Raw genomic sequence first — 57,671 nt, 5'->3', positions numbered from 1 at the left:
ATTCGATCCCGGACGCGCTCGCCGTGTGCGTGCGCACGCCCGCCGGCTCGCTCATCGACACCGGCGACATCAAGCTCGACCAGCTGCCGCTCGACCACCGCGTCACCGACCTCGTCGAGTTCGGCAAGCTCGGCGAGCAGGGCATCGACCTGCTGATGATGGATTCGACGAACGCCGAGGTGCCCGGGTTCGTCAAGCCGGAGACGTCGATCGGCCCGGCGCTCGACCAGGTCTTCGCGACGGCGACGCGCAAGATCATCGTCGCGAGCTTCTCGAGCCATGTGCACCGCGTGCAGCAGGTCGTCGACGCCGCCCACAAGTACGGGCGCAAGGTCGTCTTCGTCGGCCGTTCGATGGTGCGCAACATGGCGATCGCCGCCGACCTCGGCTACCTGCACCTGCCCGAGGACACCGTCATCGACCTGAAGAAGGCGAAGGACTATCCGGACAACAAGCTCGTCTACATGTGCACCGGTTCGCAGGGCGAGCCGATGGCCGCGCTCGGACGCATCGCCGACGGCAACCACCGCGACATCACGATCAACGAGTTCGACACCGTCATCCTCGCCAGCTCGCTGATCCCGGGCAACGAGCACGGCGTGTACAAGGTCATCAACAAGCTCGTGCAGCTCGGCGCGCGCGTCGTCAACCGCGACAACGCGGCCGTGCACGTCTCCGGCCACTGCAACGAAGGCGAGCTGCTGTACATGTACAACATCGTCAAGCCGAAGAACGCGATGCCGATCCACGGCGAGAACCGCCATATCGTCGCCAACGGCCTGATCGCCGTGAAGACCGGGATCGACCCGAACAACGTCGTGCTCGCCGAGGACGGCGACGTCGTCGACCTCTACCACGGCAAGGCCGCGATCGTCGGATCGGTGCCCTGCGGCTACATCTACGTCGACGGCGACTCGGTCGGCGAACTGACCGACGAGGAGCTCGAGAAGCGCCGCATCCTCGGATCCGAGGGCTTCGTCTCGTGCTTCGCCGTCGTCGACACGGACGCCGCCGAGGTCGTCTCCGGCCCGAAGGTGTATCTCAACGCCGTCGCCGAGGACGAGAAGGAGTTCGAGAAGGTGCGCCACCAGATCGTCGAGCAGCTGCGCGACGCGATGATGACCGGCACGAAGGACGTCCACAAGCTGCAGCAGATCATGCGCCGTACGCTCGGCGGCTGGGTCGCGCGCGAACTGCACCGCAAGCCGATGATCGTCCCCGTCGTCGCGGACATCGCCGCCGACATGGACGCGATGGAGGGCTACGCGCACTGACGTCCGCGGCCATGCACGCGCCGAACGTGCAGCGGCAGCCAGAACAAAGCAGAGCAAGCAAGGAGCACTATGCCAGGAGCCAATCTCACACGCGTCGAAGCGCAGGAACGCAAATCGATCGTGCAGTATCCGATCCGCTACGCCGTCGACCTCGATCTGACGCAGGGCGGCACGACCTTCGTCTCCACGTCGACGGTCGAATTCGGCGCGAAGCCGGGGGAGAGCACGTTCCTCGACCTCATCGCCGACGAGGTGACGAAGGTCGTCGTCAACGGCGCCGACGTCGACCCGAACGAGGTCTTCGACGACGATCGCATCCAGCTCAACGACCTCGCCGAACACAACACCGTCACCGTGACGGCGCTGTGCCGCTACTCGACGACCGGCGAAGGCCTGCACAGGAGCGTCGACCCGTCCGACGGCAACGTCTACCTCTACTCGCAGTTCGAAGTGCCCGACGCGCGCCGCGTCTACGCCGTCTTCGACCAGCCTGACCTCAAGGCCGTCTTCGACTTCACGGTGACGGCGCCGCAGTCATGGATCGTCACGTCGAACATGCCGGTCGCCGCCGTCGAGGACCTCGAGAAGATGACGATGGACGGCACGCTCGCCGACAAGCCGTCCGAAGCGACGAAGCGATGGACCTTCGCGCCGACGCCGACGATGAGCTCCTACCTGACCGCGATCTGCGCGGGCCCGTACGCCGAATGGCACACGACCTACGAGAACGAGGACGGCCGCACGATCCCGATGGCGCAGTACTGCCGCCAGGCGCTCAAAGAGGACTTCGCGAAGGACGTCGACTACCTGTTCGACATCACGAAGAAAGGCTTCGCGTTCTACGCGAAGACCTGGGGCGTGCCGTACCCGTACGCGAAGTACGACCAGATCTACGTGCCCGAATACAACGCGGGCGCGATGGAGAACATCGGCATGGTCACGATCCGCGACTCCTACGTCTTCTCGTCGAAGGTCACCGACGCGCTCGCCGAACGCCGCGTCGTCACCGTGCTGCACGAGCTCGCGCACATGTGGTTCGGCGACTACGTGACGATGAAATGGTGGAACGACCTGTGGCTCAACGAATCCTTCGCCGAGTTCACGTCGACGCTCGCCACCGCCGAGGCGACCGACTGGAAGGACGCATGGGCGACCTTCTGCTCTGGCGAGAAAAGCTGGGCGCTCAACCAGGACCAGTTGAGCACGACCCACCCGATCGTCGCGCCGATCAACGACCTCAACGACACCTACGTCAACTTCGACGGCATCACCTACGCGAAGGGCGCCTCCGTGCTCAAGCAGCTCGTCGCCTACGTCGGCCGCGACAAGTTCTTCGAAGGCATCAACCACTACCTGTACCGCCACGCCTACTCGAACGCGACGCTCGACGACCTGCTCGCCGAACTCGAGGGGACCTCCGGCCGCGACCTCAAGACGTGGAGCGAGAAATGGCTCGAGGAATCGGGCATCAACACGATCGCGACCGGCGTGGCATGCGCCGACGACGGCACGATCGCCTCGCTCACGCTCACGCAGAGCGCGCCCGAGGCGCATCCGGTGCTGCGCCCGCACCGCCTCGCCGTCGGCTTCTACAATGAGGACGCGGCCACCGGCAGGATCGTGCGCACCGACCGTATCGAGCTCGACGTCGACGGCGAAACGACCGACGTGCCGGTGCAAGGCAAGGCGAAGCCGGCGTTCATCCTCGCGAACGACGACGACCTGACCTACACGAAGCTCAGGTTCGACGACGACTCGCTCGCGTTCGCGCTCGCGAACCTGCAGCGCTTCGACGACGCGCTCACCCGCGCCGTCGTCTGGCTCGCGCTGTGGGACATGACACGTGACGCCGAACTCGCCGCGACCGATTTCATCGACACGACGCTCAGGCTGCTGTCGACCGAAACGGAATCGACGACCTTCCGCTACGCGCTCGCGACGCTTTCGACGACCGTCTGGCACTACACCGACCCGGCCAAGCGCGCCGGCATCGCACGCCACGTCGCCGAACAACTGCTCGCGCTCGCCAAGGCCGCGCCGGCCGGCTCCGACATGCAGTTCCAGCTCGCCTCCGCCTATCTCAGCTACGGCGTCGAAGGAGACAGCGCGTTCGCCGACATGGTGCGCGGCCTGCTCGACGGCTCGCTCGTGCTCGAAGGACTCGAACTCGACAACAACTTCCGCTGGTCGCTCGTGCGCGCGCTCGCATCCGTCAACGCGATCAAGGATGAGGACATCGAGGCCGAGCTCAAGCGCCGCGACACGACCGAGAACCGTGAATTCGCCTACGGCGCCCGCGCCGTGCGCGCGACCGCGGACGCGAAGCGCTGGGCGTGGGACCAGGCGCTGCACAACGACGCGCTGACGAACAGCCAGCTCGAGGAGGTCGCCCGCGGCTTCGCCGGCACGCCGAGCCAGACGCTCGCCGACCCGTATGTGGACGCCTACTTCGACGAGGCGGCATGGATCTGGCAGAACAAGTCCTTCCATATGGCCGAGGCGCTGCTCGAGGGCCTCTATCCGGGCTTCGCCGATCCCGCAAAGCTTGTGGAAGCCGGCAATGCATGGCTCGACGGGCATCAGGACGCGGACAACGCGCTCAAGCGCATCGTCCGCGGCAACGTCGAAGCCTCGGAACGCACCCGCGCCGTCGCCGAGTTCAACATGAAGCTCAGCGAGACCGTCGAGGAGTGAAGGACGAATGACTGATTGACCTATACCTTATATATATAGGTATTCGGTATATATATAATATATATATAGGTATTCGGTGAGAGGGTGTGATGCGTCCGTGACGCCTCACACCCTCTTGTCTTATGCGTTTTCGCATCCCAATCGGATACGCTCAGCCGTCACGGCGTCTGAGCGTATGCAGCGATGCGGTGGCGCAGATGACGACGGTGACGATCGTCATCATCATCATGATCCGTTTCGCGAGCGCATTCGGGTCATGCCGGGGCGTCAACGTGACGCTTTCCGTCGGGCGGTCGGCCTGCAGCTGCGTCGTCTGGCCGTTGGCCTTCGGCCCGCGCAGATTGTCGGAGAGCGCCACGTTGAGCGATGCGATCGGATCGATGACGCCCCATCCGTATTCGTCATCACGCTCATCGGGATGGCTACGGTTCGCGGTCGCCAGGATTCGCTGCTTCCATTGCGCCGGCGTCTCGTCGGGGTAGCGTTCGGCGATGAGCGCCGCCTGCCCGCTCACGAACGCCGTCGCATAGCTTGTGGAGGATCCATCGCTGAATCCGCAGTCCACGCCGCTGGGAATCGTCGAGGCCACATTGGCCCCGGGCGCCACGACGTCCACCTGCGTGCCATGGATCGCGTCCTCGGTGGAGGTGAGCTCCATCGTCACGGCGGATACGCCGACGACTTCCGGATACGCCGCCGGATAGCGCATGCCGTCCACGGTGCTTGACGACGTGAGCCGGTTGCCCGCGCTCGCCACGACGAGCGCGCCGTGTTTGGTCGCATATTTCACGGCGTCCTGCATCGCCGGGAGGTCATGGGTGTCGCTCATCGAGATGCTGATGACCTGTGCGCCGTGGTCCGCGGCATAGCGGACGCCGTCCGCGAGCGTGAACATGTCGGCGTTGCCGGTCGTCTGCCCGTTTTCCTGCCGCAGCGCCTCGAAGACGCGAATCGGCATGATCTTGGCGTCCGGCGCGATGCCGACGACGGAGGATCCTTTGATCCGTCGCGCGCCGATGATGCCGGCCACGATGGTCCCGTGACTGTAGACGTCCTTCCTCCCCTTCGAATCGTCGTCGGGAATGTAGCTTTTCCCTTCCACGACGGCGTCGGCAAGGTGCGGGTTCTCGGTGCTGACGCCCGAGTCGATGACGGCGACCGTCACGCCCTTGCCGGTGCTTTGCTGGTGCAGGGCCTCCACATTGAACAGTGTGTTCGTCCACGGCGTGTCGGTGATGTAGTTTTCGATGCCCGCCTGGCATTGGCGTTGCCCATCATCCGCCTGCGCGGCGCGCATCGCCGTCTGCGGGCCGAGACCGATGGCGGCCATCGTGCACAGGCATGCGCAGATCGCGGCCACGGCGCGCGCGAACCGGCGCGGCAGGCGTGTAGCGGAACTGTTGCTCATTGCCGTTCCGCCTGTTCGGAAGCGTCATGTTCCTTCACCGTTTCCACTTCCGGCTTCTTCGCGCCGGGCGCGCTCGCCGCAGCCTGCGGCGTCAGTTCGACGCCGGTCGGGAAGATGTCGACCCATCCGCGTGGGACGTTATGCACGTCCTCATTGGTGTAACCGAGCCGTTTGAGCGTTTCCTCCTGTGCGCCGGGCAGCGGATACGCGGTGCCGGTAGCGTCGATCGCGTAGATGGTTCCCGCTGTGCCGTTGCCGCCGATGCTGGCTCGCATGAGCACCCCGGTGCCGCCTCGGATCGTCGTGGTGATGTTCGCCTCGTCATCCTGCACATCCGTGTCCGTGCGCGCCTGCTGTGCGATGTCATCATCGGTGTAGAATTGCGCGGTCGTGCCGTCGCCGTCCGGTTGCAGCGGAAGCGCCGCGCACATCGCGCTGCTGTCGTCCGTCATCATGAGCTCGGTGTGCGGCCAGTCCTCGGGCAACGGCGGCTGTTTCGCATTGGTGAGCTTTTGGAATTCCGACGCGCTCAGCATGATGGGTTCGAGTTGCTCGTCGCTTTTGCCTATCGCATACAGGGCATAGGCTACGTCGTCGAGATGGCTGATCGATCCGTCTTCCATGACGACGTAGCGCGCTTCCAAAGGGGCGTCCTGCTGCATGACGATCGCGCCGGGGCGGATGTCTCCGGTGGGGGCGCCCTCTGACGAGCCGATGGTGATCGGCTGCATCGCCGCCCCCGCTTCGAAGAGATTGAGCCATTGGATCGACGCATCGATCTGTGCGGTCTGCGGGATGCCGTAGGCGCGCAGGAATCCGTCGCGCTGGTTCACGTTTGCGGGCAGCCGGTACCGTTTCGTGTTCGAGATGAGATAGTCGGTTCCGTCGACATGCGCGACGACGGCCTCCTTGTTCTCGGAGCGTTTCGGCGAATCGTCGCTGATCGTGTTGTACAGGCGATGTTCGTAGGTGCAGCTTGTGGCCGTTCCGTTCACAAGTCCGCTGCGTGCGGGGAGGGAATCCGGCGCCCCCAGAATGCCGAGCGTGGAATCGATCGGGATGCCTTCGAGCTGCTCGTCGTCGACGGTGATGACGGCGAAATCCGACGAGGGGATCATCAGGCGCGCACTGATCGCGTTGATGACCGGGTGCAGTCTGCCGTTGACGCTGACGTAGCGTGCGGCGGAGTTCTTGGCGACGATGAGCTTGCTGTTCTGCCAGTTGTCCGGCAACGCCGGCTTCATGTATCCGTAGAACACGCCGACGAGAACGGCGATGATCGTCAATCCGATGCCGACGATGACCGGCGTCTGGTTCTTCTTCGGCGTGAGTTCCACATCCGAGGGGATACCGCTCGTGAAGGCGGTGACGAGTCGGCGGCGTGAATAACGTTGCGCTTCGGCGAGGTCTTTTTTGTCGGCCATGGTGGATGCTCCCCCTGTTGGACGGTCAGGACGCCATGATGACGAAGTATGCGAGTGGCGGCAGCGTGAGGATGCAGATGACTTCGATGGCGTCCGTCACACGTGTCACGAACAGCGATTGCCTCCGTGAGATGTAGGTGAAGACCAAGGCGATGATGGCGCAGGCGAGCAGTCCGATGGCGAGCGCGGGCCGTGTCTGGGGCTGTGTGGCGGCGAGCAGCAGCACGTTGAGCAGGATGCCGATGCCTGCGGCGCCGACGGTGAGCGCCATTTCCCGCAATGTGTAGATCTGCCGCGAATCGAGCAGCATCGCGGCGAAGGCGAGTAGGCAGAGCAGCGGGGCGAACGGGCCATGGAGGCTCACGACATACGGTGTGCAGATGAGGAGCGTCGCGGCGATGGAGATGCGGCCGATGAACAGGTAGGTGGAGCCTTGAATGTAACGCCTGCGGATGTCTTCATAGTCGATCGGCTCGGGTAATGCGAAGATCTCCGATTCCGATTGCGGACTATGGACGCTGATGCGTGCCATCGACAGACACATCCACGGCAGCGCATTGATGACGAGGGCGGCGGCCGTCGCGGTGATGACCCACGCCGGTTTGAGCGCATGCGGTGAAACCGCACCCAGGGCGCTTGGAATGGCCGTGACTGCGCCGACGGTGATCGGGGCGAAGCCGTAAGGCCGGGTGTGGGGAGCCACGAACACCATGATGACGCCGGCCATGAGGAATCCAACGGCCGCGCCGAGCGTCGGCGCACCGTATGCCGGTGCGGCCGGATGCGTCGCGGCGATGCATTGGAAGCCGGTGAGCGCCGCGAAGATGCCGGACAGCAATCCGATGACGATGGCCGGGATCCGTAGTCGGTGGTTGTCGAGCAACGCCGTCAGCGCAAGCATGATGATGGCGAATGCGGCGCCGATGGAGGCGGAGAGGACGGAGGGCGGCGTGACGGCCAGACATATCGCACTGATGACGAGCATGCCGACGCAGATGATCAGGGTCGTCATCGTGGTGTGTTCGGTCGTCCATGCGCGGTAGACCTGTCCGACGTTCGAACCGACCGCTTCCACGACATCGTCATAGATGACGTCTGGGTCGGCGAGGGCCCCCGGCGTGAGCGCGAAGGCATGCCGGGACGCGATGTATTGCTGGGGGATGGTACGGGCCGGATCAAGCGTTTCGCCGTCGTCGTTGACGAGTCGGTAGCCCCCGTAGACGATTGCTGGGTCAAGGACGCCGAGACGGCTCGCGATGTCGGGGAGGAGCTCGGCGACGATGACGTCGGGCGCCACCGTCAGGGTCACCGAGCGTTTCTTGTAGGACACGGTGATCGAAATCGGCGATTGCTGGCCGATTTCCGGGCCGTCCATGATGTCGTCCCCCGTTTGTGGACCCATTGCCTGAGCATCCGGGACGAAGGGTGGAGGTGACGGCACGTAGGCATTGGCGTCCATGTTCCCTGCCTTTCTTTTGAACTGTTCCCGGAAGGCTAAGCGTCGCTCTCACTATTGAGATTCGCAGGAGCGGGTTTGTTCCCCCGACGGCACAAGCATTGCTTCCCAACGGTATGCGTCAAAGATTGTATATCATACTCCGGGAAAACCGGGAATCGCAGGGTGAAGGTCATAGGGAATCCTTGATTTTTCAAGCTTTTGCGCAAGATGAAGACAGCAGTCGGATGATGGGAGCATAAGCCGGAAGGTAGGTGCCGGCCTGTTTCAGCCATGCAGGATCAAGGCGGAATGCGCATGCAATATAACCGATTGTGTGGAAAAATCTGAACACTACTCTAATGGTTGAATTCTTGAAACATGTATGCATGAATGGAACATATGTGGGATATGCTGATTCAATCTGCGGTTTGGATGTGGGACCAACGCCAATGAGGACGTGTTTCTCGTAGGGGGCTCCGTCGATAAGCAAGCGGCAGTGATAATAACCAACCTTCGGACGCAATGGAGGAACAGCATGGCTGAGAAGATCGCAGCTGGTGAGGGCGCGCTTGAGAAGGGCGCCGTCGCCGTGGAAAACGCGAGGGTCGGCATCGATCAGCGCATCAAGGACATCGAGAGCAAGATGGGGGAGCTCGGATCCTTCTGGAAGGGAGATGCGGCCACTTCGTACAACGCGCTGATGATGGCGTGGCAGCAGAAGGCGAATGATCTTAACCGCATCCTCAATGATCTGCGCGACAACATTCGCGGAACCGCGAAGGATCAGGCGGCGAACGAAGCGGACAACCAGTCCCAGACCTCGCGCCTGCAGGCGCTGCTGGGCTGAGTACGGCGAATAGCAAACATCACAAGCACACACAACAGTTGAGGAGAAACCAATGGTAGGTTCCATTTCCGTTCGCCCGCAGATGGTCGGTCAGCTTTCGAGCGACATCGCCAATGATTCCAAGGGCATCAGCCAGGAGCTCGATACGCTTGATTCCCAGGTGCGCTCGCTCATCGATCAGTGGGACGGCGCCGCGCAGGAAGCGTATTACCGTGCGCAGACCGATTGGAACAGGAAGATTCAGGAGATGAACCAGATTCTGGCCCAGATCTCCACCACCACTCAGCAGATCGCCGATCAGTACGTGGAGTCGGACAACCGCTCCGCTGCGCGCTTCTGACGAACCTCGGTGGCGGCGCGATGCGTGTAATGCGGTTGGGGCGCCACCGGTAGGGGGCATTGGGAACGCATCAATGCGCCCAATGGCGGCATTGACGAGCAGAGAAAACAAGTAGAGAAGCTGGTGCGGTGGTCGCGAGAGGGCGAATGCCGCACCGGCGCACATACGTTGACATGTATGTGATGTCGAGATGGGTGACCGTTCATGCGCATAATCGGTATGCCCAGTTAAGTATGAGGAAGTACTTCGATCTTTATGAGACGATCGACTCGGATGAATTGGGCTGGTGCTGTTGTCAGCACCATGGCTGCGGTGTTGGCTGTGGCGTTGGTTGTAACGCCGTCGGCGTGGGCGGTGGAGTTGGATGCCGGGGATTGGTATGTCACGAGGACGGGTGTGCAGGATGCGTGGGGTCAGGGTGTGACCGGCAAGGGCATCAAGGTTGCGGTGATGGATACGCAGGTCGTGTTGGATTATCCTGCGATCGCGGGTAAGCATGTGGAGTCGAAACTGGTGTTGAAGGATGGGGCGACGTGGTGTATGGATCGCAAGAAGGAGCTTCGTATGGATGTGTCGGATTCGGGGCTTCGTGCGGGGGACCGGGGGCTTTATGTGACGCATGGGACGATGATGGCGTCGTATATCGTGGGTGATGGTTCTGGTTATGACGGTGGTCGTGGTCTGGTGGGTGTGGCGCAGGATGCGCAGGTGACCGCGTATCCGATTGGGTTCGGCGTGTCCTGGCTTGGCGGGGATGTTCCGTTGTGCAAGGTTGGCGGTGAGCTTGATTTTGCGACGGTGTTGCGTGCGGCGGTTGCGGATGGCAATCGGATCGTGAACATGTCGTTCGAGTCTGAGGATCGTCCCGAACTGGTCGAGGCTATGGTTGACGCGTGGCGTGCTGGTGTGGTGGTTGTGGCGGGTTCGGGTAATGATACGGAGGATTCGGGTCCGAGGGATTATGTGGGTGAGCCGGTGAAGACGAACCGGTTCCCGGGTGTGCTGAGCGTGAACGGTGCGGATGAGTCGGGGAATGCGAATCGTCGTGATGGTGGTGTGACGTTGCTGGCGCCGGCGGAGGCTACCAATGGGTATGCGGGGGGTGACGAGCGTGAAGTGGAGGTGGATTCTGGTGGTTCGTCGTCGGCGTCGGCGATCACCAGTGGGATGTTGGCGTTGGTGATGGGCAAGTGGCCGGATGCGACGGGCAATCAGGTGTTGCAGTCGGTGGTGCGTAACACGCAGGGCAACACATCGGGTGAGCCGGTGTTCGACCAGGATCTGCGTGCCGGGTTCGGCGTGATCGATCTGCCGCGTTTGTTGGCGACGGATCCGGCCCGGTATCCGGATGTCAATCCGTTGTTGGAGGCGGCCGTGACCAACAGCGAGCGGCATGAGGAGACGCGTGGCATGTACACGGATCGTTCGGATTGGGGCGATCATTTGATCGGGACGGTTGATTCGTTCGATCTGGATGGTAGTACCCCTATCGATGTGACGCGTGAGGCGTCGTTGGTGGGTGAGGAGTATGAGCGGCAGAAGAGCGCGTGGGCGAAGGTGGAGCAGTGCCGTAAGGACGGTGGCGCCGATTGCATGCAGTACTCGGCCACCCGCACCGGACAGGCCGCGTCGTCCTCATCGTCTCCGTCGTCTGACAATGGGCAGTCCGCGGCGCCGAAGTCCGACGTCGCCGGTGATGGCGCATCGGGCGCGGACGCATCGTCTTCGTCTGGTTCGGTGTGGTTGTGGGCGACGCTCGGTGCGGGCGTCGCTGCTATGGCCGCGCTCATCGTCGTCGCCTGTCTGGTCGTGCGCCGCCGCAGGCGCTTGCAAGCTGCCGTTGCGCCCGTGTCTTCGGCTGTTGCGTCGATGCCGGCGAATGTGTCTGGTGGTGGTCGTTGGTGATTGGTGTTCATGCTTCTGTTCGTGTTGGAAAGGATTTGGTGATGGGTGTGTCTCGCGTGGTGGTGCGGGTGCGTGCCGTGTGTGTCGTGGTTGTGGCTGCGGTGTTGGCGTTGGCGTTGGTTGTGGTGCCGTCCGTGTGGGCGGTGGAGTTGGATGCCGGTGATTGGTATGTCACGGGGACCGGTGTGCGCGATGCGTGGGGCCAGGGTGTGACCGGCAAGGGTGTGAAGGTCGCGGTGTTGGATGATCAGTTGGTTGTTGATTATCCGGGGATCGCGGGTAAGCATGTGGCGTCGAGGTTGGTGCTTCCTGATGGTGCTTCGTCGTGTGTGAATTTGAAGAAGACGCGGATGATGCGTGTGTCGGATCCGGCGTTGCGTGCGGGTGATGGGGGGATTTATGTGACGCATGGGACGATGATGACTGCGTATATCGTGGGTGATGGTTCGGGCTATGACGGCAATCGTGGTCTGGTGGGTGTGGCGCAGGATGCGCAAGTGACGCATTACCCGTTAACGTTTGGATCTGCTGGTCTGTCTGGTTTTTCTGAAGCTTGCTCTACCAATGGTAAAGCCATCGATTTTGCCGGTTCCGTCCGTCAGGCCGTTGCGAATGGCGATCGTATTATCAATCTGTCGTTCGAAGGTAGGAGTGGTTCGGATATGGTTGAGGCGTATGTCGGGGCGTTGCGCGCCGGAGTGGTAGTCGTGTCTGGTTCGGGTAATGATACGGAGGATTCGGGGCCGAAGGATTATGTGGGCGAGCCGACGAAGATCAATCGTTTTCCCGGGGTGTTGGCGGTGAACGGCGCGGATGAGTCGGGGAATGCGAACCGTCGTGATGGCGGTGTGACGTTGCTGGCGCCGAGCGAGGGGATCAACAGGTATGCGGTTGGTGATGCGCGTGTGGTGAAGGTGGATTCTGGTGGTTCGTCGTCGGCGTCGGCGATCACCAGTGGGATGTTGGCGTTGGTGATGAGCAAATGGCCGGATGCGACGGGTAATCAGGTGTTGCAGTCGGTGGTGCGCAACACGCAAGGCAACACGAGTGGGGAGCCGGTGTTCGACCAGGATCTGCGTGCCGGGTTCGGTGTGATTGATCTGCCGCGTTTGTTGGCGACGGATCCATCGCAGTATCCGGATGTCAATCCGTTGTTGGAGGCTGCGGTGGCCAACAGCGAGCGGCATGAGGAGACGCGTGGCATGTATACGGATCATTCCGATTGGAGCCAATTGGCGGGGATGACCGATCCGTTCGGGTTGGATGATAGTTCGGGCATAGATGTGCCCAAAGAGGCCGATCTCGTTGGTGAGGAGTATGAGCGGCAGAAGGCGGCGTGGGCGAAGGTGGAGCAGTGCCGCAAGGACGGTGGCGCCGATTGCATGCAGTACTCGGCCACCCGCACCGGCCAGGCCATGTCATCCTCGACGTCTGACAATGGGCAGGCTGCTGCGCCTAAAGCTGATGGTGCCGGTGCGTCGGGTGTGACCACATCGTCTGCGTCGTCTTCGTCTGGTTCGGTGTGGTTGTGGGCGGCGTTGGGTAGCGGCATCGTGGCCGTGGCCGCGCTTATCGTCGTCGCCTGTCTGGTCGTGCGTCGCCGCAGGCGCTTGCCTGTGGACGTTGCGCCCGTGCCGGCCGCCGCTCCGCCGATGCCGGCGAATGCGTCAGGGGCGTCTGGCCTAGGAGGATATCCTCCCGCTGGCCCCGTCGCGCCAATGACTTATGGCAGTACTTATGTAGGTCATGACTCTCGAGATAATCCTCGTGAAAACAAGTGAATATGAAAGAGAACTTTTAGGAAAGGAATGAAATGTCAACGCATGAAGTGAACTCATCTATTGGTTTCTTTGAATCGCGCCTAGCGTCTATCGCGCAAACTGATCGATGGGATGCGGATGGCATCATTGATAATATCCGTAATTATCAGGCGATGCTTAAGACGTTACGGGACAAGGTGGATGGTGTGCGTTCGTGGATGGTGCAGTCGGGTGATTTCGACTGCTCGGCTCAGGACAGCATGTATGCGAAGGCGAAAGAGGTCGTTGACAACATCGATGATCATTTCGCTGCCAACCAGCAATGCCTGACCGATATGAAGAGAGCCATCGAGGCGCATAATGAGGGGATCATTGAGGCGAACAACGTGACGCTTCCGGGCAGTCGTCTGAATGCCGCGCAGGAGCAGCAGATCATGGATGCCACCGAGCCAATGAATGTCGTTGTTCCCGGATTGGGCACCTTGACTGGCATGATGGGCATTGCCGGCGTCAATCTCATCTCCCAGCTGATGGTAAGCCATCGTGAAGATGAGGCAGAGAAAAAGTATAATGCAATAATTAATAGTGTTCGAGGGGCGGTTGTTTCGCCTCCAGATCCGATTCCAGTTGTGGATATGGGGCAAACTCCTGATGGGTGGCCAATTCCTGATCACTCCCAGAGTGGTGATGGGTCTGGTCCTTCCAGCGTCGGTGCAGGTGTGGGTGCTGGCGCGACTGCGGCTGGTGTTGGTGTTGCCGCAGCGGCTCGTGCAGGACGTTCAAGCGCTTCGTCGGTTGCTGCTGTGTCGGCTGGTCGGTCGTCGTCGGCCGGAAGCGGTGCTGCGGGGTCGCTTGCGGGGGCTGCCCGACCGTTGGGAACATTGCAGGGCGGTGCCGATCGTGCGAATGGTTCGTCGGGTTCTGCGGGACGTGACGGCTATCGCGTTGGCGGCTCGAACGATGATGATCGGCATGACGATTATCTGTATGAGTGGGATGAGAACGGCACGTACCGCTATGATTCCGATCGTAATGCGTGGGTGCGTACCGATGCCGATGGCGTTGATGTGGACAGCTACAGCATGCGTGGTGTGACGGGTCTTTCCTCGGCGGCTTCGGCTGGCGGCGTCGCCGCTGCCGGTGTCGCCGCGACCGGTGTGGCCGGACGTGCGGGCATGATGTCGTCCGCAGCCGGTGGGGCGCTGATGGGTTCGGCAGGCGCCGGCGGCACATTGGGCTTGGTAGGTGCTGTCGGCGGGACAGGTGTGGGCTCGTTCTATGCGAACAATCCGGTTACGGCTACAGTGTCCTCGGCGTCGTCGATTCGTGGCGCGCAGGGATTGGCGGCAGGGTTGCGCAACAATGCGGCGGCAGCTGGTGCGGCTGGTGCGGCTGGGCGTGCTAATCCGGCGATGATGGGTTCCGGTGCTGGCGCCGGTGGTGCTGGTGGCGATAAGAAGAAGCGGCAGCAGCTTGGCTATGTGGCGCCGGTCATCGAGGAGGATGAGGAGTTCAGTCCCACACCGATCGGCAACATGGCCGGGCGTCGCCGCAGTGCCCAAGAGGCGTGAACGGCGCAAACCATTTTCGAACAGCATGAAAGGAGCATGACCAATGGTGGACGAAATCAACATCAATCCGCAGCAGGATCGTGTGATGGTGCGTAAACTGCGGCATCTCAATACGGACATCGACCGTACGAGGAACGCACGATGGCAGCCGGCGCAGCACGACTCCCCGGAGTTCTTCGGACAGGATCTGGACAAGCAGATCGCGCAGATGAGCGAGAATTACCACAAGTCACGCAAGAATCTCAAAACGACGTTGGAGGCATACGCCAAATGGCTCGAAGAGGTCGTCGCGAACTTCGAGACGGCTGAGGAGACTCAGCAGTCGGCAATCGACGCGAAGACGGCCGCAGTGGCCGACGCAGCCGACGCCGCCGAATTCAGGCGTGATCTGCACGAGAACGAGCGCAAAGCCGGCGGCCAGACGCTCAGCGGCACATTGCGGGCATCGATCGAGGATGTCCACGACACGATCCTCGATTTCATTGCCAGTCAGGAACAGGCGTAGAAACGCCTGAACCAACCGATACCAGACCGTCATAGGAACAGGGAGCGATACTGTGTCAGACGAAATCAAGATGGATTGTGGCGATCTGAAGGGATTGCAGGCGCAATACGGTTCGGCATCACGCGAGTTCATGGCGACGATGGGCGCATTCAATCAGAACGAGGACCCGAGCTTCGGTCTCGTGCTGCAGATGTTCCGTCCCATGTACACGTCGGCCAAGGAATGCACGTCAAGTTATCTGAGCAACATTGGTCAGGTGCTCAGCTACCTGCAGGGGGCGATTGATGGCGCCCAACAGGATTTCGCCAATACAGAGGAGGACGCCATCGAGTATCTGAAGAACATTCAGGACCACCTTGAGCAGATTGATAACAAACTTGACCGGCTTGAGCGCGGCGGAGGCGGAACCGGTGCTGGGGGTGGCACGGTCGGCGGCAGCGGCACCATCGGCGGAGGCCCCGGAGTGGCTGGTGGAGGCGGCTATGTCGGCAGTGGTTCCACGGACAGTGGTTCGGAGCAGGATGATGACCGATACGAAGGCTCCGTTGCGCAGGAAGCCGGCAACGTCGATGCGGACGCATCCGGATCCGTTGAGCCGCCGGCGAGTGGGCAGACACCTGCCGATGACGGTCGTACGGCGAGAAGCGTCGATCCGGATACCGGTACCATCTCTCCCGACGGGGATGCATCTGTTGCGGGCGACGGCACCGGTAGGACGCCGGACGCTGACGGCTCCGCCGATGCGGGCGCCAATGGCACTCCGGACGCAGGCGGCACTGGAGTCGGCGTCGACGGGCGCCCGGGCAATCCATCTGACGGCGTCAATACGATTGGGCTGGATGTCAGCGGGGACGCGCAGGACGAATACTCGCTCAACCTCACCGACGGCAACACGCATGCGGTCATGGAAGCCGATGGTTCGATCCGCCTGAGCAAAACGGATGAGGACGCGACGCACATACCGTTGCCGGACGGCATGCGCCCGAAGGATGCGTCCACGTTCACGTTGGACGCGAACAACGACGGCACCAACGACCTGGCGATGACGCCGGACATGGGCGCCGATGCCCGGATCAGCGTCTACGAGGACGGCGATGATCAGTTCGCCGCCGTGGACTTCGACAACGACGGCGATTATGACGCGGTCATGCGCGTCGGCGAATCGGCTGCGGCACGGGCGAAAGCCCAACAGGATGCCACGGCGGCCGCATGGGAGCAGATCGCCAGCAGCGACCCACTCGGACGCAGCCCCGAAGAACTCCAGGCGCTCTTCCTCGAGAGGGACATCACACGGCTGCCTGAACGTGAAGGCATCAACACTGCGGTCTGAGCAATCCGGACGCGCATGGCGGTAACGAAACACATACGAACAGAAGGACCATATCATGACATCCGTTGCTCCGAGCACCAACGTGTTGACGACGAGAGGCGCACAATTGGCAACCGACTCGTCGACACTGCGCAAATTGGTAGGCGACGCCAAAACCGTTTCCGACCTGAACGAGCTGATCCAATCCGGCGTCCAGCTCGCAGGCGCGATCATCTCTGCCGTCGATGGCATATTCGAAGGCCTGTTCGGATTCAGTCCGATTGATGAATGGATCAAGAAGCCCTTCAGCGGCGATTGGGACGCGATGACCACGACCGCTGAACGATGGGATGCGCTTGCGGCCAACCTGACCCAGACCGCAGCCGCCATCACGGAGGTCTCCAACGCCGTGGGCGACGGCACAAGCTGGAGCGGTGAGGCTTCCAATGCGTTCAAGAAAGATAACGCGGCGCTCACGAAGGCGATGCAAGCCGGCGTCACGCCTTGCCGGGAAGGTGCAGAGGGGATGCGGAAGCTGGCCCAGCTTGCCGAGGATACCTTCAATTTCATCATGAGCACACTGCAGGAGATCTCCAATCTGCTTGCGAGCGTTTTGGCGGATATCTCCATCCCGGTGATTGGTCAGTTCAAGGGGGCATGGGATACCCATAAGGTGATCGATGCCGTCACGAATCTGGTCACGACCGTCAGTAACCGGGTTAAGCAGATGCTGGCGACGGCACGGACCTTTGCCAATTGCCTTGCGCATTTCGGTACTGCGTACGATCAGTCAGTGAGCGCCCTGTCCCAATGCAAGCTGACCTCAGGCGCGCCATTGAGCGCTTCCACGCAGAACATGATCAAAACAGCAGAATTCCTTACGAATCCAAGCGTCGGCCTCAATGACCTGACATCAGGGATCGGGAATGGTTTGGGAACAATGGGCAAGGGGGGCTTGGGATGGATTGACGTGGGCCGGCGAAAAGGTCGGAGAAGGAGTCGAGTGGGTCGGTAATACGTTATTGGAGGGCGGACAGTTCGTCGGCAATGGTCTTTTCGACGGCGCGCAGGCCGGACAGCGCGCATTGGGCGACGCCACGCAATGGGGCGGCAATATGATCTATGATGCTGGGCAGTCAGTGCTGGATTGGAACATTGACAGAGGTCAGGATCTTCGACGTGGCTGGAACAACGCCACGACCGGTGCCGCCAATTTCGTCGATGACAGACTTTCGGACTTCTTCGATTTTGTCGGCGCGCATGGGGTGGCTGACAATCTTGACCAGCGTTCCGCGGAACGCACCGCGGCGAATGACGCCCGTAATGAGGCCAATGACCGCAGCACCGACCAATGGCAAGAGAATAACCGGCAGAGATGGGATAGAGGGCAGGATCGATTCAATATGTTGTATGACAGCGGACAGGATGCCATCGAGGGCCTTGGCGATTCGGTACAGGAATGGGCCAACGACAGCCTCGATGGCGCACAGGGCCAGAAGCATGAGGATGACGGTGGCGGCTCCTTCGGCGGCCGCTAAATCACCACAATATGTAATGTGACATAAGACAGATACAGGGAGAGAGAGCATAGATGGCATCCACCGAATTCGAAGCATTCATGCAGCAGCTCGAACAAGCGCAGAAAGAACTCAGGCAGGCACGCAAGGAACTCGAAGAACTCCATGCGAACAACCAGCCCCGTCTGGCCGAGCATCATGAGGAGGTCGTCAAAGCGCGACGCGCCGGACAGATGGGCAAGGCATGGCAGACGCTCCAGTCACGCATCGATCTGGGCAAGACCTGCGAAATGGACATTTTCAACGGCATCGACAAGTCACCCGAAGCGCGCGAGGTGAGGGCCGACATCGTCAGGAACATGACGAAGGTGCGTGACGATCTCGATGCGATGGATCCGGAGGAAAAGACGAAGCGGGACTATCTGCGGGCCATGGAGAGCTCGGCCACGCTGCAGGCGATGGAAGCCGGCATGCGCAAGGACGTCTGACACACGCCCATGACGCTCTCTTCTCTTCCACGTCCCGCACGGGCGACGCAGCAGGACGGCGTGCATCTGGCCATGCCCGTCATCATGGGGCTGGCGGCATGCGCCGCCATGCTGCCATATGGTTTTACGCCGATGGATGCGACCATCTCCTTCAGGTTCATCGCGAGCATCGCCGCCGCTCTCATGCTGGCCGCCGTCTTCGCCGACCATGCGAGTCTGAGCCGCTCGAAACGGCATGAGCATAACGCGGCCGCATGGTATCTGACCGCGGGCATCTGGTTGGCGATGTGCGCCGGGACCGCCGGCGCCGCGCTGATCCCCACGTCGCATCCCGTCATCGTCGCCGTGTTCTGCATGGCATGCGCGGGAGGCATCGAGGCGGCGGTCATGTCGACGCGCGTCGCCCATCCGCAGCTGACCGGCACCGTGCGTGTATGCATGATCGTGTTCCTATTGACGGCGCTGGGCTGTGCGGCGGCGATCTGCCTCGACGCGCGCCCGGCGATCCTCGCGGCGTTCGGCGTGGCGATGGGCATCTGGGGCGTGCAGATGATGGCGAACCTCATCGTACGCGTGCCCGACCGTTATCTCGTGCAGTGGCGCAGATACATGACGCGCCGATGGACGGTGCGCGGCAGCATCCCCGAAGACGCGCGCATGCTCACCGACGACGACGTGCATGAGGACATGCAGCGTTTCCTCGCGCAATACACGGCGGGAACGATCTGCTGCACGGTATGCGTGGCGCTGTCCTTCCTTGCGCTCGCGGCGAGCGTCGATTACACGGTCGTGCTCGATCGCATCGCCTTCATCGTCGCGGGCGCGTCCATCGTGCTGTACCTGGCTTTGAAGCCGCGTCAATCCGGTCGTCCCTTCGAACGTTTCCTGATGAGAGGAGCGGCCGTGGCGTCATTGATGATCGTCGTCGTTTTTCTGCCTTCGGCGCTGCCGCAATGGGGAGCGCAGATGCCGGTGATGATCATCGGCGTATGCGGCGTGGCGGGGCTGGCGTTGGGCTTCGGCATGATCTCGCAAAGCAACGGGTTCTATTCGCTCGCATTGTCCCGGATAGGGGATGGTTGCTGTTTTGCGGCATTGTGCTTCGCGCCGGTCGCGGCCCTGCTGTCCGCGGGTCTTGTGGAATGGTTGAGAGGAATCGTATGAGCATCGTCATCGGGCCGTCCGCCGGGCAACGGCAGGAGAAGACCTATGCAGTGGCATCGTGCGGCAAGCAGATCGCATCGAACTGCATCGACCTCGCCGTGCTGGTCATCGCCGCGGGCACCACCCAACTGCTGGGCCATGATCCGGTGCTGACGATCATCGTGGCGGTGGAACTGGTGCTGACGATGATGATTTGGGAGGGTGCTCGCGGTGAGACGATCGGCAGACTCGTCACCGGGACGCGGACCGTGCGCGAGGAGTGCGCGACGAGCAGGAACGGCGGCGTGCTGCCGGCGGGGATGCTGCTCATCATGAGGAAATACGGGATGCTGCTGGTGTGCGCGTGCGCGGCGGGCGTGGGACTCATCGTCGAGATGGGTTCATCGGCGTTCCCTTCGAAATCTGATATCCGCCGTGACTGGGCGGACGCCGTGGCATCCCTCGTCCAGGTGGACATCGACCGCCCGCTGCTGCTGCGCATCAGTACGGCGGGTGCTCCGATCGGTTCGTCGTTGGATTTCCGCTACACATCGACCAGCACCGCCATGCCGGACACGACTGGTTCCGCGATGATGCCTGCGGCCGAGGAACCGGCGCCGATGCACGATGCCCACGCCGGAACGGCACCCGTTGCCCCGCCGGCCGTACCGGTGCCCGCGCCGATGGCGATAGAAGAGCCCGTCACGCCGCCGCCAGCCGCTGCTGCCGGACCGGTGGCGGCTGCGGCTGCCGCTCCGGCCGTGGCTGCGACTTCGACTCCCGCCGCGCAGGCGCACCCCCGACGGGCGTCGACGAAACCGCGGCATTCGAAACGTCGGCCCGATCCGGCGTTGCCGATCCGTCCGCCGGCGTTGCCGAGCCGTCCGGCGCAGCCGGCCGCCGGCGTCCATGTCGCGCTGCCGCAGCGCCCGGCGGGCGATGCCGTCGAAGAGCCCACGCTCATCATGTATCTCGAAGGCGGCACACGGCTGAATCTGCCGCAGCGGGGAGCGGTCGTCGTCGGCAGGAGGCCCACGGCGGTCGAGGACGGCGATCGCACCGTCACGCTCAAGGACACGACGGGAACGGTGTCGCGCAGCCATGCGCGCATCGAGATCGACGACGGCGGCGTCTGGATCACCGATCTGGGCAGTCTCAACGGCACGTCGGTCATCACCGACGGCGAGGAACACCGGCTGCAACGGGATGTACGTGAGAGGATCGAGCCCGGCGTGCGCCTGTCGTTCGGCGACATGACCGGCAGCATCATGAGGATCGCACGAAGGAGGAACGCGTGAGCAAGGAGATGAAGTCGGACCGTCTGCAGGGGCCGGTCGCGCCGAAGGGGCGCATCGTGCTGCAGCCGCCGCCGGAACTCGAGGCGAGCGACGGCGTCAACACGGTGCTGACCTCGATGGTGCCGCTGCTCGGCTCGGTCAGCGCGATCATCATGATGCTGATGACGAACAGCGGATTGACCGGACTGCTCACCGGCGGCATGTTCATGCTGTCCTCGATGGGATTCGTCGTCGTCAACGGCGTGCGGCAGCGTTCGCAGCGCATGGCGAACCTCACGGCCTCGCGCCGTGAGTATCTGACCTATCTCGCCCAGACGCGCAAGGCGGTGCGTACGTCGGCGTACCGGCAGCGCAGCGCCGCATTGTGGAACGCGCCCAACCCGGATGCGTTGGTGGCGGTCGCGTGCGAACCGGCGCGACGGTGGGAGCGCATGCCCTCGGATGACGATTTCATGACGCTGCGATTGGGCAGCCATGAGGAGGAGCTGAGCGTCAAACTCGAATCCCCGGAGATCTCGGCGCTCGCCCAGCTCGACCCGGTGTCCGCCTCGGCGGCGCATCGCTTCCTCATCGCGCATTCGAAGCTGCGCAACATGCCCTTCACCGTGGACATGCGGCAGTATAAGCGCATCGAGCTGCTCGGCGACCCCGAGCAGGTGCAGCCGCTTGTGCGCGCCATGCTGGCGCAGGCGGTCGTCTGGCATTCGCCCGAACATCTGAAGGTGGCCGTGCTCGCCGCCGAGGACAGGATCGGCGACTGGGAATGGGTGCGCATGCTGCCTCATGCGCGCACGGACGGCGCATATGCCGATGACGGTTATACGGACCGGGCCGCTTCGTCGAGGCGGTACATGGTCACGTCGAACGCGCATGACGTGGATGCGCTCGTCGGCCCGGACATCACAAGCCGGGGCGTCTTCAGCATCGCCGAGTATTCCTCGCAGCCGCATCTGCTCATCATCAACGACGGCTACGAGATCGGAGCGCTCGGCAAGCAGACGCGTGTCTTCGACGCAGCCGGCCTCGACGGCGTGACGGTCATCGACATGCCGGAGTCGTGGGATGATCTGACCGAGACGAACGTGCTGCGCATGCTGTTCTCCGAAACGATGGTCGAGCGAGGGCTGAACGTCGTCGAGCACACGCTCGACACAGGCATCGTGCAGCTGTCGTCGACGGCGATGAAACAGCCCATCGAACTGCATGCGGATGCGTTGAGCGTCGGTGAGGTACGGGCCGTGGCGCGACGGTTGGGCGACGTGTCGATGAGCGACGGAAGCGCCGGTGCGCAAATGGATTCCGCGCCGCACAGGAGCGGCAACGATCTGCCGAGCCTGCTCGGCATCACCGACCTCAAGCACATCGATCTGGATGCGTTGTGGGCGTATCGCACCGGCCGCACGCGTCTCAATGTGCCGATCGGACTGTATGACGACCAGTCTCCGGCGATGCTGGACATCAAGGAGATGGGTCAGCGCGGCATGGGTCCGCACGGCGTGCTCGTCGGCGCGACCGGTTCGGGCAAGTCGGAGGTGTTGCGCACGCTTGTGCTGTCGCTCGCGTTGAGCCATTCTCCCGATCAGCTCAATTTCGTGCTCATCGATTTCAAGGGCGGTGCGACCTTCGCCGGCATGGACGGCATGCCGCACATCTCGTCGATCATCACGAACCTCGGACGTGAGGCTTCGCTCGTCGATCGTATGGAGGACGCGTTGGACGGCGAGATCAATCGGCGTCAGGAGCTGCTGCGCGATGCGGGCAATCTCGCGAACATCACCGAATACGAGGATCTGCGTGTCAATGGGGGTCGGGACGACCTCAAGCCGTTGCCGTCGCTCGTCGTCGTCGTGGATGAGTTCTCCGAGCTGATGAAGGCGAAGCCGGACATCGTGCAGTCCTTCGTGCGCATCGGCGCCGTCGGGCGTTCCCTCGGCATCCATCTGCTCATCGCGTCGCAGCGTCTCGAGCAGGGCAAGCTGCGTGGCCTTGACGAGCATCTGTCCTACCGCATCGGTCTGAAGACGTTCTCGGCGAGCGAGTCGCGCGCCGTGCTCGGCGTGACGGACGCCTTCGAGCTGCCGAGCCTTCCCGGCATCGGCTATCTCAAGAAGCCGGACGGTACGATGTCGCGGTTCCGCGCGTCCTACGTCTCCGGCGTCCCGGAGGGCTTCGGCGGGGACGAGACGACGTTCCAGTACGCCGTCGAGCAGATGCGCGGCAGGGGTACGCCGGCGCATCAGGTGTGGCTGGCGCCGCTGACCACGCCGGATACGCTTGATCGCTTCATGCCGGATCTGCAGATCGTGCAGGGTCTCGGGTTGGTGTCGCCGTACTGGCGCAAGCAGGGGGCGCTTGTCGCGCCCTGCGCGATCGAGGACAAGCCCCGTGAACAGAAGCGCGAGGTCATGGCCGTCGACTTCTCCGGCGCAGGCGGTCATATGGCCGTTGTCGGCGGTCCGTTGAGCGGCAAGAGCATGATGCTGCGCACGATCGTCACATCGTTGGCGCTGTCGCATACGCCATTGGAGACGCAGTTCTACGTCATCGACTGCGGTGGCGGCTCGTTCACGCCATTGCACCGGCTCGCCCATGTCAGCGGCGTCGCCTCCGGCAACGAAGAGGAGAAGGTACGCCGTACGATCGCCGAGATCGGCGGCATCATCGCCAGCCGCGAGGTCTTCTTCAAGAAGACCGGCATCGACGGCATCGAAACGTATCGTCGCCGCCGCGCCGAAGGCGCGATCAACGACGGGTTCGGCGACGTGTTCCTCATCATCGACGGTTGGGGCAACTTCCGCGCCGACTACGAGGAACTCGAACCGAAGGTGCAGCAGATCGTGGCGCGCGGCCTGACCTATGGCGTGCATGTGCTGCTCAGTGCGAACCGTTGGATGGAGATCCGTGCGAACATCGCCGATTCGATCGGCACGAAGCTCGAGCTGCGTCTGGGCGAGCCCGGCGACTCGGTCATCGACCGCAAGGTGGCCCAGACGGTGCCGATGGGCATGGCCGGACGAGGCGTCAGCGCGGCCGGGTTGCACATGATGGTCGGCCTGCCGCGCATCGACGGTCACGACGATCCGGCCACGGTCGGCGATGGCGTCGAGGACCTCATCGAGAAGGTGAACGGCGCTTGGCGGGGCAAGCCGGGGCCGAAGCTGCGCCTGCTGCCGGAGATGCTCGAACACGAGCAGCTGCTCACGTACATGCACCGGAACGAGGCCTACAAGAAAATCGTCGACGTGCCGGGCAACTTCGTGTTCGGCATCAGCGAGGATGCGTTGGCGCCGGTCGGATTCAACCTCGACACCTATCCGCTGTGCTATCTCTTCGGCGAGTCGAAGTCCGGAAAGTCGTCGTTCCTGCGTCTCGTCGTCCGGGAGATCGAACGCGTATACGCCGGCAACGAAGCGAAGATCTTCATGATCGACTATCGCCGGGCGAACCTCGCGCAGATCCCGCAGTCGCATCTCGCCGGATACATCACGTCCCCGGACGATGCGACCGCGCAGATGCAGGAACTCGCCGAGTATCTCAAGACGCGCATGCCGGGACCGGATCTGACGGCGGAACAGCTGCGGAACCGTTCCTGGTGGACGGGGTCGGAGGTGTATCTGCTCGTGGACGACTACGATCTGGTCTCCACGTCGTCGGGCAATCCGTTGCGTCCGCTCGTGCCGTTCCTCGCACAGGCGGCCGATGTGGGGCTGCATGTGATCCTCACGCGCCGTACCGGCGGCGCGAGCCGTGCGATGTATGACCCGGTCATTCAGGCGTGTCAGGATCTGGGCATGCCGGGCATCCTGCTCTCCGGCGACCCTAACGAGGGGCAGCTGATTGGCCGCGTCAAACCGAAGCGCTCCGTTCCGGGACGCGCGCAGGTCGTCACGCGAGACGAGGGACTCTTCGTCGCCCAGCTCGCCTACACGCCGTTGCGTGACTGAAAACGACGTCGACGCGCATATGACGCAGCGGCTGGTCCAGCTGACGGACCGCGACATCAGGACGGCGCATCGTCTTCGCCGTGACGTCCTCGACCGCACGCCTTTCGCCGCCCACGGCAAACGCCGAGGGCGCGGCGGCGGGTGCAGTAGAATCGTGCACGTATGGTCCGGTCGCGGATAATCGGCCGGATCGGTGGTCTGATGCATATCAAGTGAGGATGAATATGCCACGTATGTTTGGAACCGACGGTGTCCGCGGCCTTGCCAATCGTGATCTGACGGCGCAGCTCGCGCTCGATCTGGGGGACGCGGCCGTGCGCGTGCTCGGCGACGACTCCCCGAAACCCGACCAGAAGGCGGGACGCCGGCGCGCATTGATCGGCCGTGACACGCGCGTCTCCGGCGACTTCCTTTCGAACGCGCTCGCGGCGGGCATGTCCGCGGGCGGCTTCGACGTCATCGACGCGGGCATCATCCCGACGCCGGGCGTCGCGTATCTGACGAGCGTGCTCAACGTCGAGATGGGCGCCGTCATCTCCGCCTCGCACAACCCGATGCCGGACAACGGCATCAAGTTCTTCGCGCGCGGCGGCTTCAAGCTGCCCGACGCGAAGGAGGACGAGATCGAAGCCGTGCTCGGACAGGACTGGGAACGGCCCACCGGCGCCGGCGTCGGCCGCGTCAGCCACGACTCGAACACGGCGACGAACATGTACATCGACCATCTCGTCGCCACCGTCGCGCCGATCGTCGACGGCACGCAGACGAAGCCGCTCAAGGGGCTCAAGGTCGTCGCCGACTGCGCGAACGGCGCGACCTCGGTCGTCGCCCCGGAGGCGCTGCGCCGCGCCGGCGCCGACGTCATCGTCATCAACGCGTCCCCCGACGGCTACAACATCAACAAGAACGCCGGATCGACGCACCCCGAGCAGCTGCAGGCGATGGTCAAGGCCTCCAACGCCGACCTCGGCGTCGCGTTCGACGGCGACGCCGACCGCTGCCTCGCAGTCGACGAGGACGGCACGCTCGTCAACGGCGATCAGATCATGGGCATCCTCGCACGCGCCAAGCAGCGCGAAGGCAAACTCAACCACGACACGCTCGTCGTGACGGTGATGAGCAACCTCGGCCTCAAACTCGCGCTCAAGGAGATGGGCATCCGCACCGTGCAGACGAACGTCGGCGACCGCTACGTGCTCGAGGAGATGCTGCGCGGCGACTACAGCCTCGGCGGCGAACAGTCCGGTCATGTCATCAACCGCGAGTTCGCGACGACCGGCGACGGCACGCTGACGGCGCTGACGCTGTGCAAGGAGGTCGTCGATTCGGGACGCTCCCTCAAGAGCCTCGCCGCCGACTTCCCGCAGCTGCCGCAGCAGCTCATCAATGTGCCGAACGTCGACAAGATGGCCGCGAAGACGAACCAGGTGGTCCTCGACGCCGTCGCGCGCGAGGAGGCCCTGCTCGGAGACACCGGCCGTGTGCTGCTGCGCCCGTCCGGCACCGAGCCGCTTGTGCGCGTCATGGCGGAGGCCGCGACCCAGCAACAGGCGGACGAGGTCACCGCGCGCCTCGCGCAGGTCGTCGCCGACGAACTCGCGCTGTGAACCGGCGTACGCATCATCATCGGAATCCGAAAGAGGAGGACAATGTTCGGAACGAACAAGCGCGTGGACATCGCGCTCAACAGGGACGTGGAACGACTGCTCAAGTCGGCGGAAAACGGCGTGCTGCCGATCGTCGAGGCCGGTGAGCCCGTCCTGCGCGCGCAGTGCGTGCGCTACGACGGCCAGCTGAGCAGGCACACGTTGGCGAAGCTCATCGAGACGATGCGCACGACGATGCTCGACGCGCCAGGCGTCGGCCTCGCGGCGCCGCAGATCGGCCTCAACCTCGCGCTCGCCGTCGTCGAGGACCATGCGGACGCCGACGACGATCCGCGCGAGATCGCCGAATTCCCGTTCCATGCGATCATCAACCCGTCGTACACGCCGGTCGGCGAGGAGACGCGCTCGTTCTACGAAGGCTGCCTGAGCGTCGAAGGCTATCAGGCGGTGCGCAGGCGCTGGCTCGACATCATCGCCCGCTGGCACGACGAGGACGGCAAACCGCACGAGGAGCGGCTGCACGGCTGGCCGGCGCGCATCTTCCAGCATGAGACCGACCATCTGAGCGGCGAGCTGTACATCGACAAGGCCGAGATCCGCAGCCTGACGACGACCGAGAACCTCGAGGACTTCTGGTGCGAGGACCCGGTGCCCACCGAAGCGGCGAAGGTGCTCGGATTCGATCTGTGAGCGCTCCCGCTCCCCGACGCCCGCCGTGTCGACACGGCGGGCGAATTGGTGGCAACGCCGCCGCCGCAACCGGTTTCCGGCTCAGGAATTATCTTGAAAGCGGAATAAATCTCCAAATAAGCCCGAAAAACTTCGTTTTGCCGTCTTTTGCGCATGGCGATGGAAAAACGTTATGCCCTGACGGAAACACCGTCGCCGGTCGCGCCCGCGAACCTAACGTATGCCTTAGCGCACAACGAAAGGACACACGAAAGGACGGCGGTCAATCATGGCGGAGCTCACCGATACGCAACGCGCGGCGCTCGCAAAGGCCGAGCGGAAGGACATCAACGGCTGGCACTACATCACGGTGCAGGGGGAGCCGTACGAGATCGGATTCGAACACGGCTATCTGCTCGTCGCCGAATTCAAGGACGCGATCCGCGTCTACACCCATATGACGCTCGAGACGATGGGCATGGATTATTCGTTCTTCGTCGAACAGGCCGTCAAACTGCACAAGGACAAGATCCCGCAGGAATACCTCGACGAGATGCAGGGTATGGCGGACGGCTTCACCGCCGGAGGCTTCCCGACGACGCTCGACGACGTGATCGGCTGGAACGCGTGGATGGAGCTGACCGGCTACTGGTGGCCGCAGGTGGCCGCGCAGTATTCGAACAACCCGCCGATGGGACCGAAGGGCTCGCACTGCACCGGGTTCGTCGCGACCGGCTCCGCCACCGTGGACGGACGCCCGGTCATCGCGCATGAAAGCTTCGACGACTTCTGGAGCGGCCAGTACTTCAACGTCTGTGAAATGATCAAGCCGGCGCACGGCTATGCGATGAAGATGCAGACGATTCCGGGCTACATCAGCTCGATGACCGATTTCTACGTGACCTCCGCGGGCCTCGGCATCACCGAGACGACGCTCGCGGGCTTCGTCGGCTACGATACGGACGGCGTCCCCGAATACGTGCGGTCGCGCAAGGCCTCGCAATACGCGAAGACGATCGACGAATGGGTCGAGATCGAGAACGACGGCAACAACGGCGGCTATGCGAACATCTGGATGCTCGTGGACATCAACACGAACGAGATCGCGCGCTACGAGCAGGGACTCAAGCACCAGGAGCTGCTGCGCACGAAGGACGGCTGGTTCTACGGCTGCAACGCCGCGCATGATCCGCGCATCCGCAACCTCGAATGCGTCGACAACGGCTACAACGACCCGCGCCAGCAGACCGGCGGCCGCCGCACGCGCCTCGAGCGGCTGATGCCCGAGGTCGCCGGGCATATCGACGACGACATGGCCAAGAAGATCCTCGCCGACAAGTTCGACCCGTATCTGGGATACGAGTGCGCGAGCTCGCGTGACATCTGCGCGCATTACGACGTCGATCCGCAGTACTACGCCGACGATCCGCACGGCGTGTGGAACGTTCCGTTCTTCCCGGGCGGTTCGTGCGACGGCAAATGCGCGGACGCCGAGGATATCGGCAACATGAGGATGTGGGGCATCTTCGGCCGCGCGGACGGCGAGCCGTTCGACGCCGATGCGTTCATGGCGCAGCATCCTCAGTGGAACTGGCAGCAGGGCTATCTCAAGAGCCGCCCGAGCCAGCCCTGGACTTTGTTCGAGTAAGGAAACGGTTAGCAAGAAAGGATCCATCATGGAACTAACCAAGGAAGATCTGTCGAAGATGGCAGAGGCCTACAGGAAGGACGCCGCCCAGCAGATCGCTGAGCAGGCCGTCAAGAACAACGGCATCCATGCCTCAAGCGAGCGTGAGAACGTCGTCGTCACCAAGAACAACTTCGTGTTCTCGGTGGACGTGGACGACGAGGCCGTCGCCAACCAGCGCCAGTCCGGCCGCTGCTGGATGTATTCGGCGCTCAATTTCCTGCGCTTCCACATGGAGAAGAAGCTCAAGCTGCCGAAGGGCAGCTTCCAGCTGTCGCAGGCCTACAACTTCTTCTACGACAAGCTCGAGAAGGCCAACTTCTTCATGGAGAATATGGTCAAGTACGCCGGTAGCGACCTTGACGACCGCCGCATCGACTTCCTGCTCGCCACGCCGCAGCAGGACGGCGGCGACTTCGATCCGATCGTCGCGCTCGTCGAGAAGTACGGCGTCGTGCCCGAGGAGGCGATGCCGGAGACGGCGGTCACGAAGAACTCCTCCGAACTGGACGCGCTGCTCAACCGCATGCTGCGCGAGGACGCGTACACGCTGCGCACGATGGTCGCCGAAGGCAAGTCGGACGCCGACATCGACGCCGCGCGCCGGCGGATGCTCTCCGACATCTACCGTGTGCTGTGCGTGAGCTTCGGCGAACCGCCGAAGACGATCGACTTCGTCTACCGCGACACCGACAAGCACTACCATGCGGACCGCGGCCTGACCCCGCTCGAGTTCTACAAGAAGTACCTGGGAGACGTCAGGTTCGAGGACTGCATCGGCGTCATCAACCTGCCGGTTGAGGGCATGGCGTACAACCAGTCCTATGAGATCGACATGACCGGCGAGGTGCTCGGCTCCAAGCGCCGCTGCCGTTACGTCAACGTGCCGATCGACGTGATGAAGCAGGCCGCGATCAGGCAGCTCAAGGCCGGCGAACCGGTGTGGTTCGGCTGCGACGTGCTGCAGGACTCCGACTTCCAGAAGGGCATCATGGCCCTCAACCTCTATGACGTGCAGAAGATGATGGGCCTCGAGTTCAAGCTCGACAAGGGCCAGCGCTTCCAGTACAACCAGAGCCTGCCGACGCATGCGATGATGATCGCCGGCGTCGACCTGGACGCGGACGGCAATCCGCTGCGCTGGAAGGTCGAGAACTCGTGGGGCACGACCGCGCATAACAAGCCGGTCGGCCATGAGGGCTACTTCATCATGGACGACTCGTGGTTCACCGAATACAACTACGAGGTCGCCATCCGCCGCGAATATCTGCCGGACGACGTCGTGAAGGCCTACGACGCCGAGCCGCGGATCCTGCCGTACTGGAACACCTTCAACCCGGAACCGTGATGCCTCGAGGCCTTCGCGGGTCCCGTCCATAACCGATGGCGCCTTGTCGCCGCCCGGCCCCGGCCGGGCGGCGCGGCGCATGGACGTAAGTCAGGGAAAACATGAGTGATAACACGAAATCCAAATCCGGCGCCATAGTCAAAGGCGCCAAGGGAGGCACCGGCAACCTTACGACGCTGGCGCTGATCATGATGAACGTCACCGTGATCGCCGGTCTCGCCAACGATGTGCAGCAGTCGTTCTACGGGCTCTCCTCAGTAACCTTCTTCCTGCTCGGCGGTCTGCTGTTCTTCCTGCCGACGGGTCTTGTGGCGGCCGAGCTTGCATCCGGCTGGAGCCAGCGCGGCGGCATCTTCCGCTGGGTCGGCGAAGGCATCGGCGTGTTCCCGGCGGTCGCCTGCCTGCTGATCCTGTGGTTCCAGACCACCTTCACCTTCGGCTCCGGCATCCCGTCGATGTCCGCGACGATCGGCTTCTTCACGACGAAGTACGACTGGGCCGTCGGCTTCGCGAAGAACTCGCACAGCTGGAAGGTGACGCTGCCGATCATGATCGGCTGGCTCGCCTACTACTGGTTCTGCTGCTTCCTCGCGACGAAGGGCGTCAAGACCTTCAGCAAGATCGCCCAGTACGGCGTCATCCTCGGCACCTTCCTGCCGCTCGGCGTCATGACGATCCTCGCCGTCGTGTGGCTGTGCCAGGGGAACGCGCCCGCCATCGACATGGCGCCTAGCGCGCTGGTGCCCAAGTGGGAGGGCATGTCGACCCTCGCATTGGCCGCGGGCGTCTTCTTCTCCTTCGCCGGCATCGACATGAACGCCGCGCACATCAAGGACCTGAAGAAACCGAACAAGCAGTTCCCGGTCGCGATCTTCGTCTCGATGATCCTCGCGCTGCTGATCTTCATCATCGGCACGCTGATCATCGCGATGGTGATCCCGAACAAGCAGATCAACCTTCTGTACACGCTCTACGCCACCTACCGCGCGCTCGGTGCGACGATCGGCTTCCCGGACCTCTATCTGGTGTTCTGCTGGCTCGGCATGCTCAACAGCTTCGCCGCGCTGATCACGAACCTCGCCGGCCCCTCCTACATGCTCGGTCAGGCGGGACGCTCCGGCTTCCTGCCGAAGTTCCTGCAGAACAACAACAAGCACGGCATGCCGAGCCGCCTGATGTACACGCAGATGGCGCTGATGACGGTCATCGCGTTCATCGTGTTCCTGCTGCCGAACGTCGAGGGCTTCGTCGCGCTCATCACGCAGGCAATCACGATCCTGTACCTGACCTACTACGTGCTCATGTTCATCGCGTTCCTGCGCCTGCGCTACCAGCAGCCGAACCGTCCGCGCGGCTTCAGGGTCCCCGGCGGCATGGCCGGCGCATGGATCGTGGCGGGCATCGGCATCCTCGCATCGGTCTTCGGCATCGTGCTCGCGTTCTATCCGCCGGCGCAGCTGGCGGCCGAGGTCGGTTCCGGCGCCACCTACGACCTGATCATCATCGGCCTGCTCGCCTTCGTGCTCATCGCCTGCGTGCTCATCTACCGCGCATCGCGCAAGCACGACTGGGCTGATCCGACGAACCAGTTCGCCCCCTTCACCTGGCAGATCGAAGGCCTGAAGAAGCCGGCGAAGGCGCTGTCCAACATCCCGACCGCGTTGCTGTCCGAAGGCCAGAACCCGATGGGCCTGCCGATCAAGAAGCATTACGACAAGGACGAGATGATGACGGACCTGCCCACCGGCAAGGATCCCAAGCAGGGCGAGGCGGCCGCCGCGCTGCTCAAGCAGCAGGGCATCACCGAACCGTCCGAGCCCGCCAAGGTCGCATTGGTCGGCGACCCGACCGTCGGCGTCAAGACGGTGTCCTACGAACCGCAGCCCGTGCACACGAACGCTTCGGGCGACATGATCCCGCAGCCTGCGGCGTCCGACGTCGCCGCGGCGCCGGTGCCCGTCGACGCGGCCGCCGATGCGCGGCGCGCCAGGGCAGAGGCGCAGGTGGCCAGTCGGAACGCCCATGAGTACCACGACGAAGCCGTGGCGCTCGCCAATGAGGCGAAGGACGATGCGACGCTGTCGCGCGACGCCCACGCCGTGCAGGTGGACGAGGCCGAGGCGCATGAGGCGCAGGCCGCGGTCAGGTCCATCGATTCCATCAACGCCGCCCAGACGGTCGACCCGACCAAGCCGGCCTCCGACCCCTCGCAGCCCAAGCACTGAGAGGCGTCGCGACGCACGGCGCATGCGGCCGGTCGGCGTCACGGCCGGCCGCATGCGCATGTTGATATTCGTCGGGGCATACGCGGATCCCACCACGCATGCCCCACATCCCAAAGGAGCATTGTCATGGCAGAAGCCAATGAAACCAAGAGCGAAACAACGCAGAATGACCAGAAGAAGCCGCTTGAGCCGCTTCCGGCCACGGCCAGCAAGGACTACGTCTGGAAGGGGCCGGACGGTGCGTCGATCAACTACACGGCCACCGCGGAGATGATTCCGGTGCGCGCCGACGACGGCGCGATGATCGGCCACATGTTCATGTTCTCGCAGGTCTCGGACGATGAGGACAAGTCCGACCGTCCGGTCACGTTCCTGTGGAACGGAGGCCCCGGCGGCGCGTCCTACATGGTCAACATCGGCGGCATGGGCGCCAAGCGCGTCAAGACCGACGGCATGGCGCACCTCACCGGCGTCGGCGAGGTCGAGGACAATCCGTACTCGCTGCTGCCGAGCTCGGACCTCGTGTTCATCGACGCGTTCGGCACAGGCTACTCGCATGTCGACCCGAACTACGACGCGAAGAAGGTGTGGGGGGTCGACGGCGACGCCGACGCGTTCACGCGCGGCATCATCGCATGGCTCACCAAGTACGACCGCATGAACAGCCCGCATTACCTGTACGGCGAATCCTACGGCACGATGCGCAACGCCGTCGTCTACCGCATGCTCGGCGAGCACGGCGTGGGCGTCGCCGGCGTGACCGAGCAGTCGACGATCCTCGACTACGAGCCGACGCTCTCCGGCGAGGACGATTACTATATGGGCATGTTCCCGGTGTATGCGGCCACCGCCAACTACTTCAAGAAGGCCGGTGCGGGCGTCGACCAGTACGAATGGTACGACAAGGCGTTCGACTATGCGAACGACACGCTCGCCCGTGCCCTGACGCTCGCCGACGCGTTGCCGGCGGACGAGATGAAGAAGATCGCCGGCGAGATGAGCGAGTTCATCGGCCTGCCTGCCGACTTCATCGAGGAGAAGGGGCTGCGCATCGAGCTCGACACGTTCCGCAAGAACCTGCTCAAGGACGAAGGCGAGACGACCGGCCGCTACGACACCCGCTTCACCACGTACGGCTATCAGGACGTGCAGGGCGACAACGAGTTCTTCGCCGGAGAGGATCCGTCCTACGACGCGATCAACGCCGCCTACCTCGACGTCTACATGAAGATGCTCGGGGACATGGGATTCAAGGGCTACGAGAACTACGAGGGCCTCTCGCTCAAGGTCAACTCGAGCTGGAACTGGACGCATCAGGCGCCGGGCACGATGGGCTCCCCGCAGGTGCCGAACGTGGCTTACGATCTGGCCACCGCGCTGCGCCGCAACCCGACGAGCCGCATCTGCGTGCTCGGCGGCATCCACGACGCCGCTACGCCGTACTGGAACGTGCGCCACGATATCAACAAGCTGTTCCTGCCGCAGGCGCTCAAGGACCGCATCGAATACCATCTGCATTCGAACGGCCACATGCTGTACTGCGACGAGGTGGCGCTCGCCGCGGCCGGCCCCGAGCTCAAGGCCTTCTATGACAAGCGCCATGAGGATCAGGCCGCGCAGTGAGGTCTGAGCGGTCCCTATGACGGGTTCGTCCGGCCGGCGCGGTGAGCGCGGCCGGACTGACATGAAGCGGCTGCCGACGTCTGATGGCGTCGGCAGCCGCTTCATGTCGTATCGGGGCGGTTCAGGGGCGCCTTCGCCGCCGACCCGTCACAGGATCTCGGCGAGATCGGGCCACGCGTCGGGGAAATCGTCGAGATAACGCATCGCCTCGTCGCGCAGCCCCTGCATGACGAGCAGCCGCTCGTAGACGCGGTTGCGCACGGCGTGCGTCCCCTCATGATGGTAGATCTCGACGATGCGCGCCACCTGGTCGCGCCATTCGCGGTTCGTGCTGACATGCCGCAGATTCGTCAACGCCGGCATCTCGTCCTCATCGAAGGAGGACAGCACCCGTTCGCGGTACAGGTCGCGCAGGCGCGGGCGGTCGTCGAGGGCCTGCAGCGCGACCTCCTCGAGCGACTCCCAGTCGTAGGGGACGAGTTCGTCGGGGAACATGACGAGGAACGGCGCGCTCTGGTCGGCGACCATCGTCGACGTGAACTCGAGCAGATCGTTCCAACGGCGCGCATGGATCAGCCGGGCCGCGTACGCGTCGCCGAGAGGCGACGTCGTCGCATGCTCGCGCAGCAGCGCGTCCGCGCCGTCCGCGTCGCCGCCCATGCGCATCAGGTCGTGCCGCAGCAGCAGCACCGCCTGGCGGAAACGGTAGTGCGCATGCAGCTCCATGTCCTGACGGTCGGGCTGCGGGTCCGACTGGCCCGTCGCGTACAGGTCGTTGGCGAGTCCGGACAGGTCGGCGAGTTCGAAGGCGTACTCGTCGTCGATCATCGAACGGAAGCGCGCGTCCTCGTCGGCCGCCTCGCCGTAGCGGCGCGCCATCTCGTCCATGCTGGCGAGCGCCGTGTCGAGCGTCTCGTACGCGTGCACGCAGGTGTCGTCGTAGCGCGCGAAGGACAGGCAGCAGGACAGCAGTTCGATCATCGGCATCGGGTTGAGGCGGAAATCCTCGTTGCAGGCGACGGCCGTGACCATGCGCAGCGCCTGCGCGCCGACGCCCGGATCGGCGTGGTGCGCGACGGCGTCGAGATAGATGCGTGTGATCTGCAGCAGTTCCTTGAGGTATTCGAGTCCCTCCTGGTTGCGGTCCTCGCACATGCCCAGGAATCGGGCGGTCAGCTCGATCGCTCGGCACAGGTTGCGTGTGCCGTCGAGCCAGCGGCTGCTGCCGGTCGCGTTCGCGACGACCGCGTCGACGCCGGCGAGCGCCTGCGATTCGAGACGGAAGGATGGCATGTCGGCGCGCGGCACATCGATGCCCTCGTCGGTGCGCCGCGCGCCCGGCGTGGCGGCGGCGACGCCGTCGAGGTACCACCGCATCGGGCGGTCGATGATCTGCTCGGCCTCGTCGGCGGGCGCCACCGGAACGTCGGCGCGCAGCGCGTCTTCATGGCGCGCGCAGGTGCTGATCGCCGGATCCCACAGGAAGGTGGGGCCGTCGAATTCGTCTGCGAACCCCCATTCGTGGTCGACGAATTCCCGCATCTGCGCGAGCTCACGGTATTTGAGCAGCCCGGAGCGTTCGGCTCGCATCGTCATGGTGTTTCCTCCGCATGCAATGTTCGCGGTTTCGTGTACACGCGATAACGGCTGTGCGTGCTTGCGCGCGGATGCGCACAAGGTCACGCTAGCAGCTTCCCGATGATCGCTTGGCGGATGTCCTACATTGTGTACCCGGGCATCTCATTATTCGTCGTGGGACGTCCGGCCGCGCCTCAACGGGCGTCGGGCTCGAAGGGGTAGCGCAGCCCCCAATGCGCGCGCAGCGTGTCGGTGAGCGCAAGCATGCGCAGCGTGTCGGCGTGCAGCATCTCGATGCAGTCGCGCCGGCCGGCGCGGATCGCGCGCACGGCCGCCGCGACCTCGTATTCGTAGCCGGTCAGCTGCGCCGGCACGTCGATGTGGTCGAGGAGCGTATGGTCGGCGGCGTGGACGTCGACGGCGCTGACGTCGTTGATGTTCGCGCAGTCGATGTAGCCGTTCGTGCCGCGGATGTGGCCGGCGCGGTCGGACGCGCACATCATCGACGACGTCGCGTTCGCCATCGTGCCGTCGTCGAAGTACAGCGTCGTCGCGTTCTGCGCGTCGACGCCGGTCGGCAGCGGCGTCATCGACGTGACGATCTTCGTGATCTCGCGGTCGCCGACGACCATGTCGATGAAGTTGAGCGGGTAGACGCCGACGTCGAGCAGCGCGCCGCCGGCCAGATTCGGGTCGGTCAGGCGTTTCTTGTGCGTCATCGGATAGCTCAGGTCGGCGGCGACCGACGTGATCGCGCCGATCCTGCCGGATGCGACGACGCGGTCGATGATGAGGCGCGACGGCATGAAGCGCGTCCACATCGCCTCGCCGCAGAAGCGGTTCGTCGCCGACGAGACGTCGAGCATGCGCCGGGCCTCGTCGACGTTGACGGCGAAGGGCTTCTCGACGAGCACATGCTTGCCGGCGCGCATGCAGGCGATCGCCTGTTCGGCGTGCAGCGGGTGCGGCGTGGCGATGTAGACGAGGTCGACGTCCGGGTCGGCGAGCATGCCGCGGTAGGAGCCGAAGGAGGTGCGCAGTCCGAACTGCTGCGCGAAGGCGCGCGCCTTCGCGGCCGAGCGCGACGCGACCGCGTACGGCGTGACGAGCGAGGCGTAGCGCGCGTCGGCGGCCATCATCGTCAGGGTGCGCGCCATCGACTGCGCGATGCGGCCGGCGCCGAGGATCGCCACGTTGAGTGGACGCGAGACGTCGGGCGCCTCGTTTTCGGTCGTGTGCGCCGTCGCGGCGGTCGCCGCCGCGGGCTCGGGCTGCGTGTTCTGGTCGTTCGGGACGGACCGGGTCGGGTCGTCGTGGGTCGTGTCGGTCATGTCGGGTCCTTTTGGGTCGGTGACGGCGTCCTGCGCCGTCGCGAGGCGTCGCTGCGTAGGCCGCGGTCGTCGTATCATTCTGCTTCCTACGCTAGCGTGTCGGCGTCGGGGCGGTCATGTTGCCTGCGAGCGCAAAACCGGTGCGCGCTTGCGCACCAACCGGCATATCGACCAACGGCGGTCCTCGCGTTCGCGGATTGCTGAGGGCGCGCGCCGGCGACGCCGCGCCCCATATGCCGCCCCATATGTGCGCGGCGTTCCCCGCCCCAACCGCGAAACACACCAACCAAGGCGACGGTCGCCCGATGCGCGCGCGGAGGCCAGCACCGCTCCGCCGCCATGCGCATCGCGCATGCGCGGCCTATCGGGGGCGGGGAGGAGGATTGGGGGCGACGGGCATGCGCATGGATCCCGCTACGATGGCCGTGTGGGCGACATGACGGCATCGGCAGCGAAGGGCACGGCGGAGAAGGACATCGCGGAGAAGGACATCGCGGAGAAGGACATCGCGGAGAAGGACACCGTGCAGAAGGACACCGAGGAGAAGCGGACGGCGGAGAGGGGCGTGTCGGCGTCGCAGGCGTCGAGCTCGGCCGCGCCGGCGCGCCGGCGACGGGCGGCGAAGGGGAAGACGAAGTACGCGAAGGGGACGCGCAGCTACACGATGTCGCGCATCCGCGGCAAGGACACGTCGATCGAACGCATCGTGCGCAGCTACCTGTTCGCCCGCGGCATGCGCTTTCGCAAGAACGACAGGCGCTATCCGGGCCATCCGGACGTCGTGCTGTCGAAATACCACACGATCGTGTTCGTCAACGGCTGCTTCTGGCACATGCACGAAGGCTGCGGCGGCCATACGATGCCGAAGACGAACACGGCGTTCTGGCGCGAGAAGCTGCAACGCAACCGTGAGCGCGACCGGCGCCAGCACGACGAGCTGCGGCGCATGGGCTGGCGCGTCATCGACGTGTGGGAGTGCGAACTGGGCGACGCGACGCGCGCAAGCCGGCTCGAACGTCTCGTCGAACAGATCGTCGACGGCGGCCGTGACGGGCAGGCGCCGCCCGACGCGGTGTGCGGGAGTGGTGGCACAATGAAGGCGGTGGAGCACGCCGCGGACTCTCACATGTCCCGGACGCGGCGCACCGGCGACGGCAAGGAGACGATATGACGGATGAAGCGCGCGGAGACGATACGGCGCACAAGACGACGGGGCGGGGCGGCGCGCAGGACGCCGAGGCCGGACGGCGTACGGCGGACTGGCACGAACCGCACCCGACGGACGACGCGGCGCGGCCGCTGCCGAAGCTGTCGAAACGCGCTCGCGAGGTGCATCCGTTCCGTGCGATGCAGATCGGCGAGCGCGCGAACGTCATGATCGCCGCCGGCGACGACGTCATCAAACTCAACGTCGGACAGCCGGACTACGGAGCGCCCGAGCCGGTGCGTCTGGCGATGCGCGACCTGTACGACGGTCGCCCGCTGCCGTACGCGGAATCGCGCGGACTGCCGCAGCTGCGCGAGAAGATCGCGCGGTTCTACGCGACGCAGCACGGCGTGGACGTCGACCCGGCGCGCATCGTCATCACCGAAGGCGGCTCGTCGGCGCTGCTGCTCGCGGCCGCGCTCACCGTCGACGACGGCGACGAGGTGATCATCGCCGACCCGTCGTATCCGACGAACCGCGAACTCGTGCGTTCCTTCGGCGGCGTCGTCGTCGACGTGCCGACGAGCGCGGCGACGCGCTTCCATCTGACGCCGCGGCTGCTCGACGACCACTGGTCGAAGCGCACGACGGCCGTCATGGTGACGTCGCCGTCGAACCCGACCGGCACGACGATCAAACGGGACACGCTGCGCGCCGTATGCGACTACGCGGCCGAGCGCGGCGCATGGCGCATCGTCGACGAAACCTACCTCGACCTCGCCGACGTCGAGCCCGACGGCAGCCGCGTGCCGTCGGTGCTCGCCATCGACCCGGACGCGATCGTCTGCAGCAGCTTCTCGAAGTACTTCGGCATGACCGGCTGGCGGCTCGGCTGGCTCGTCGTGCCCGACGGCGTCGTCGACGCCGTCGACAGGCTCGCGGCGAACTTCTTCCTCAGCGCGCACACGCCGACGCAGATGGCGGCGATGGCGTGCTTCGACGACGAGGCGCTCGCCATCAGTGAACAGCGCAGGCTCGAGCTGCTTGCACGGCGCCGCATCGTCGTCGACGGGCTCGCCGATCTGGGACTGCCGGTCGACGTCGAGCCCAACGGCGCCTTCTACGCCTACTTCGACGTGAGCCCGACGGGACTGACGGCCACCGGGTTCTGCGAACGCGCGCTCACCGAGGCGCATGTCGCGTTGACGCCGGGCGCCGACTTCGGCGAAGCGACGGCGGACACCCATGTGCGGCTGTCGTATGCGGCGTCCCGCGACGCGCTGCGCGAGGGCCTGAGCCGTCTCAAGACCTTCGTCGGCGGACTGCGCGCACGGTGACGGCCGCGGGCTCCCCGTCAGACGGCCGGGAAGGGCCGGAACGGAACACGACCTCGACGCAAAACACAGGCACTGCAACAACATAGGAACCTCGACAACACAATAAAGAAGAGGACGTATGGCGAATTCGAAAACGCATTCCACCCGACTCGGCGTGCTCGACATCGGCTCGAACACCGTGCACATGCTCATCGTCGACGCCGCCGTCGGCTCGCGGCCCGAACCGGAGGCGAGCACGAAGACGACGGTGCGGCTCATGGACTTCCTCAAAGAGGACGGGTCGATCAGGAAGGCCGGCGTCGACGCGTTGCTCAACGCCGTCGACGAATCGATGCAGCTCGCCGAACGCTACCAGATCTCGCAGTTGCTCGCGCTCGCGACGTCGGCGATCCACGACGCGCCGAACGGCAACAAGATCCTGCACCGGATCGAGGAGATCGTCGGACAGCGCATCACCGTGCTCTCCGGCGATGACGAGGCGCGGCTCACGTTCCTCGCCGCGCGCCGCTGGTACGGGTGGGACGCAGGGCGGCTGCTCGTCATCGACATCGGCGGCGGCTCGCTCGAGGTGGCGCTCGGCTCCGAGGAGGAGCCGTCGGGCGCGACGAGCGCGCGCATCGGCGCCGGCATCGTCACGCGCGACTACCTTCCCGGCGGCATGGCGACGCCGAAGGAGCTCGAGGCGGCGCGCAAGAAGGTGCGCAAACGCATCGCCGACCTCGTCGGCGCGATCCCGGCTGAGGACTACACGAGCCACGCGGTGGGCACGTCGAAGGCGATCCGTTCGCTCGCGCGTCTCGCCGGGTCGGTCATCCATCAGCCGGGACGCGAGGACGCGCTGTCGGTGGAGCGTGAACAGCTCGAGGATTGGCTGCCGCGGCTGGCGAGCATCGAGCCGGCGCAGCGCGCCGCGTTGCCGGGCATCACGCAGGACCGCGCCGGGTCGATCGTCGGCGCGGGCATCGTGGCCGTCGAGATCATGGACGCTCTCGGCATCAACGAGATCGAAGTGTGCCCGTGGGCGCTGCGCGAAGGCGCGATCCTGCGGTGGCTCGACCAGTACGGCCGCACGCGGATCGGATTCTGACCGCGGCCGGCGCGCGGCGGCTTCAGGTGGGCGGAGAGTCCAGACGGGCGGAACGGTCGGCGGGTTCGGCGGGCTCGGCAGATCGGTCACGGTCAGACGGATCGGTCAAGTCGGCGGGTCGAGCGGGGTCAGCGGGTCTGGCGGATCGGTCGGGTCTGGCGGATCGGTCGGGTCAATCAGGATTGGCAGTGGCCGGGGTCGGCGGGTCTGAGCGGTGTGCGTGCGTCAGTTCGTCAGCGCGGCGAGTTCGTTCTTCGCCTTGTGCAGCTTGGCGTAGATCTCGTTGCGCTGGGCGGGCGACTTCGCGCGCGCATGGTCGGCGGACAGTTTCGCGACGTCCGCCTCGAGCTGGCGGATCCGCTCGGCGCGGGCGATGCGCGCGTCCAGATCGGCGCAGTCGACGGAGCCGAGGATGATCTGCGAGCACAGCGACGCCCACAGCTCGTCCATCGTCGCGCCGTTGACGTCGAGGAAGGCCTCACCGCACGGCTCCCACGCACCGTGGAAGACGCGGAAGGTCGGTGTGTGGCCGGCACGGCCCGGCAATGCGCGGCGCACCGCGAACTGGCATTCCTCACGCGTCGTGCCCTCATGCGCCGCCGTGCGCACGACGGCGAAGACGATGCCCGATTTGCGCTGTGAGGCGATGAGCTCGATGACGTCGTCCGGCGTCTCGCGCACGCCGTCGGCGAGCTTGACGCCGAGGACGAGGATCTCCGGCATGCGCGCGCTCGCCTCCAGGCCGGTGTTCGACGGGCGCAGCAGCGCGAGCATCGTGATCGAGTCGACGGCGTGCACCAGATGCTGCTTCGTCTTCGCGGACAGGGGAGCGGACGCCTTCGCGGCGAACAGCCCCTTCGGCAGGACGCCTTTGGCCGCCGGGAACGCGGTCGCGGGGGAGAGGCCGAGCGTCTCGGCGGTCAGGGAGCCACATGCGGCCATCGTCATCGTGGGCCTTCTTTCGTAACGGTTGATACGTGACGGATGCCGCCATCCGCCGTCATCCACTGTACCGTCGCGTGGACGCCGCAGGCTGCGGCATCTCATGTTCGGAGCATGTTCGCCGGCATCGTTGTTTGCGATCGTTGTGGGTGGAAGGGACGCCGGTTGCGTTCGCCCGAGTCGGCGAGGGGCGGGGCGGAGACGACAAAGCCGCGTCGGCGAGGAGGCCGGCGCGGCTGATGGTGCCCCAGACGCGATTCGAACGCGCGACACCCGCTTTAGGAGAGCGGTGCTCTATCCACTGAGCTACCAGGGCGAACAACCCGACATTATACACACCATCGCGCATCCGGCACAACCGCGCGCCGCACGACCTTCCCGGAAAAATCAACCGTGCGGACGATACGCGCGCGTCCCGGACTCCGTTAGTGTGGAACACGTCATCGACGGGCGGCACCCTGCGGATGCGCAAACAATCGCGAAATACCACCGATGCGCATCCGTCGGCGCGTCGCTCGTGACGGACGCGCATCAGCGCGCCCGTCGGACTGCGGATGCGCGGCGCAACATGTATGCGCGGGACCGCGCATACGGATACGGCAACAGAAGGAGACGCATGACACGGCACACCCATCCGGTTCTGGCGGCGCTCGCGGCGATCCTCGCGATCGTCGCATTGCTCGGCTGCGCGGCGCGGCTGCTGCCCGAGGACATGCAATCGTTGCCGTACGTGCCGTATGTGATCTCGCTGTCGCCGTGGTTCGCGCTCGTCGCGCTCGTCTCGTTCGTCCTCGCCTGCATCTCGCGACGCTGGTTCACGGCGGTCGTCGCCTGCGCGTGCATCGGGCTGCAGGTGTGGTGGCAGCTGCCGTACTTCCGCAGCGACCGTCCGCTCAGCGGCGCCGCGATGGCCGCCGTCGCACAGGTCAAACCATCCACCGACGACGCGTACGCACGCATCATGACCTGCAACGTCTACAAAGGTCAGGCGAACGCGCAGGACATCGTCGACGCCGTGCGCGACCAACGCGTCGAGGTGCTCGCGCTGCAGGAGACGACGGAACCCTTCCTCAAGGAGCTCGCGAACGCCGGAATCTACGATTATCTGCCGCATTCGACGGTCGGATCGGCGGACCATTACTTCGGCAACGCGCTGTTCTCATCGGCGCCGCTCGATGCGCCGACCGACGCCGAGTTCGATTCGAGCGCGTCCGACATGCCCGCCGGCACCGTCCTCTTCGGCGGCGGCCGCCTTCCCGTCCGCTTCGTCAGCGTGCACACGACGTCGCCGAGCGCGAGCACATGGGATCTGTGGCGCCGATCGCTCGACGAGATGGACGCGCTGCGCTCGCGCACCGACGTGCATTACGTGCTCATGGGCGATTTCAACGCGACGACCGACCACGCCCCGTTCCGCCGTCTCCTCGGCGAACGTTTCCGGGACGCGTCGATGACGAGCGGCCACGGCCTCGTCTTCACCTGGCCGTCGAACATGCGTTTCGTGCCCGCCGGCGCCGGCATCGACCACATCGTCACCGAGCGCGACGTGCGCGTCGGGCAGATCAAGACGATCCGTATCCCCGGCGCCGACCACGACGCGCTGCTCGCGACGCTCGAGTTCGCGCAGTAGCCGCGCGTCGCGCGACGCATGTGCTCCGGACGGCGTCTGGCATCCGCGAAGAGCCTGCTGCGTTTTTCCCGCGAATCCCACCGCGCGGAAGCGCAGCCCCGTGATCGCGGCGCCGATCCTCCCGCGGAAATGCAACGGGATGCACGCGACCGCGTCGTATGCAGTCGTATGCACCCCGTTTGGCCTGCGCTTTCGATGCGCTTGGCGTCCGCCGCCGCAGCGCATCGGCCGCTTACTGAAGATTCGACTGCGTGCCCGCCGTCGCCGCGGTCTGCGCCTGCTGCGCCTGTGCGGCGTCGAGCTTCGCGCGCACCGTGTTGAGCAGCGACTGCGCGCGCTGGGCGAGCGCCTCGCCGATCTCCCACTGGCGCATCGACTCGTCGAGGCTCAGGCCGCCGTTCTCGAGCGCGCGCACGGCCTGCATGAGCTTGTCGCGCGCCTCCTCGTACGGCATGTTCGCGATGACCTCGCGTTCCTGCGCCGTCAGGCTCGACGCGATCTGCGGCTGCTCGGCCGCCGTGTCCTCGGTCGTCTCGGTCGTCTCCGTCGCGGTGACTTCGATGGTTTCCTCCGCCATGGCTGCTCCTTCGTGCTGGTTGATGGCTGCTGTATCGATTGCGTTATGTGTTTGCGCGTGCGTCGCGCGGGGTTTACGGTTCGACGATCTTCGTCGTCTGCGCGACGACGGCGCCCCGGCGCAACGTGACGGTGATCTCGTCGCCGGCCTTGAGCGTCGCCGCGTCGTCGACGACGTGCCCGTCGGCGGTCTGCAGCACCGCATAGCCGCGGTCGAGCGTCGACTGCGGGCTCAGCGCGCGCAGCGTCGCCTCGAGTTTCTCGACGCGCAGCTGCTCGTCGTCGACGATTCGCGTCAGGCCGATGCGCATCGTGCGCACGGCGTCGTCGATCTGCCGCTGGTACGGGTCGAGCATCGTCTGTGGCCGCGTCAGGCTCGGACGGTTCGCATAGCCCTCGACGAGCCGCGTCTCGTTGTCGACCATCGCGCCGATGCGCATGCGCATCGTGCCGATCGCGTTCGCGATGAGCTGCTGCTGTTCGCGCACGTCGGGCACGACGCGCTTGGCCGCATCGGTCGGCGTCGACGCGCGCACGTCGGCGGCGAGGTCGATGAGCGTCCAGTCGTCCTCATGGCCGATCGCGGAGACGATCGGCGTCACGCATGCGGCGGTCGCGCGCACGACGCCTTCGTCGGAGAATCCGATCAGGTCCTCGAAGCTGCCGCCGCCGCGCGCGACGATGATGACGTCGACGTTCGGGTCGGCATCGAGCCTGCGGATCGCGTCGACGACCTCGGGCGGGCATTGCGGGCCCTGCACATGGACGTGCTGCACGGTGAAGTCGACGGTCGGCCAGCGCAGCATGACGTTCGTGATGACGTCGCCCTCCGCCCTCGCCTGCGGTGCACAGATCAGGCCGATGTTCTTCGGGAACTCGGGCAGCGGCACCTTGTTCGCGGCGTCGAAGAGCCCTTCGCCCTTGAGCTTGCGGCGCAGCTCGTCGATCTGCTCCTTGAGGTCGCCGACGCCGACCTTGCGGATGTCGTCGCCGCGCAGGCTCAGCCGCGTCTGCTTGACCCACAGGTCGGCCTTGCCGTGCACGACGACGCGGTCGCCCTGCTTGAAGCCGCGCGCCATCTGCGCGAACGCGCCGAAGCCGTTCACCGAGATCGAGACGTCCTCGAAGTTGTCGCGCAATGTGATGTACACGGACGTCGCGCGGCGCGCGTTGATCTCGACGATCTGCCCTTCGATCCACACCGTCGGCCAGCGGTCGATCACGTCATGCCATTTGCGGCTCAGCAGGTTGACCGGCCACGGGTTCTCCGGGGTCGTGTCGCGCGCGTACTTCGGCAGCTGGTCGAGCGGGCGCGGGGCGCCGGCGGCGCCGTCCGCGCCTGTCCATGGGGTGCCCGAGGGCTGTGTTCCCATGCCGTATCCGTTGTTCCAAGACATGGTCCTAGGTTCCATCAGCGAACGGACATCGCGCCCGGGCCGCACGGCGTGTCAACGCTGATTCCGCCGTCTCGATGGCGTTTCATGGCGCGTGCGGCAACGGTGTCGCTATGATGATTTCCGCTCAGCGAACACCACGTCGAGTGACGAAGGCCACACTCGGGCCGCATCGAAGCCGTTTCGGCGATTTTCCAACGAAAGTTCCATATCTAGTGATTGCATGGCTCCTGACGCACTACATATAGCGGCGCGTCGTTCGCGGGAAGGGCGTACAGTCTTATCAGTCAGCAAGACGTCCGGCGCAGTACGGACGCACGAGCATGAGCCGGCCCGCCCGGCCCCGAGAAAGGAACAGCGAATGGAAGCAGAGGTTCTGGAGGCGCCGATGACGCAGCCGAAGACCGCGGCGAAGGTACTCGTCGAGAAGCGCGATGGCCGCATCGTCGATTTCGATCCGGTCAACATCATCGTCGCCGTCAAGTCCGCGTTCGCCGACCTGAACAAGGAAGTCGGTCCCGAAGAGGAGCGCATGATCTCCGACATCGCCGATCAGGTGGAGGGCGAGATCAAGGAACGCTACAACGGCCCGGCGCGCATCGAGGACATCCAGAACCTCGTCGAGCATGCGCTCATCGACGACCATCTCTACGAGGTCGCGCGCACCTACACGACCTACCGTCTCAACAAGGACATCCAGCGCGCGAAGGCCACCGACATCAACGAAGCCGTCAAGCGCCTCGTCAACAAGGACGAGTCGCTCGTGCGCGAGAACGCGAACAAGGACTCGAACGTCTACGCGACGCAGCGCGACCTGCTCGCGGGCGCCGTCTCGAAGGCGTCGGCGTTCTCGATGCTGCCGGACGCCGTCGCCAACGCCCATATGAAGGGCGACATCCACTTCCATGACGCCGACTATTCGCCGTTCACGTCGATGAACAACTGTTCGCTGCCCGACTTCGGCGACATGCTGCGCCACGGGTTCGCGCTCGGCAACGCGATGATGGACTCGCCGAAGTCGATCGGCACGGCAGCCACGCAGATCACGCAGATCATCAAGGACATCGCGGGCGCGCAGTACGGCGGCCAGACCGTCAACCGCGCCGACGAGATGCTCGAGGAGTACGCGAAGCGCGACTACGCGAAGAACCTCAACATGGCGCAGGCGCTCATCCCCGATTCGATGCCGATCGAGGTCGCCGAGGACATGGTCCGCGGACTCAAGGCTCAGGAACCCGAATGGCTGCACTTCGAGAACCGCGAGCCGCTGCCGGCCGACACCGCCTTCGATGAGGATCTTCCTGAAATCGACCAGCTGCGTGAGATCTACGCGAAGATCATGACGCGCAAGGCCATCTACGACGCGATGCAGACGATGGAGTACCAGATCAACTCGAACCGCGTCTCCAACGGCCAGACGCCGTTCGTCACCGTCGGCTTCGGCCTCGGCACGAGCTGGTTCGCCCGCGAGATCCAGCGCGCGATCCTGCTCAACCGCATCCGCGGACTCGGCAAGGACCGCCACACGGCGATCTTCCCGAAGCTCGTCTTCACGATCAAGCACGGCGTCAACGCCGATCCGGGCGACCCGAACTACGACCTCAAGCAGCTCGCGCTCGAATGCTCGACGAAGCGCATGTACCCGGACGTCGTGTTCTACGAGAACATCGTCAAGATCACCGGTTCGTTCAAGGCCCCGATGGGCTGCCGCTCGTTCCTGCAGGGGTGGATCGACCCGGAGACCGGCGAGGACGTCGAGGACGGCCGCATGAACCTCGGCGTCGTCACCGTCAACGTGCCGCGCATCGCGCTCGAATCGCACGGCGACGTCGAACGCTTCTGGAAACTGTTCGACGAGCGCATGGAGACCGCGCATCAGGCGCTGCAGTTCCGCATCATGCGCTGCAAGCAGGCGACGCCGGTCAACGCGCCGACGCTGTTCCGCTACGGCGCCTTCGGCCGCCTCGACGCGAACGACAACGTCGATCAGCTCTTCCGCAACGAACGCGCGACCGTCTCGCTCGGCTACATCGGCCTGTATGAGGCGACGGCCGTGTTCTACGGCAAGAACTGGATGCGCGACCACGGCTGGGATCCGCAGGGCAAGGAGTTCGCTCTTGAGATCGTGCGCCGCATGAACCAGCTGTGCAAGGACTGGTCGGCCGCCGAAGGCTACCACTATTCGGTCTATTCGACGCCTGCGGAATCGCTCACCGACCGCTTCAACCGCATGGACCGCGAGAAGTTCGGCGAGATCGAAGGCGTCACCGACCACGACTTCTACACGAACTCGTTCCACTACCCGGTGTGGCTGCAGCCGACGCCGATGGAGAAGCTCGACTACGAGAAGGACTTCCCGTACTACGCGTCCGGCGGCTTCATCAACTACTGCGAATTCCCGTGCCTGCAGGCCAACCCGAAGGCGCTCGAGGCGGTGTGGGACTACGCGTACAACATCGGCATCGGATACCTCGGCACGAACACGCCGATCGACCACTGCTTCGAATGCGGCTTCCAGGGCGACTTCGAGCCGACCGAGGAGGGCTTCAAGTGCCCCGAGTGCGGCAACTCCGACCCCGACAAGTGCAACGTGACGAAGCGCACCTGCGGCTATCTCGGCAACCCGGTGCAGCGTCCGATGGTGCACGGCCGCCACGAGGAGATCGCGCACCGTGTCAAGCACATGGCCGGCGAGACCGGACACGTCACGCTCGCCGACGGCGAGACGCGTGAATGGTACGAAGAGGTCAAGTGAGTCGTTGACGGTCATGCGCGGCCGATGAATCGGCGCGGATGACCGGTGAGCAGGCTCGGATGGACACATGGACACATGGGGCGGTCGTATGGCCGCCCCATTTTCGCGATATACGATCACGGATCGGCAGACGGTGCGCGGCAGGCGCACAGGGGAGGATGGGACATGGCCCAGGAATGGCGTAGGACGGAAGGCACGACGAGCGCCGAGGGATCGGCGAGCGTCGTCGAATCATCGACCGAGGCGATGACGGACGTGTCGGATTCGCCGCTCGCCGCCGCGCAGCCGGTGAGGAAGAAGCCGCGGCTGCACGACTTCGCCGCCGGGGAAAGCGGACGCGGGCCGGGGATCCCGACGCCGCTGGCGAACAATCCGAAGGCGGGGCAGTGGACGAGCGAGCGGATGAGCCACAACATGATCGCCGACTACAAGCGCTTCCTGATGACCGACGGCGAAGGCATCCGCTGTTCGCTGTACGTCTCCGGCTGCCCATTCCACTGCGAGCAGTGCTACAACGCGTCGATCTGGGATTTCCAGGCCGGCCACGAATACAACGACCGGCTCGAGGCGCAGATCATGGACGACCTTGCGCAGAGCTTCGTGCAGGGCATCACGTTCCTCGGCGGCGAGCCGCTGCTCAACACCGGGGTGCTGCTGCCGCTCGCGCGCAAAATCCGCGAGCGCTTCGGCCATACGAAGGACATCTGGTGCTGGACCGGATACACGTGGGAGGAGCTGATGCGCGAAGGGGAGAGCGTCGACAAGATGGAGCTGCTGCGCGAGATCGACATCCTCGTTGACGGCCGCTATCTCAAGGATCAGCACGATTCGCTGCTGCAGTTCCGCGGCTCGCGCAACCAGCGGATCATCGACGTGTCCGCGTCGCTTGAGCAGGGCGAAGTGGTCATCTGGAGCAAGCTGCACGACCAGGAGCGTTTCATCCCGGAGATCTACGGCCACGAGCGCGCCGCCGGCGAAGGCGACGCGAGCTGAAGCGGGCACCCCACACGTGGGCGCCCCGACGCTACCGCGCCTTCGCGGCCTGCGAGTCGATCCAGTTGCTGACGGTGGAGATCGCCTCGTCGAGCGTCACCTTGGCGGCCTTGTAGATCTTCGAATTCGTGATCGGCGACAGGTCGAGCTTTTCGGCCGCGTCGATCGCCGACTGCAAGCCATCGCTGATCCGCTTGCCGGCCGCCGAATCGCCGTACTGCTGCTTGACCGACGCGAGCAGTCCCTTCGCATGTTCGAGCGAATCCTTGAATCCCTTCTTCGCCGCGGACGTGTCGTCGTCCGCGTCGTCGGTGGTCTTGCCGCTGTCCGCGCCGTCGGTTGTCGCGTCGCCAGATTCGTCCGAACCGGAGCCGCCGAGCCACTCCATCGCTTTCTTCTTCCAGTCGCCGCTGCCGAGCAGGTCGCGCTGCTTTTCCTGCTGCTTCGTGATCTCGGCGACCGACTTGTTGAGCGAATCGGTCGTATTGCTGACGGTGTCGGCGACGAGGTTGAGCTGCGTGATCGTCGCGTTCGCCGCGCATCCCTCGGTCGAGACGGTCTGCTCGGCTACACCCGCGGCGTCGGCGACCGCGTCGATCATGCCGTTGACGCCGAGCGCGTCAAGCACCCACTGCTGCGTCGACGACAGGTTCTTCGTCGTGTCGACGAGCTTCTTGCGCGCATCGCTGAAATCGCTGACCGCCGTGCGGCACCGCAGCAGCGCCTCGGCATGTTTGTTGCTGTAGACGATCGCGCCGCATACGCCGGCGATGAGCGCGACGGCGACGACGATCGCCGTGACAATCGGCCACCTTCTGCGCGGCTTTCCTGGGTTTGCGCCCCCGTCCGCACCGTCGCCGCCAGCGTCCCCATTGTCAGCGGACGGCGGTTCCGCCGGCGGGAAACTGACGGGGGCCGGTTCGGCCGGACGCGGCGGTAGCGCCACCGCGGCGGGGCTTTCGCTGATCCGCTCCTCGATGTCGATGCGTGTCGTCGGCATCGTCTGAGGCATGGCTTGAGGCATCGCCTCCGTCGGCGCCAACGTTGCGGGGAACGCGGCGGTGTCGTCGGATGTCGGAGCCTCAGGATCGGTCGGTTCGTATCTGCGTTCGGACATGGGCACCCCCGTATGCTGGTCTGCGGTCTGCTTGCGCGCCATGTCCCGGCGCCTTCACGTCGGGCGGCGTTCCTGTCGGGCGCCTTGCGCGCGATGCACGGCTTTTCGATACCGGTGATTTTAGCAGTGTCGCTTCGCTTATGGCACCTATCTGCGTTGAGGGAGAGCAACTTCGGAGGATATGACGAGTATACGCCCTGAGAACCGCCTGTTTTCAATGCAGAGGAACGCTGATACTCGGCATATGCGGAGAAGTTGCTCCCTCTCAACGCAGATACGTCTGAAAGAGCCGCCGCGGACGCGTCGCAGACACCCGAACCGGGCACGCACCTAATCAGGCCCGCTCGTGCCGAAGCGAACGTACCGAGGGCTGACTATGCTGTAATGATTGCCATATGCGGGTCTCCGAGGGCGACGAAACCCGACATACCGGGCGCAAATGGTGGAATCACGCCATTGCCGGGCGTCGCGGGCGAATGCCGCGAGTGAATGACGAATGAGGTAGTGATGGTTCATCCGGAGGAGCAGATGCCGATCGACGACGTGACGACGGGGGAGAGCGCGCCAACGGCGCGAACCGATGCCGCGCGCCCGGCGACGACCACCGCCGGCCGTCCGCTGCGCATCGGCCTCGATATCGGCTCGACGACCGTCAAAGCCGTCGTCCTCGACGATTCGGACGCGCTCGACGCGCCGCTGTTCGCCGACTACCGCCGCCACCATGCGAACGTGCGCGCCACGATGCGGGGCCTGCTCGAGGACATCGAACACAGCCTCGCCGAACGGGGCCGCGCCGGCGAACCCGTGCGGCTCGCGATCACCGGATCCGGCGGCCTAGCGCTCGCCGACGCCGTCCATGTGCCGTTCGTCCAGGAGGTCATCGCCGAGACGCGCGCGATCGACGAGCAGATCCCGCAGGCCGACGTCATCATCGAACTCGGCGGCGAGGACGCGAAGATCACCTATCTCAAACCCACGCCCGAACAGCGGATGAACGGTTCATGCGCCGGCGGCACCGGCGCGTTCATCGACCAGATGTCGACGCTGCTGGACACCGACGCGGCCGGCCTCAACGAGATGGCGAAACGCTACGGGAACCTGTATCCGATCGCGTCGCGCTGCGGCGTCTTCGCGAAGACCGACCTGCAGCCGCTCATCAACGACGGCGCCGCCAAACCCGACCTGGCCGCATCGATCTTCACGGCCGTCGCGACGCAGACGATCGCCGGCCTCGCCGCCGGCCGTCCGATCCACGGCACCGTCGTCTTCCTCGGCGGTCCGCTGTTCTTCATGTCCGAGCTGCGCGAGGCGTTCCGCCGTGCGCTCGACGGCAAGGTCGACGAATTCGTCACACCCGAGGACGCCCATCTGTACGTCGCGTACGGCGCCGCGCTCGCCGCCGGCGAACCCGACCAGATCGAACATGCCGACGACTATCCGCCGCGCACGCTCGACTCGATCATCGCCGCGCTCGACGAGCTGACCAATCTGGGCGCGGACACGGCGACGATGCCGCCGCTGTTCGCAGGCGGGCGGGACCGCGAGGACTTCGACGCCCGCCACCATCGCGAACATGTGCGCGTGGGCACGCTCGCCGACGCGCGCGGCCCGCATTTCCTCGGCATCGACGCCGGCTCGACGACGATCAAGGCGACGCTCGTCAACGACGACCGCGAGATCGTCTGGAGCTCGTACGCGACGAACGACGGCTCGCCGCTGACCGCGGCGATCGACATCGTGCGGCGCGTCCAGCAGGAGTTGCCGGCGGACGCGTGGATCGCGCGCAGCTGCGCGACCGGCTACGGCGAAGGTCTGATCACGACCGGCCTGCATCTGGACGAGGGCGTCGTCGAGACGATGGCGCATTACCGCGGCGCCGAGATGACATGCCCGGGAGTCACCGCCGTCATCGACATCGGCGGCCAGGACATGAAATACCTCGCGATCGACGACGGCGTCATCGATTCGATCGCCGTCAACGAGGCGTGCTCGTCCGGCTGCGGCTCGTTCCTGCAGACCTTCGCGCAGTCGATGGGACTGAGCATCGAGGAGTTCACGCAGGCCGCGCTCAACTCCACGGCTCCGGTCGACCTCGGCTCGCGCTGCACCGTGTTCATGAACTCGTCGGTCAAACAGGCGCAGAAGGAGGGCGCGAGCATCGAGGACATCGCCGCCGGCCTGTGCTATTCGGTCGTTCGCAACGCGCTGTACAAGGTCATCAAGCTGCGCGACTCGGGCGAGCTCGGCGACAACGTCGTCGTGCAGGGCGGCACGTTCCTCAACGACGCCGTACTGCGAGCCTTCGAACTGCTCACCGAACGCGAGGTGACGCGGCCGAACATCGCCGGCCTGATGGGCGCGTACGGCGCCGCGCTCACCGCGCGCATGCACTACGACGACGTCGCCGACGACACCGACGGCGACACCGACGACGCGGCCGCGCACGTCGCGACCGTCGCCGGCGCCGCGCACACCGTCTCGAGCATCCTCACCGGCGACGCGCTCGACGAACTGAGCATGACGACCGAGCGCGACGTGTGCAAGCTGTGCCAGAACCACTGCAAGCTGACGATCACGACGTTCCACGACGGTTCGCGCTACGTGACCGGCAACCGTTGCGAACGCGGCGGCGACGCGAAACGCAAGCGCAGCGACCGCCCGAACCTCTACGACTACAAGTACAGGCGCGCCTTCGCCTACCGGCGCCTGACCGACAAGAAGGCGACGCGCGGCGAGATCGGCATCCCGCGCGTGCTCAACATGTACGAGAACTACCCGTTCTGGTTCACGTTGCTCACGTCGCTCGGCTTCAAGGTCGTCATCTCCGGGCGAAGCAACCACGAACTGTTCGAGACCGGCATCGAATCGATCGCGTCCGAGAACATCTGCTACCCGGCGAAACTCGTCCACGGCCACATCACATGGCTGCTCGACAAGGGCGTCAAGACGATCTTCTATCCGTGCGTGAGCTTCGAGGACGACCTCGTGCCCGAATCGGACAACCATTTCAACTGCCCGATCGTCGCCAACTACCCGGTCGTCGTCGACGCGAACATGCCGCGGCTGCGCGAGGACGGCGTACGGTTCATGAAACCCTACTTCAACCTGTCCAAACACGACCTCATGGTCGACCGCATCGTCGAGGAGTTCGCCTGGGCGGGCGTCACGCGCGACGAGGCCGAACTGGCCGTCGCCGCCGCCTACGCCGAAGACAAGGTGTTCAAACACGACGTGCAGCAGGAGGGGCTGCGCGCACTCGCCTACATGAAGGAACACGACTGCCGCGGCATCGTGCTCGCCGGGCGCCCCTACCACGTCGACCCCGAAATCAACCACGGCATCCCCGAGACGATCTGCTCGCTCGGCATGGTCGTCCTCTCCGAGGACTCCGTCAGCTGGCTGAACCCCGGCGACAAGCCCGACCTGACCGCGTTCCTCGCCGAAGGGGAGGACGATCCGCATGCGCACGCCGCCGACGGCTTCCGCCACGTCGACGACCGCAAGGTAACGAAACTGCCGCTGCGCGTCATGAACCAGTGGGCGTACCACGCTCGCCTGTACAAGGCCGCCGACTTCGTCGCCCACTGGCCGGGCCTCGAACTCGTGCAGCTCAACTCCTTCGGCTGCGGCCTCGACGCGATCACGACCGACCAGGTCGCCGAGATCCTCGCCGACAAGGCCGACGTGTACACGATGCTCAAGATCGACGAAGTGAGCAACCTCGGCGCAGCCAAGATACGACTGCGCTCGCTCAAAGCCGCCGTCGAGGAACGCGAAGGGCGCAGCGACTCGCGCGAAGCCGTCGCCGACACGGCCGTCGCACGTCCGACGACATCGGCGACGACCTTGACGACGGCGTCCACACAGCCGACATCGACGTTCCGCAAAACCGGCACGATGGCGCCGACGCCCGGACGTCAGGCGATGCTCGACGCGATCCTCGGCGCGCGCAGCGCCGACGGAGCCAAGCATGCGCGCGCGCAGAAAGCCACGATGAGCAACTACGCGCAGCATGTGCCGTTCACGAAGGCGATGCGCAAGACGCACACGATCGTCGCGCCGCAGATGAGCCCCATCCACTTCAGCCTCGTCGAAGCCGCAGTACGCGCCAGCGGCTACAAATTCGACGTGCTCACGCACGCCGACAAGACCGACGTGGAGACCGGACTCAAATACGTGAACAACGATGCCTGCTACCCGGCGATCATGACGGTCGGACAGCTCGTCGAAGCCATCAAATCGGGACGCTACGATCCGGACACGACGGCGCTCGCGATCTCGCAGACCGGCGGCATGTGCAGGGCGACGAACTACTACGGCCTGATCCGCAAGGCGCTCATCGACGCCGGATATCCGCAGATCCCGGTGCTCGCGATCTCGACGCAGGGATTCGTCGACAACCCCGGCTTCACGCCGACGGTGCCGCTGCTGCATCGGGCGGCGAAGGCGCTCATCATCGGCGACCTGCTGATGAAATGCCTCTACCGTGTGCGGCCGTACGAACAGCGGCCGGGCAGCGCGAACCGGCTGTACGAACGCTGGAACACGATCGTGCGCGAGACGCTGCTCGACCACGGCAACTCGCGCACCGCGAAGATGCTCTACGGGCGCGGACACTGGACGTACGCGGCGCTCGTCAAGGGCATCGTGCGCAGCTTCGACGCGCTGCCGCTGCGCGATGTGCCGCGCAAGGTGCGCGTCGGCGTCGTCGGCGAGATCCTCGTCAAATACCATCCGGACGCGAACAACCACGTCGTCGACGTCATCGAATCGCAGGACTGCGAAGCCGTCGTGCCGGGCATCATCGACTTCATGACGATGCGCCCGTACATCAACGAATGGAACGCGCACAACATCGGCATGGGACGCAACAAGGCGCTGATGGGCGCGTTCAAGGGCGTCATCCACGCCTACATGAAACCGGTGCACGACGCGCTCGACGCCAGTGGCGGCAAGTTCGAGAAGGACCTGCCGATGGGCGAGCTCGTGAGGAAGGCGGCGACCGTCACGTCGATCGGCGTGCAGGCCGGCGAAGGATGGCTTCTGAGCGGCGAGATTGTCGAGCTCATCGAATCCGGCTGCCCGAACGTCATCTGCGCGCAGCCCTTCGCCTGCCTGCCGAACCATGTGACCGGGCGCGGCATGTTCGGCAAGATCCGCAGGATGTACCCGGAGGCGAACATCGTCTCGATCGACTACGATCCGGGTGCGAGCGAGGCGAACCAGCTCAACAGGATCAAGCTGATGATCGCGGCGGCGAAGAAGGCCGCGCGTCACTGACGCACGGCCGTTTTCGCCGCTCCGCGTCGGCGGCGGACGGGTTGATGGAACCATGCGCGCGGGCGGGACGTCGTCGCATACGGACGGATGCTCGACGGCGTAGGTCGTCGTAATGCCGGCAAATTTGTACAGATTATCAGGAAGTTTTAGAACAGCGGCGCCGTGTCCCCGTTCGTGCACGTTACTATGGGCACTTATGACAACACCACGAGTCTCATACGCGCATCTGCTCGCCGAACCGAATCCGAAGCATGTGCGCAGCCTTGTCCGTTTCTTCGAAGAGGGATGCTCCGCGCCCGGAACCGGGGGCTTCGGCGTGGAGATTGAACATCTGCCGGTGCACAACGCCGACGACACGGCCGTCACCTACGGCGAGCCGAACGGCGTGGAGGAGCTGCTTCGGCGCCTGCGGCCGTACTACGACGCCGATCAGGAATACTGGCAGGACGACCATCTGGTCGGATTGGGCCGCGAAGGACTCGCGGTCTCGCTCGAACCCGGCGGACAGATCGAAACGTCGATCGGCATCCTGCACAAGCCTGAGGAACTGCGCGCATTGCACGGGCGGTTCATCGAGGAGGCGCAGCCGATCCTCGACGAGCTCGGATTCCGCCTCGTCAACTACGGCTACCAGCCGAAGACGTCGTACGCCGACATTCCGCTCAACCCGAAACGACGCTACGCGGCGATGAACGAGTATCTGGGACGCGTCGGCCAATTCGGCCCGTGCATGATGCGCGCGTCGGCGTCGACGCAGGTGAGCATCGACTACACGAGCGAACGCGACGCGATCGACAAGATGCGGCTCGGCACCGCGATCGGGCCGATCCTCGCATGGTTCTTCCGCAACACCCCGTATTTCGAAGGCGAACGCAACCCATGGCCGCTGTGCCGCCAGCGGATGTGGGACTATCTCGACGTGCAGCGCACGAACGTGACGCCGGGACTCTACGATGAGCGTTTCGGCTGGGAGGACTACGCGGCCGACGTGCTCAGCACGCCGCTCATGTTCGCCGACCTGACGCATACGCCCGAATACAAGGGGCGGCCGGAGCACGAACTCGAGTTCGCCGCGTTCTCCTCGAACGCGGCCGACGTCTACCCGGACCGCGAGCTCAACGCCTACGAGATCAACCATGTGCTCTCGACGCATTTCAACGACGTGCGCCTGAAGAACTTCATCGAGATGCGGCATTGGGATTCGCTGCCGGTGGAACGCGCCGAGCGGCTCACGCAGATCGTCGGCGACCTGTTCTACGACCCGGAGCGCCGCGGCAGGCTCAAATCGTATTTCAGCGGTCTGACCGGCGAGGACGTGCACGCCGCGAAGGCCGTGCTGCAGTCGCGCGGGGGAGACGCGAAGCCGTACGACCGGCCGATGGAGTACTGGGCGGAGGTCTTGGGCGTGGGCGACACGCTTGATCAGGTGCCGGGGGATGCGATGCGACCCGAGGTAAGGCAGGGGTAGGTCTGTGGTCGTTGTACCGCGACTCCTGCTCCAGCAGCATAGGATGTGCACTGAATCTATTGAGTGAGCGTGCGACGATTTTAGGAGGTCTGCAGCTACGGACAGGCAACGACGATGAATGACCTGACGTCAATTTGACAATACTTTCGGCGGCGATTATTCTAGAAACTGCTAATTTCCAGTAAGGATGGACTTGATAGCCATCTTGAATGCTAACGGAGATTTCCGCAAGGGGGAGCTTATGCTCCCCCCGTTTTTATATAATATGTTACTTATTGGCATATAGGTCATTTTGCGTTGATTTAGACTTCTAGGCATATAGGTCATTTTGGCATATAGGTCATTTTGTGTTGATTTAGACTTCTAGTCGGTGCCGTTGGCATATAGGGCATATAGGAACTGAACGTGTTGTTTTAGACTTCTAGTCGGTGCTGTTGGGGTAGCGGGTGGGGCTGTGGAATTCGTTCCAGTCGATGCCGTTGCCGAGGGTGGGTTGTGTCGTCGATTCGTCATCGGCGTTGTCGGTATCGGTGCCGGCGGCATGCTGGTCGTGTTCCTTGAGGATGCGGGTGGGGTCTGGTTTGGCGCTTTTCATGTAGCACAGCCATTCGCAGGCGCGGCGCATGTGGTTCTCGGGCATGCCGCGGTGGTTGACCAGCATGCGTTTGATCGCGGCGTTGAGGCCGCCCTCGAGCCGGTTGCCGTCGCGCGGCACCGGCCCGTACGTGCGCAGTTCGGGCTCGAGGAAGCAGAACAGGGATCCGTTGCGAAAGAGGCGTTCGAGCCTGAAGTAGGCGCGGCGCAGCCGCAGGTGCGTCCACCACCAGCCGCTTCTGGACGTGGCCGCCCTGGGGTCGTCGGGGTGCTCGCGGGCGAAGGTGCGTTCGGTGAGCATGTGCCGCCAACGTTCGCGCCATGCGTCGGGCGCCTCGCCCCAGCGTGCGGCGTGGTCGGCGTCGTGGATGCGGGTGAGCGCATCGGCGAGCCGTTTGAGTTCCCTGCCGGCCTCGAG

38 protein-coding genes, 1 tRNA gene and 1 pseudogene (1 of these 40 running past the window's edge) are annotated in these 57,671 nt (G+C 64.5%); 29 read left to right on the top strand and 11 right to left on the bottom strand.

Annotated elements, in window-relative coordinates:
• Together B1400_RS03045 and pepN are read left to right on the top strand one after the other, a co-directional pair.
• On the top strand, positions 1-1,274 hold the 3' portion of the coding sequence (locus B1400_RS03045; protein ID WP_235607292.1) for a ribonuclease J. 760 nt of this gene lie to the left of the window's left edge; 1,274 of the gene's 2,034 nt are visible here — the last part of the coding sequence; its start codon lies off the left edge, out of view; the stop codon is at positions 1,272-1,274.
• 69 nt (positions 1,275-1,343) lie between these two features.
• Positions 1,344-3,968 carry an aminopeptidase N gene (gene pepN, locus B1400_RS03040; RefSeq protein ID WP_095612987.1) on the top strand — a complete coding sequence of 875 codons (2,625 nt, stop codon included), beginning with the start codon at positions 1,344-1,346 and terminating at the stop codon, positions 3,966-3,968.
• Between the two features lie 151 nt (positions 3,969-4,119).
• Here the strand turns inward: pepN and mycP are convergent, their stop codons facing one another.
• Genes mycP through B1400_RS03025 form a run of 3 tightly spaced genes read right to left on the bottom strand, consistent with a single transcriptional unit; the run spans position 4,120 to position 8,175 of the window.
• Complete coding sequence (gene mycP / locus B1400_RS03035) at positions 4,120-5,376, bottom strand: type VII secretion-associated serine protease mycosin (RefSeq protein WP_095612986.1); 1,257 nt, start codon at positions 5,374-5,376, stop codon at positions 4,120-4,122.
• Positions 5,373-6,800: a type VII secretion protein EccB gene (gene eccB, locus B1400_RS03030; RefSeq protein WP_095612985.1), complete on the bottom strand. Its 1,428-nt coding sequence runs from the start codon at positions 6,798-6,800 to the stop codon at positions 5,373-5,375. Before eccB ends, mycP begins: the two co-directional genes overlap by 4 nt.
• Before the next feature lie 25 nt (positions 6,801-6,825).
• Positions 6,826-8,175: an EsaB/YukD family protein gene (locus B1400_RS03025; RefSeq protein WP_095612984.1), complete on the bottom strand. Its 1,350-nt coding sequence runs from the start codon at positions 8,173-8,175 to the stop codon at positions 6,826-6,828.
• Positions 8,176-8,773: 598 nt separating this feature from the next.
• On the opposite strand from B1400_RS03025, the gene B1400_RS03020 reads away from it, so the two are divergent.
• From B1400_RS03020 to B1400_RS02930, 19 genes are all read left to right on the top strand, one after another.
• The gene (locus B1400_RS03020) at positions 8,774-9,085 is read left to right on the top strand and encodes a WXG100 family type VII secretion target (protein ID WP_095612983.1); all 312 of its coding nucleotides are present in this window, start codon (positions 8,774-8,776) and stop codon (positions 9,083-9,085) included.
• A 52-nt stretch (positions 9,086-9,137) separates the two neighbouring features.
• Positions 9,138-9,425 carry a WXG100 family type VII secretion target gene (locus B1400_RS03015; protein ID WP_095612982.1) on the top strand — a complete coding sequence of 96 codons (288 nt, stop codon included), beginning with the start codon at positions 9,138-9,140 and terminating at the stop codon, positions 9,423-9,425.
• Between the two features lie 273 nt (positions 9,426-9,698).
• Complete coding sequence (locus tag B1400_RS03010) at positions 9,699-11,330, top strand: S8 family serine peptidase (RefSeq protein ID WP_106408291.1); 1,632 nt, start codon at positions 9,699-9,701, stop codon at positions 11,328-11,330.
• A gap of 41 nt (positions 11,331-11,371) precedes the next feature.
• Positions 11,372-13,111: a S8 family serine peptidase gene (locus B1400_RS03005; protein WP_095612980.1), complete on the top strand. Its 1,740-nt coding sequence runs from the start codon at positions 11,372-11,374 to the stop codon at positions 13,109-13,111.
• Between the two features lie 32 nt (positions 13,112-13,143).
• Entirely contained in the window at positions 13,144-14,661 is a 1,518-nt protein-coding gene (locus B1400_RS09470; RefSeq protein WP_133064599.1) for a hypothetical protein, read from the top strand.
• A 43-nt stretch (positions 14,662-14,704) separates the two neighbouring features.
• A complete protein-coding gene (locus B1400_RS02990; RefSeq protein ID WP_095612978.1) occupies positions 14,705-15,166 on the top strand; it encodes a hypothetical protein in 462 nt (153 codons plus the stop codon).
• Between the two features lie 130 nt (positions 15,167-15,296).
• Positions 15,297-16,496 carry a hypothetical protein gene (locus tag B1400_RS02985; RefSeq protein ID WP_235607291.1) on the top strand — a complete coding sequence of 400 codons (1,200 nt, stop codon included), beginning with the start codon at positions 15,297-15,299 and terminating at the stop codon, positions 16,494-16,496.
• A gap of 55 nt (positions 16,497-16,551) precedes the next feature.
• Positions 16,552-17,490, top strand: coding sequence for a hypothetical protein (locus B1400_RS02980; RefSeq protein WP_095612976.1), 939 nt, complete (start codon positions 16,552-16,554; stop codon positions 17,488-17,490).
• Positions 17,402-18,013, top strand: coding sequence for a hypothetical protein (locus B1400_RS02975; protein WP_133064597.1), 612 nt, complete (start codon positions 17,402-17,404; stop codon positions 18,011-18,013). Before B1400_RS02980 ends, B1400_RS02975 begins: the two co-directional genes overlap by 89 nt.
• A gap of 53 nt (positions 18,014-18,066) precedes the next feature.
• Positions 18,067-18,480, top strand: coding sequence for a hypothetical protein (locus B1400_RS02970; protein ID WP_095612974.1), 414 nt, complete (start codon positions 18,067-18,069; stop codon positions 18,478-18,480).
• A gap of 9 nt (positions 18,481-18,489) precedes the next feature.
• Complete coding sequence (locus B1400_RS09610) at positions 18,490-19,644, top strand: hypothetical protein (RefSeq protein ID WP_157909624.1); 1,155 nt, start codon at positions 18,490-18,492, stop codon at positions 19,642-19,644.
• A complete protein-coding gene (locus tag B1400_RS02965; RefSeq protein ID WP_157909623.1) occupies positions 19,641-20,921 on the top strand; it encodes an FHA domain-containing protein in 1,281 nt (426 codons plus the stop codon). Before B1400_RS09610 ends, B1400_RS02965 begins: the two co-directional genes overlap by 4 nt.
• The gene (gene eccCa, locus B1400_RS02960; RefSeq protein ID WP_235607290.1) at positions 20,918-24,865 is read left to right on the top strand and encodes a type VII secretion protein EccCa; all 3,948 of its coding nucleotides are present in this window, start codon (positions 20,918-20,920) and stop codon (positions 24,863-24,865) included. Before B1400_RS02965 ends, eccCa begins: the two co-directional genes overlap by 4 nt.
• A 224-nt stretch (positions 24,866-25,089) precedes the next feature.
• Positions 25,090-26,472, top strand: coding sequence for a phosphoglucosamine mutase (gene glmM / locus B1400_RS02955; RefSeq protein WP_095612972.1), 1,383 nt, complete (start codon positions 25,090-25,092; stop codon positions 26,470-26,472).
• 42 nt (positions 26,473-26,514) lie between these two features.
• Positions 26,515-27,162: a peptide deformylase gene (locus B1400_RS02950; protein ID WP_095612971.1), complete on the top strand. Its 648-nt coding sequence runs from the start codon at positions 26,515-26,517 to the stop codon at positions 27,160-27,162.
• A gap of 268 nt (positions 27,163-27,430) precedes the next feature.
• Positions 27,431-28,789 (top strand): C45 family autoproteolytic acyltransferase/hydolase, encoded by a 1,359-nt coding sequence (locus B1400_RS02945; RefSeq protein ID WP_095612970.1) that lies wholly within the window; start codon positions 27,431-27,433, stop codon positions 28,787-28,789.
• 28 nt (positions 28,790-28,817) lie between these two features.
• Positions 28,818-30,176 carry a C1 family peptidase gene (locus tag B1400_RS02940; RefSeq protein WP_095612969.1) on the top strand — a complete coding sequence of 453 codons (1,359 nt, stop codon included), beginning with the start codon at positions 28,818-28,820 and terminating at the stop codon, positions 30,174-30,176.
• Positions 30,177-30,277: 101 nt separating this feature from the next.
• Entirely contained in the window at positions 30,278-32,401 is a 2,124-nt protein-coding gene (locus tag B1400_RS02935) for an APC family permease (RefSeq protein WP_095612968.1), read from the top strand.
• Between the two features lie 126 nt (positions 32,402-32,527).
• The gene (locus B1400_RS02930; RefSeq protein WP_095612967.1) at positions 32,528-34,024 is read left to right on the top strand and encodes a S10 family peptidase; all 1,497 of its coding nucleotides are present in this window, start codon (positions 32,528-32,530) and stop codon (positions 34,022-34,024) included.
• 147 nt (positions 34,025-34,171) lie between these two features.
• Here B1400_RS02930 and B1400_RS02925 read toward each other — a convergent pair whose 3' ends face one another.
• Both B1400_RS02925 and B1400_RS02920 read right to left on the bottom strand, forming a co-directional pair.
• A complete protein-coding gene (locus B1400_RS02925) occupies positions 34,172-35,620 on the bottom strand; it encodes a hypothetical protein (RefSeq protein ID WP_095612966.1) in 1,449 nt (482 codons plus the stop codon).
• A 176-nt stretch (positions 35,621-35,796) separates the two neighbouring features.
• Positions 35,797-36,933, bottom strand: coding sequence for a Gfo/Idh/MocA family protein (locus B1400_RS02920; RefSeq protein WP_095612965.1), 1,137 nt, complete (start codon positions 36,931-36,933; stop codon positions 35,797-35,799).
• A 565-nt stretch (positions 36,934-37,498) separates the two neighbouring features.
• On the opposite strand from B1400_RS02920, the gene B1400_RS09915 reads away from it, so the two are divergent.
• The 3 genes from B1400_RS09915 to B1400_RS02905 all read left to right on the top strand — a co-directional run bounded on the left by B1400_RS09915 (position 37,499) and on the right by B1400_RS02905 (position 40,504).
• Positions 37,499-38,104 (top strand): very short patch repair endonuclease, encoded by a 606-nt coding sequence (locus B1400_RS09915; protein ID WP_407641060.1) that lies wholly within the window; start codon positions 37,499-37,501, stop codon positions 38,102-38,104.
• Between the two features lie 176 nt (positions 38,105-38,280).
• Entirely contained in the window at positions 38,281-39,417 is a 1,137-nt protein-coding gene (locus B1400_RS02910) for a pyridoxal phosphate-dependent aminotransferase (RefSeq protein WP_095612993.1), read from the top strand.
• A 118-nt stretch (positions 39,418-39,535) separates the two neighbouring features.
• Positions 39,536-40,504 (top strand): Ppx/GppA phosphatase family protein, encoded by a 969-nt coding sequence (locus tag B1400_RS02905; protein WP_095612964.1) that lies wholly within the window; start codon positions 39,536-39,538, stop codon positions 40,502-40,504.
• A gap of 225 nt (positions 40,505-40,729) precedes the next feature.
• Here the strand turns inward: B1400_RS02905 and B1400_RS02900 are convergent, their stop codons facing one another.
• The gene (locus tag B1400_RS02900) at positions 40,730-41,452 is read right to left on the bottom strand and encodes a DUF4391 domain-containing protein (protein WP_095612963.1); all 723 of its coding nucleotides are present in this window, start codon (positions 41,450-41,452) and stop codon (positions 40,730-40,732) included.
• A 234-nt stretch (positions 41,453-41,686) separates the two neighbouring features.
• Positions 41,687-41,762: transfer RNA gene (locus tag B1400_RS02895), tRNA-Arg, on the bottom strand.
• Between the two features lie 300 nt (positions 41,763-42,062).
• Between B1400_RS02895 and B1400_RS02890 the strand changes: the two genes are divergently transcribed.
• Positions 42,063-43,076: an endonuclease/exonuclease/phosphatase family protein gene (locus B1400_RS02890; RefSeq protein WP_157909622.1), complete on the top strand. Its 1,014-nt coding sequence runs from the start codon at positions 42,063-42,065 to the stop codon at positions 43,074-43,076.
• A gap of 232 nt (positions 43,077-43,308) precedes the next feature.
• On the opposite strand, the gene B1400_RS02885 is transcribed toward B1400_RS02890, so the two are convergent.
• Positions 43,309-43,653, bottom strand: coding sequence for an exodeoxyribonuclease VII small subunit (locus tag B1400_RS02885; protein ID WP_095612961.1), 345 nt, complete (start codon positions 43,651-43,653; stop codon positions 43,309-43,311).
• Positions 43,654-43,726: 73 nt separating this feature from the next.
• Entirely contained in the window at positions 43,727-45,049 is a 1,323-nt protein-coding gene (xseA, locus tag B1400_RS02880) for an exodeoxyribonuclease VII large subunit (RefSeq protein ID WP_095612960.1), read from the bottom strand.
• A 358-nt stretch (positions 45,050-45,407) separates the two neighbouring features.
• On the opposite strand from xseA, the gene nrdD reads away from it, so the two are divergent.
• Complete coding sequence (nrdD, locus tag B1400_RS02875) at positions 45,408-47,801, top strand: anaerobic ribonucleoside-triphosphate reductase (RefSeq protein ID WP_095612959.1); 2,394 nt, start codon at positions 45,408-45,410, stop codon at positions 47,799-47,801.
• Between the two features lie 246 nt (positions 47,802-48,047).
• Positions 48,048-48,794, top strand: coding sequence for an anaerobic ribonucleoside-triphosphate reductase activating protein (gene nrdG, locus B1400_RS02870; RefSeq protein ID WP_095612992.1), 747 nt, complete (start codon positions 48,048-48,050; stop codon positions 48,792-48,794).
• Positions 48,795-48,825: 31 nt separating this feature from the next.
• Here nrdG and B1400_RS02865 read toward each other — a convergent pair whose 3' ends face one another.
• Positions 48,826-49,911 carry a hypothetical protein gene (locus B1400_RS02865; protein ID WP_157909621.1) on the bottom strand — a complete coding sequence of 362 codons (1,086 nt, stop codon included), beginning with the start codon at positions 49,909-49,911 and terminating at the stop codon, positions 48,826-48,828.
• 507 nt (positions 49,912-50,418) lie between these two features.
• Here B1400_RS02865 and B1400_RS02860 point away from each other — a divergent pair.
• Complete coding sequence (locus tag B1400_RS02860; RefSeq protein WP_235607289.1) at positions 50,419-55,191, top strand: acyl-CoA dehydratase activase-related protein; 4,773 nt, start codon at positions 50,419-50,421, stop codon at positions 55,189-55,191.
• Positions 55,192-55,387: 196 nt separating this feature from the next.
• Complete coding sequence (locus B1400_RS02855; RefSeq protein ID WP_095612957.1) at positions 55,388-56,659, top strand: glutamate-cysteine ligase family protein; 1,272 nt, start codon at positions 55,388-55,390, stop codon at positions 56,657-56,659.
• Positions 56,660-57,229: 570 nt separating this feature from the next.
• Here the strand turns inward: B1400_RS02855 and B1400_RS10185 are convergent.
• Positions 57,230-57,356, bottom strand: a pseudogene (locus B1400_RS10185) (IS256 family transposase); the annotation flags it as partial.
• Between the last annotated feature and the right edge of the window lie 315 nt (positions 57,357-57,671).

This window comes from Bifidobacterium italicum, assembly GCF_002286915.1.
GTDB lineage: Bacteria > Actinomycetota > Actinomycetes > Actinomycetales > Bifidobacteriaceae > Bifidobacterium > Bifidobacterium italicum.
The sequence above is the reverse complement of the archived record's forward strand: the minus strand, read 5'-3'. Positions and strand labels throughout refer to the sequence as shown.

Bases quoted from the DNA above. Each gene is read 5' to 3' on its own strand.
- B1400_RS03015 (WP_095612982.1), top strand. From the start codon at position 9,138: ATGGTAGGTTCCATTTCCGTTCGCCCGCAGATGGTCGGTCAGCTTTCG.
- eccB (WP_095612985.1), bottom strand. From the start codon at position 6,800: ATGGCCGACAAAAAAGACCTCGCCGAAGCGCAACGTTATTCACGCCGC.
- B1400_RS02990 (WP_095612978.1), top strand. From the start codon at position 14,705: ATGGTGGACGAAATCAACATCAATCCGCAGCAGGATCGTGTGATGGTG.
- B1400_RS02865 (WP_157909621.1), bottom strand. From the start codon at position 49,911: ATGTCCGAACGCAGATACGAACCGACCGATCCTGAGGCTCCGACATCC.
- pepN (WP_095612987.1), top strand. From the start codon at position 1,344: ATGCCAGGAGCCAATCTCACACGCGTCGAAGCGCAGGAACGCAAATCG.
- B1400_RS02860 (WP_235607289.1), top strand. From the start codon at position 50,419: ATGGTTCATCCGGAGGAGCAGATGCCGATCGACGACGTGACGACGGGG.
- B1400_RS02970 (WP_095612974.1), top strand. From the start codon at position 18,067: ATGGCATCCACCGAATTCGAAGCATTCATGCAGCAGCTCGAACAAGCG.
- B1400_RS03005 (WP_095612980.1), top strand. From the start codon at position 11,372: ATGGGTGTGTCTCGCGTGGTGGTGCGGGTGCGTGCCGTGTGTGTCGTG.
- B1400_RS02900 (WP_095612963.1), bottom strand. From the start codon at position 41,452: ATGACGATGGCCGCATGTGGCTCCCTGACCGCCGAGACGCTCGGCCTC.
- B1400_RS02885 (WP_095612961.1), bottom strand. From the start codon at position 43,653: ATGGCGGAGGAAACCATCGAAGTCACCGCGACGGAGACGACCGAGACG.
- glmM (WP_095612972.1), top strand. From the start codon at position 25,090: ATGCCACGTATGTTTGGAACCGACGGTGTCCGCGGCCTTGCCAATCGT.
- B1400_RS02855 (WP_095612957.1), top strand. From the start codon at position 55,388: ATGACAACACCACGAGTCTCATACGCGCATCTGCTCGCCGAACCGAAT.
- B1400_RS02965 (WP_157909623.1), top strand. From the start codon at position 19,641: ATGAGCATCGTCATCGGGCCGTCCGCCGGGCAACGGCAGGAGAAGACC.
- mycP (WP_095612986.1), bottom strand. From the start codon at position 5,376: ATGAGCAACAGTTCCGCTACACGCCTGCCGCGCCGGTTCGCGCGCGCC.
- B1400_RS02940 (WP_095612969.1), top strand. From the start codon at position 28,818: ATGGAACTAACCAAGGAAGATCTGTCGAAGATGGCAGAGGCCTACAGG.
- B1400_RS02925 (WP_095612966.1), bottom strand. From the start codon at position 35,620: ATGACGATGCGAGCCGAACGCTCCGGGCTGCTCAAATACCGTGAGCTC.
- B1400_RS02950 (WP_095612971.1), top strand. From the start codon at position 26,515: ATGTTCGGAACGAACAAGCGCGTGGACATCGCGCTCAACAGGGACGTG.
- B1400_RS02920 (WP_095612965.1), bottom strand. From the start codon at position 36,933: ATGACCGACACGACCCACGACGACCCGACCCGGTCCGTCCCGAACGAC.
- B1400_RS02910 (WP_095612993.1), top strand. From the start codon at position 38,281: ATGCAGATCGGCGAGCGCGCGAACGTCATGATCGCCGCCGGCGACGAC.
- B1400_RS02930 (WP_095612967.1), top strand. From the start codon at position 32,528: ATGGCAGAAGCCAATGAAACCAAGAGCGAAACAACGCAGAATGACCAG.
- B1400_RS02945 (WP_095612970.1), top strand. From the start codon at position 27,431: ATGGCGGAGCTCACCGATACGCAACGCGCGGCGCTCGCAAAGGCCGAG.
- B1400_RS03025 (WP_095612984.1), bottom strand. From the start codon at position 8,175: ATGGACGGCCCGGAAATCGGCCAGCAATCGCCGATTTCGATCACCGTG.
- B1400_RS03010 (WP_106408291.1), top strand. From the start codon at position 9,699: ATGAATTGGGCTGGTGCTGTTGTCAGCACCATGGCTGCGGTGTTGGCT.
- B1400_RS02985 (WP_235607291.1), top strand. From the start codon at position 15,297: ATGGCGACGATGGGCGCATTCAATCAGAACGAGGACCCGAGCTTCGGT.
- B1400_RS02935 (WP_095612968.1), top strand. From the start codon at position 30,278: ATGAGTGATAACACGAAATCCAAATCCGGCGCCATAGTCAAAGGCGCC.
- B1400_RS03020 (WP_095612983.1), top strand. From the start codon at position 8,774: ATGGCTGAGAAGATCGCAGCTGGTGAGGGCGCGCTTGAGAAGGGCGCC.
- B1400_RS02890 (WP_157909622.1), top strand. From the start codon at position 42,063: ATGACACGGCACACCCATCCGGTTCTGGCGGCGCTCGCGGCGATCCTC.
- B1400_RS02980 (WP_095612976.1), top strand. From the start codon at position 16,552: ATGACATCCGTTGCTCCGAGCACCAACGTGTTGACGACGAGAGGCGCA.
- B1400_RS09470 (WP_133064599.1), top strand. From the start codon at position 13,144: ATGTCAACGCATGAAGTGAACTCATCTATTGGTTTCTTTGAATCGCGC.
- nrdG (WP_095612992.1), top strand. From the start codon at position 48,048: ATGACGGACGTGTCGGATTCGCCGCTCGCCGCCGCGCAGCCGGTGAGG.
- B1400_RS02975 (WP_133064597.1), top strand. From the start codon at position 17,402: ATGGTTTGGGAACAATGGGCAAGGGGGGCTTGGGATGGATTGACGTGG.
- B1400_RS02905 (WP_095612964.1), top strand. From the start codon at position 39,536: ATGGCGAATTCGAAAACGCATTCCACCCGACTCGGCGTGCTCGACATC.
- xseA (WP_095612960.1), bottom strand. From the start codon at position 45,049: ATGTCTTGGAACAACGGATACGGCATGGGAACACAGCCCTCGGGCACC.
- B1400_RS09610 (WP_157909624.1), top strand. From the start codon at position 18,490: ATGACGCTCTCTTCTCTTCCACGTCCCGCACGGGCGACGCAGCAGGAC.
- nrdD (WP_095612959.1), top strand. From the start codon at position 45,408: ATGGAAGCAGAGGTTCTGGAGGCGCCGATGACGCAGCCGAAGACCGCG.